General features: G+C 63.8%; 48 protein-coding genes (1 of these 48 only partly in view). 25 read left to right on the top strand and 23 right to left on the bottom strand.

The window, feature by feature from the left end; all coding sequences use genetic code 11:
- The first annotated feature begins 89 nt into the window (after positions 1-89).
- The 7 genes from AC1RQ9_RS05285 (at position 90) to AC1RQ9_RS05255 (ending at position 6,118) form a co-directional block, all read left to right on the top strand.
- A complete protein-coding gene (locus AC1RQ9_RS05285) occupies positions 90-833 on the top strand; it encodes a TlyA family RNA methyltransferase (protein ID WP_019085945.1) in 744 nt (247 codons plus the stop codon).
- Between the two features lie 107 nt (positions 834-940).
- Positions 941-2,185: a dual-specificity RNA methyltransferase RlmN gene (gene rlmN, locus AC1RQ9_RS05280; RefSeq protein WP_193732136.1), complete on the top strand. Its 1,245-nt coding sequence runs from the start codon at positions 941-943 to the stop codon at positions 2,183-2,185.
- A gap of 110 nt (positions 2,186-2,295) precedes the next feature.
- Positions 2,296-3,525 carry an argininosuccinate synthase gene (locus AC1RQ9_RS05275; protein WP_007400432.1) on the top strand — a complete coding sequence of 410 codons (1,230 nt, stop codon included), beginning with the start codon at positions 2,296-2,298 and terminating at the stop codon, positions 3,523-3,525.
- Positions 3,526-3,573: 48 nt separating this feature from the next.
- Positions 3,574-4,068: an FKBP-type peptidyl-prolyl cis-trans isomerase gene (locus AC1RQ9_RS05270; protein ID WP_193732137.1), complete on the top strand. Its 495-nt coding sequence runs from the start codon at positions 3,574-3,576 to the stop codon at positions 4,066-4,068.
- A gap of 80 nt (positions 4,069-4,148) precedes the next feature.
- Complete coding sequence (locus tag AC1RQ9_RS05265) at positions 4,149-4,637, top strand: c-type cytochrome (RefSeq protein ID WP_485985856.1); 489 nt, start codon at positions 4,149-4,151, stop codon at positions 4,635-4,637.
- A gap of 48 nt (positions 4,638-4,685) precedes the next feature.
- Complete coding sequence (trpS, locus tag AC1RQ9_RS05260) at positions 4,686-5,681, top strand: tryptophan--tRNA ligase (RefSeq protein WP_193732139.1); 996 nt, start codon at positions 4,686-4,688, stop codon at positions 5,679-5,681.
- Between the two features lie 17 nt (positions 5,682-5,698).
- Positions 5,699-6,118 carry a secondary thiamine-phosphate synthase enzyme YjbQ gene (locus AC1RQ9_RS05255; protein ID WP_019085950.1) on the top strand — a complete coding sequence of 140 codons (420 nt, stop codon included), beginning with the start codon at positions 5,699-5,701 and terminating at the stop codon, positions 6,116-6,118.
- Positions 6,119-6,356: 238 nt separating this feature from the next.
- On the opposite strand, the gene fghA is transcribed toward AC1RQ9_RS05255, so the two are convergent.
- Positions 6,357-7,211 (bottom strand): S-formylglutathione hydrolase, encoded by an 855-nt coding sequence (gene fghA, locus AC1RQ9_RS05250; protein ID WP_019085951.1) that lies wholly within the window; start codon positions 7,209-7,211, stop codon positions 6,357-6,359.
- A gap of 3 nt (positions 7,212-7,214) precedes the next feature.
- Positions 7,215-8,330: an S-(hydroxymethyl)glutathione dehydrogenase/class III alcohol dehydrogenase gene (locus AC1RQ9_RS05245; protein WP_026018638.1), complete on the bottom strand. Its 1,116-nt coding sequence runs from the start codon at positions 8,328-8,330 to the stop codon at positions 7,215-7,217.
- Between the two features lie 245 nt (positions 8,331-8,575).
- Here AC1RQ9_RS05245 and AC1RQ9_RS05240 point away from each other — a divergent pair, with 245 nt between their 5' ends.
- On the top strand, positions 8,576-9,451 hold the full coding sequence (locus AC1RQ9_RS05240) for a bestrophin family protein (RefSeq protein WP_193732141.1): 876 nt from the start codon (positions 8,576-8,578) through the stop codon (positions 9,449-9,451).
- A gap of 83 nt (positions 9,452-9,534) precedes the next feature.
- Positions 9,535-10,131, top strand: coding sequence for a CarD family transcriptional regulator (locus AC1RQ9_RS05235; RefSeq protein ID WP_026018640.1), 597 nt, complete (start codon positions 9,535-9,537; stop codon positions 10,129-10,131).
- A gap of 266 nt (positions 10,132-10,397) precedes the next feature.
- Here the strand turns inward: AC1RQ9_RS05235 and AC1RQ9_RS05230 are convergent, their stop codons facing one another.
- The 3 genes from AC1RQ9_RS05230 to AC1RQ9_RS05220 all read right to left on the bottom strand — a co-directional run bounded on the left by AC1RQ9_RS05230 (position 10,398) and on the right by AC1RQ9_RS05220 (position 17,953).
- On the bottom strand, positions 10,398-11,603 hold the full coding sequence (locus AC1RQ9_RS05230) for an MFS transporter (protein ID WP_485985855.1): 1,206 nt from the start codon (positions 11,601-11,603) through the stop codon (positions 10,398-10,400).
- 192 nt (positions 11,604-11,795) lie between these two features.
- The gene (locus AC1RQ9_RS05225; RefSeq protein ID WP_485985854.1) at positions 11,796-15,995 is read right to left on the bottom strand and encodes a translocation/assembly module TamB domain-containing protein; all 4,200 of its coding nucleotides are present in this window, start codon (positions 15,993-15,995) and stop codon (positions 11,796-11,798) included.
- Positions 15,995-17,953: an autotransporter assembly complex protein TamA gene (locus AC1RQ9_RS05220; RefSeq protein ID WP_019085957.1), complete on the bottom strand. Its 1,959-nt coding sequence runs from the start codon at positions 17,951-17,953 to the stop codon at positions 15,995-15,997. The genes AC1RQ9_RS05225 and AC1RQ9_RS05220 overlap by 1 nt, the downstream gene beginning before the upstream one ends.
- A 287-nt stretch (positions 17,954-18,240) precedes the next feature.
- Between AC1RQ9_RS05220 and AC1RQ9_RS05215 the strand changes: the two genes are divergently transcribed.
- The 5 genes from AC1RQ9_RS05215 (at position 18,241) to AC1RQ9_RS05195 (ending at position 22,403) form a co-directional block, all read left to right on the top strand.
- Positions 18,241-18,366 carry a hypothetical protein gene (locus AC1RQ9_RS05215; protein WP_256431440.1) on the top strand — a complete coding sequence of 42 codons (126 nt, stop codon included), beginning with the start codon at positions 18,241-18,243 and terminating at the stop codon, positions 18,364-18,366.
- Positions 18,367-18,369: 3 nt separating this feature from the next.
- Positions 18,370-19,779 carry a tRNA (N6-isopentenyl adenosine(37)-C2)-methylthiotransferase MiaB gene (gene miaB, locus AC1RQ9_RS05210; RefSeq protein ID WP_485985852.1) on the top strand — a complete coding sequence of 470 codons (1,410 nt, stop codon included), beginning with the start codon at positions 18,370-18,372 and terminating at the stop codon, positions 19,777-19,779.
- Between the two features lie 92 nt (positions 19,780-19,871).
- Entirely contained in the window at positions 19,872-20,927 is a 1,056-nt protein-coding gene (locus AC1RQ9_RS05205; RefSeq protein WP_019085959.1) for a PhoH family protein, read from the top strand.
- Positions 20,911-21,492 carry an rRNA maturation RNase YbeY gene (gene ybeY / locus AC1RQ9_RS05200; RefSeq protein ID WP_485985851.1) on the top strand — a complete coding sequence of 194 codons (582 nt, stop codon included), beginning with the start codon at positions 20,911-20,913 and terminating at the stop codon, positions 21,490-21,492. The genes AC1RQ9_RS05205 and ybeY overlap by 17 nt, the downstream gene beginning before the upstream one ends.
- Entirely contained in the window at positions 21,489-22,403 is a 915-nt protein-coding gene (locus tag AC1RQ9_RS05195; RefSeq protein WP_193732149.1) for a hemolysin family protein, read from the top strand. The genes ybeY and AC1RQ9_RS05195 overlap by 4 nt, the downstream gene beginning before the upstream one ends.
- 3 nt (positions 22,404-22,406) lie before the next feature.
- Here the strand turns inward: AC1RQ9_RS05195 and AC1RQ9_RS05190 are convergent, their stop codons facing one another.
- The gene (locus AC1RQ9_RS05190) at positions 22,407-22,544 is read right to left on the bottom strand and encodes a hypothetical protein (RefSeq protein ID WP_485985849.1); all 138 of its coding nucleotides are present in this window, start codon (positions 22,542-22,544) and stop codon (positions 22,407-22,409) included.
- On the opposite strand from AC1RQ9_RS05190, the gene AC1RQ9_RS05185 reads away from it, so the two are divergent.
- A complete protein-coding gene (locus AC1RQ9_RS05185) occupies positions 22,537-23,160 on the top strand; it encodes a thioredoxin domain-containing protein (protein ID WP_485985847.1) in 624 nt (207 codons plus the stop codon). The genes AC1RQ9_RS05190 and AC1RQ9_RS05185 overlap by 8 nt on opposite strands.
- Before the next feature lie 16 nt (positions 23,161-23,176).
- Positions 23,177-27,712, top strand: coding sequence for an AAA family ATPase (locus tag AC1RQ9_RS05180; protein ID WP_485985846.1), 4,536 nt, complete (start codon positions 23,177-23,179; stop codon positions 27,710-27,712).
- Between the two features lie 233 nt (positions 27,713-27,945).
- On the opposite strand, the gene scpC is transcribed toward AC1RQ9_RS05180, so the two are convergent.
- A complete protein-coding gene (gene scpC, locus AC1RQ9_RS05175) occupies positions 27,946-29,463 on the bottom strand; it encodes a succinyl-CoA:acetate CoA-transferase ScpC (protein ID WP_019091418.1) in 1,518 nt (505 codons plus the stop codon).
- 612 nt (positions 29,464-30,075) lie between these two features.
- Here scpC and AC1RQ9_RS05170 point away from each other — a divergent pair.
- From AC1RQ9_RS05170 to gltA, 4 genes are all read left to right on the top strand, one after another.
- The gene (locus AC1RQ9_RS05170) at positions 30,076-30,783 is read left to right on the top strand and encodes a metallophosphoesterase (RefSeq protein ID WP_193732155.1); all 708 of its coding nucleotides are present in this window, start codon (positions 30,076-30,078) and stop codon (positions 30,781-30,783) included.
- 39 nt (positions 30,784-30,822) lie between these two features.
- Positions 30,823-31,140, top strand: coding sequence for a chorismate mutase (locus AC1RQ9_RS05165; RefSeq protein ID WP_193732152.1), 318 nt, complete (start codon positions 30,823-30,825; stop codon positions 31,138-31,140).
- Positions 31,141-31,147: 7 nt separating this feature from the next.
- Entirely contained in the window at positions 31,148-31,699 is a 552-nt protein-coding gene (locus AC1RQ9_RS05160) for a SixA phosphatase family protein (RefSeq protein ID WP_485985845.1), read from the top strand.
- A 219-nt stretch (positions 31,700-31,918) separates the two neighbouring features.
- On the top strand, positions 31,919-33,217 hold the full coding sequence (gltA, locus tag AC1RQ9_RS05155; RefSeq protein WP_193732157.1) for a citrate synthase: 1,299 nt from the start codon (positions 31,919-31,921) through the stop codon (positions 33,215-33,217).
- A 163-nt stretch (positions 33,218-33,380) separates the two neighbouring features.
- Here the strand turns inward: gltA and AC1RQ9_RS05150 are convergent, their stop codons facing one another.
- A complete protein-coding gene (locus tag AC1RQ9_RS05150) occupies positions 33,381-33,635 on the bottom strand; it encodes a hypothetical protein (protein WP_010508037.1) in 255 nt (84 codons plus the stop codon).
- Between the two features lie 227 nt (positions 33,636-33,862).
- Here AC1RQ9_RS05150 and AC1RQ9_RS05145 point away from each other — a divergent pair, with 227 nt between their 5' ends.
- Together AC1RQ9_RS05145 and AC1RQ9_RS05140 are read left to right on the top strand one after the other, a co-directional pair.
- The gene (locus AC1RQ9_RS05145; RefSeq protein WP_485985844.1) at positions 33,863-34,624 is read left to right on the top strand and encodes an orotate phosphoribosyltransferase; all 762 of its coding nucleotides are present in this window, start codon (positions 33,863-33,865) and stop codon (positions 34,622-34,624) included.
- 16 nt (positions 34,625-34,640) lie between these two features.
- Positions 34,641-35,468 (top strand): glutamate racemase, encoded by an 828-nt coding sequence (locus tag AC1RQ9_RS05140; protein ID WP_485985843.1) that lies wholly within the window; start codon positions 34,641-34,643, stop codon positions 35,466-35,468.
- Positions 35,469-35,572: 104 nt separating this feature from the next.
- Here the strand turns inward: AC1RQ9_RS05140 and AC1RQ9_RS05135 are convergent, their stop codons facing one another.
- A complete protein-coding gene (locus AC1RQ9_RS05135; protein ID WP_485985842.1) occupies positions 35,573-36,577 on the bottom strand; it encodes a polyprenyl synthetase family protein in 1,005 nt (334 codons plus the stop codon).
- 199 nt (positions 36,578-36,776) lie between these two features.
- On the opposite strand from AC1RQ9_RS05135, the gene AC1RQ9_RS05130 reads away from it, so the two are divergent.
- Positions 36,777-37,532 (top strand): tRNA1(Val) (adenine(37)-N6)-methyltransferase, encoded by a 756-nt coding sequence (locus tag AC1RQ9_RS05130; RefSeq protein ID WP_485985841.1) that lies wholly within the window; start codon positions 36,777-36,779, stop codon positions 37,530-37,532.
- Between the two features lie 104 nt (positions 37,533-37,636).
- Here the strand turns inward: AC1RQ9_RS05130 and AC1RQ9_RS05125 are convergent, their stop codons facing one another.
- From AC1RQ9_RS05125 to uvrC, 7 genes are all read right to left on the bottom strand, one after another.
- The gene (locus AC1RQ9_RS05125) at positions 37,637-38,641 is read right to left on the bottom strand and encodes a ribonucleotide-diphosphate reductase subunit beta (RefSeq protein WP_485985840.1); all 1,005 of its coding nucleotides are present in this window, start codon (positions 38,639-38,641) and stop codon (positions 37,637-37,639) included.
- A gap of 214 nt (positions 38,642-38,855) precedes the next feature.
- Complete coding sequence (locus tag AC1RQ9_RS05120) at positions 38,856-40,736, bottom strand: ribonucleoside-diphosphate reductase subunit alpha (RefSeq protein ID WP_485985862.1); 1,881 nt, start codon at positions 40,734-40,736, stop codon at positions 38,856-38,858.
- Between the two features lie 281 nt (positions 40,737-41,017).
- Positions 41,018-41,482 (bottom strand): molybdenum cofactor biosynthesis protein MoaE, encoded by a 465-nt coding sequence (locus AC1RQ9_RS05115; RefSeq protein WP_485985839.1) that lies wholly within the window; start codon positions 41,480-41,482, stop codon positions 41,018-41,020.
- A gap of 7 nt (positions 41,483-41,489) precedes the next feature.
- Positions 41,490-41,744: a molybdopterin converting factor subunit 1 gene (gene moaD, locus AC1RQ9_RS05110; RefSeq protein ID WP_010508027.1), complete on the bottom strand. Its 255-nt coding sequence runs from the start codon at positions 41,742-41,744 to the stop codon at positions 41,490-41,492.
- Between the two features lie 52 nt (positions 41,745-41,796).
- Complete coding sequence (locus AC1RQ9_RS05105) at positions 41,797-42,363, bottom strand: hypothetical protein (protein ID WP_485985838.1); 567 nt, start codon at positions 42,361-42,363, stop codon at positions 41,797-41,799.
- Between the two features lie 25 nt (positions 42,364-42,388).
- Complete coding sequence (gene pgsA, locus AC1RQ9_RS05100; protein ID WP_193732166.1) at positions 42,389-42,988, bottom strand: CDP-diacylglycerol--glycerol-3-phosphate 3-phosphatidyltransferase; 600 nt, start codon at positions 42,986-42,988, stop codon at positions 42,389-42,391.
- Positions 42,989-43,080: 92 nt separating this feature from the next.
- The gene (gene uvrC / locus AC1RQ9_RS05095; RefSeq protein ID WP_485985837.1) at positions 43,081-44,979 is read right to left on the bottom strand and encodes an excinuclease ABC subunit UvrC; all 1,899 of its coding nucleotides are present in this window, start codon (positions 44,977-44,979) and stop codon (positions 43,081-43,083) included.
- A 379-nt stretch (positions 44,980-45,358) separates the two neighbouring features.
- Here uvrC and AC1RQ9_RS05090 point away from each other — a divergent pair, with 379 nt between their 5' ends.
- Positions 45,359-46,153: an exodeoxyribonuclease III gene (locus AC1RQ9_RS05090; protein WP_485985835.1), complete on the top strand. Its 795-nt coding sequence runs from the start codon at positions 45,359-45,361 to the stop codon at positions 46,151-46,153.
- A 79-nt stretch (positions 46,154-46,232) separates the two neighbouring features.
- Here AC1RQ9_RS05090 and AC1RQ9_RS05085 read toward each other — a convergent pair whose 3' ends face one another.
- Positions 46,233-46,952 carry a response regulator transcription factor gene (locus AC1RQ9_RS05085; protein WP_026018684.1) on the bottom strand — a complete coding sequence of 240 codons (720 nt, stop codon included), beginning with the start codon at positions 46,950-46,952 and terminating at the stop codon, positions 46,233-46,235.
- A 221-nt stretch (positions 46,953-47,173) separates the two neighbouring features.
- On the opposite strand from AC1RQ9_RS05085, the gene AC1RQ9_RS05080 reads away from it, so the two are divergent.
- Positions 47,174-47,629, top strand: coding sequence for a L,D-transpeptidase family protein (locus tag AC1RQ9_RS05080; RefSeq protein ID WP_485985833.1), 456 nt, complete (start codon positions 47,174-47,176; stop codon positions 47,627-47,629).
- Here AC1RQ9_RS05080 and AC1RQ9_RS05075 read toward each other — a convergent pair.
- From AC1RQ9_RS05075 to metG, 6 genes are all read right to left on the bottom strand, one after another.
- Positions 47,616-49,520 (bottom strand): cation:proton antiporter, encoded by a 1,905-nt coding sequence (locus AC1RQ9_RS05075; RefSeq protein ID WP_193732170.1) that lies wholly within the window; start codon positions 49,518-49,520, stop codon positions 47,616-47,618. The two genes, AC1RQ9_RS05080 and AC1RQ9_RS05075, sit on opposite strands and share 14 nt — an antisense overlap.
- 233 nt (positions 49,521-49,753) lie before the next feature.
- Positions 49,754-51,049, bottom strand: a complete 1,296-nt coding sequence (locus AC1RQ9_RS05070) for an RsmB/NOP family class I SAM-dependent RNA methyltransferase (RefSeq protein WP_485985832.1) — start codon at positions 51,047-51,049, stop codon at positions 49,754-49,756.
- A gap of 37 nt (positions 51,050-51,086) precedes the next feature.
- Positions 51,087-52,589 carry an IMP dehydrogenase gene (guaB, locus tag AC1RQ9_RS05065; RefSeq protein ID WP_193732172.1) on the bottom strand — a complete coding sequence of 501 codons (1,503 nt, stop codon included), beginning with the start codon at positions 52,587-52,589 and terminating at the stop codon, positions 51,087-51,089.
- A 260-nt stretch (positions 52,590-52,849) separates the two neighbouring features.
- A complete protein-coding gene (locus AC1RQ9_RS05060; protein ID WP_485985831.1) occupies positions 52,850-53,644 on the bottom strand; it encodes an MBL fold metallo-hydrolase in 795 nt (264 codons plus the stop codon).
- 3 nt (positions 53,645-53,647) lie between these two features.
- Positions 53,648-54,445 carry a TatD family hydrolase gene (locus tag AC1RQ9_RS05055; protein WP_485985830.1) on the bottom strand — a complete coding sequence of 266 codons (798 nt, stop codon included), beginning with the start codon at positions 54,443-54,445 and terminating at the stop codon, positions 53,648-53,650.
- On the bottom strand, positions 54,442-54,569 hold the 3' end of the coding sequence (gene metG, locus AC1RQ9_RS05050; RefSeq protein WP_485985829.1) for a methionine--tRNA ligase. It continues 1,411 nt past the right edge of the window; only the last 128 of its 1,539 coding nucleotides appear in the window; the start codon falls outside the window, past its right edge — the gene reads right to left on this strand; the stop codon is at positions 54,442-54,444. Before metG ends, AC1RQ9_RS05055 begins: the two co-directional genes overlap by 4 nt.

The raw sequence follows: 54,569 nt of genomic DNA, 5'->3' as shown, positions 1-54,569 counted from the left end.
GCCCGCCATTGTCGCCACCGCGCTGTCCGCCCTGGGCGTGCCGCATTCGCGCCAGATGGCCTGAGCGCACAGGGGAACAGGCACCGCGCATGGCAAAACGTCGCGTCGATCAGATGCTGGTGGACCGGGGCATGGTGGAAAGCCGCACCCGTGCGCAGGCACTTATCATGGCTGGTCTGGTCCACACGCCCGACCGGCGCATTGACAAGGCCGGGGAGCAGATTGCCGAGGACACACCCCTGACCCTGAAGGGACAGGACCACCCGTGGGTGTCGCGTGGCGGGATCAAGCTGGCGCACGGGCTGAAGCACTTTGGCCTGTCGCCTTCGGGCCTGACCTGCCTGGATGTTGGCGCATCAACCGGTGGCTTTACCGATGTGCTGCTGCATGAAGGGGCGGCAAAGGTCTATGCCGTCGATGTCGGCCATGGACAACTGGCCTGGAAACTGCGCAGCAATACCGAACAGGTGGTCGTGCTGGAAAAATGCAACGCCCGCGCGCTGGACAGCACCATCATTCCCGACCCGATACAGGCGCTGGTCTGTGACGCCAGTTTCATCGGCCTGCGCACTGTCCTGCCCGCGGGGCTGGATCTGTGCGTACCGGGGGCATGGGCCATTGCGCTGATAAAACCGCAGTTCGAGGCCGGACGCGACGCGGTGGGGGCCAAGGGCGTCGTGCGCGACCCGGCCGTGCATGAAGCCGTGTGCCAGATGATTCATGAATGGTGGTCTGGCCTGCCGGGCTGGACCGTGCTGGGCATCGACCCCAGCCCCATCACCGGGCCGGAAGGCAACCGGGAATTCCTGATCGCGGCCCGCAAGGACGGCTGATCGACAGTCGCATCCCCTGCCCCGCCTGTGCTACACAGGCACGAAAGAGCGGCCATCAACGCCCTTCCCCTTTCTGAAATGACACGACGAACATAGGCAGCACCGGTATGTCCGCAGCCCCTGCACCCTCACCTTCCCGGTCACGCGACGGGACGGCGGCCTCGCTTCTGAATGACGAGGAACGCACGCGCATCCGTGCGAAATCCGCGCAGTTCGCTCCCCCTGCCGCCGCCCTGCCCGATGGCAGGCGCGACCTTGTGGGCCTGTCGCGTGAGGAACTGACGGACATCATGGTGGAGATTGGTGAAAAGCCATTCCGCACCAAGCAGCTGTGGCACTGGATCTACCATCAGGGCGCGACCGATTTCTCGCGCATGAGTTCCATCGCCCGTCCGCTGCAGGAAAAGCTGGCCGAACGCTTTGTCGTCGGCCGCCCCGGCGTGGTGACCGAGCAGACATCGCAGGATTCCACGCGCAAATTCCTGTTCCGCTTCCGCGACGGGCAGGAAGCCGAAACCGTGTACATCCCCGACCGGCAGGAAGACCGGGGGGCTGTGTGCATTTCCTCACAGGTGGGCTGCACACTGTCATGCACCTTCTGCCATACCGGCACGCAGGCGCTGGTGCGCAACCTTGGCGCCGCGGAAATCGTAGGCCAGTTCATGGCGGCGCGCGACAGCTATGGCGAATGGCCCAGCCCGAAGGGCGACACCCCGCGCCTGCTGTCCACCATCGTGCTGATGGGCATGGGCGAGCCGCTGTACAATTATGACAACGTGGCCAAGGCCATGCGCATCATCATGGATGGCGAGGGCATTGGCCTGTCGCGCCGGCGCATCACGCTGTCCACGTCGGGCGTGGTGCCAATGATGGACCAGTGCGGGGCGGAGCTGGGTATCAACCTGGCCGTGTCACTGCATGCCGTGCGCGACGACCTGCGTGACGAGATCGTACCGCTGAACCGCAAATACCCGATCAGGGAAGTCATTGCCGCCTGCCGCCGCTACCCCGCCGCCAGCAATGCGCGGCGCATCACGTTCGAATACATCATGCTGCGTGGCGTCAATGACAGCGAGGCCGACGCACGTGAACTGGTGCGCCTGATTTCGGGCATCCCGGCCAAGGTCAACCTGATCCCGTTCAACCCATGGCCGGGCAGCAGCTACCGGCCATCCACGCGTGAACAGCTGGACCGTTTCGCGAAAATCGTGATGGATGCGGGCTTTGCCTCCCCCATCCGCATGCCGCGCGGGCGCGACATCCTGGCTGCGTGCGGGCAGTTGCGCACGGAAAGCCAGCGCCTGCGCCGCGCGGAGCGGACGGACGCCACGCCGGACCCTGCCGGGGCATAAAAATCCGGCCTTATCTTCTGGTCGCCCGCGCCGTGGGATGCTAGGAGGACATGCCGCCGGTTCACCCGGCAAAATGTTGTCCAAAGTTTTCTCGACAGGAGCGTTCTCCCATGGCCGCCAGGGATGTCAAAAAGGTCGTTCTCGCATATTCGGGCGGTCTTGATACTTCCGTGATTCTGCGTTGGTTGCAGACCACCTACAACTGCGAGGTCGTGACCTTCACGGCCGACCTTGGCCAGGGCGAGGAACTGGAACCCGCCCGCCGCAAGGCCGAAATGTTTGGCGTGAAGGAAATCTTTGTCGAGGACCTGCGCGAAACCTTCGTCAAGGATTTCGTCTTCCCCATGTTCCGCGCCAACGCGCTGTATGAGGGACAGTACCTGCTGGGCACATCCATCGCCCGCCCCCTGATCGCCCAGCGCCAGATCGAGATCGCTGAACAGGTCGGCGCCGACGCCGTGGCCCATGGCGCAACCGGCAAGGGCAACGACCAGGTCCGTTTCGAACTGGCCTATTACGCGCTCAAGCCCGACATCACCGTGATCGCGCCGTGGCGTGAATGGGACCTGACATCGCGCACGCGCCTGCTGGCCTTTGCCGAGGAACACCAGATCCCCATCGCAAAGGACAAGCGCGGGGAAGCCCCGTTCTCGGTCGATGCGAACCTGCTGCATTCCTCCTCGGAAGGCAAGCTGCTGGAAGACCCGGCGGTAGGCCCCGAGGAAATCGTGTTCCAGCGCACCATTTCCCCCGAAGCCGCACCGGACAAGGCGACCGAAATCACCATCGATTTCGTATCGGGCGACCCGGTGGCAATCAATGGCGTGGCCATGTCGCCCGCAACGCTGCTGACGCGCCTGAACGAACTGGGCCGTGACAACGGCATCGGTCGTCTTGACCTGGTGGAAAACCGCTTTGTCGGCATGAAGTCGCGCGGCATTTATGAAACGCCGGGCGGCACGATCCTGCTGACCGCGCATCGCAGCATCGAAAGCATCACCCTTGACCGCGAGGCCATGCACCTCAAGGACAGCCTGATGCCGCGTTATGCCGAGATCATCTACAACGGGCTGTGGTTCTCCCCCGAGCGCCGCATGCTGCAGGCCCTGATTGACCAGAGCCAGCATTCGGTAACCGGCCGCGTGCGGTTGAAGCTGTACAAGGGTAACGTGATCTGCGTGGGCCGTGAAAGCCCCAACAGCCTGTACGACACCCGCGTCGTCACCTTCGAGGATGACGAGGGCGCATACAACCAGGCCGACGCGCAGGGCTTCATCAACCTGAATGCGCTGCGGCTGCGCCTGGGGGCCAAGATCGGCCGTCGTGGCGGCGCGCTGTAATCGCCCATCCGGTCCTTCGTGTTCATTCCAACAACCTGCCGAGGTGTCATGAAACGCTTTTCCCGTGTCATTCCCCTTCTCCTTGCCACAGCGGTGGCGCTGCCGCTTGCGGCATGCGGGGGAAACAAGGATGACCAGCCGGAACTGACCCCGGCACAGTTCATGGACAACGTACGCAAGCAGCCCGGCGTCAAGACCCTGCCGGACGGACTGGCCTACAAGGTCCTGAAATCCGGGCCGAAAGACGGCGCGCAGCCCACCATCAATGACAGCGTCATGGTCATATACGAAGGCCGCCTGCCCGATGGCGGCATCTTTGACAGTTCCGACCAGCACGGGCATGGCGCGTACATGCAGATGCCGCTGGAAATGGTGATCAAGGGCTGGCAGGAAGCCGTGCCCATGATGCATGTAGGCGATACATGGATGCTGTACGTGCCGCCTGAACTGGGTTACGGGCATAAATCCATGGGCATCATCCAGCCTGACAGCCCGCTGATCTTCAAGATACAGCTTCTGGGCGTTTCCCCCGGCGGCCATTAAGGCATGCAGGGCCATTCACCCCAGCCGGGTGAATGGCCCTTTTTTCATGACATAACGGGACAGGAAACCGGACAACCGACATGGGTATTGGAACCGGGCGCATGGCGTCCGTACTGCGCGGGGGCTGCATGGTGGCCACCGTTGTACTGCTGGCGGCGTGCACGCGCCATGGGCAGGAAGGGTACGCGCGTTACCGCACCAACTGCGGCATCTGCCACCATGGCGGCAAAGGGATGAAGGGCGAGATCCCGCCCGTGTCCGGTCGGGTGGATAAAATAGCCGCGACACCGGAAGGCAAGCAGTACCTCATGCATGTGCTGCTGAACGGGCTGAATGGCCCGCTGCAGATTGACGGCGTGCGCTACAACTTCTCCATGCCGCCGTTCCGCGCCCATCTGTCGGATGCGGAAATCGCCTCCATCCTCAGCTATCTGGCGACCCGTGGCGACACCCGCCCCGTCCCGGTCTTCACACCCGAGGAAGTGGCGGCCGAACGCGCCCACCCGCTGACCACCACCATGGTGGCGGAAGAACGCCGCCGCCTTGACGCCATTCATCCCCTGCCCTGACCCCCCGGCACCTTGACCTGCACGGGCAAAAAAACGGAAAATACCTTCATGCAACGCCTATTTTCCGGCATTCAGCCGACCGGTATCCCGCAGCTTGGCAATTACCTTGGTGCAATACGCAACTGGGTTGCGCTGCAGCGTGATCATGAATGTATCTTCTGCCTGGTGGACATGCACGCCATCACCACGTGGCAGGATCCCGCAGTGCTGCGCCAGCAGACCCTGGCACAGACGGCGGTCCTGCTGGCGTCGGGCATTGATGTGCACAAACATATCCTGTTCAACCAGTCCGCTGTCAGCGCCCATGCGCGCCTGGGGTGGATTTTCAACTGTGTCGCGCGCATTGGCTGGCTCAACCGCATGACGCAGTTCAAGGACAAGGCGGGCAAGGACCGGGAAAAACATTCCGCCGGCCTGTATGTCTATCCTGACCTCATGGCTGCCGACATCATGGCATACAAGGCCACGGTCGTGCCGGTGGGCGATGACCAGAAGCAGCATCTGGAACTGACCAACGACATCGCGCAGAAATTCAACCACGATTACGGGACCGAATTCTTCCCGCAGGTCGAAGCCCTGATCCCGCCGCAGGGTGCCCGTGTGATGAGCCTGCGTGACGGTACCAAGAAAATGTCCAAATCCGATCCCTCCGCCCAGAGCCGGATCGAGATGACGGATGACGCCGACGCCATTGCCAACAAGATCAAGCGCGCCAAGACCGATTCCGAACCCCTGCCATCTGAGGAATCCGGCCTTGAAAACCGGCCCGAGGCACGCAATCTGGTTACCATCTACGCCACACTGTCCGGTCGTACGGTGGCCGATGTGCTGGCGCAGTTTGGCGGTCAGGGTTTCGGACCGTTCAAGACGGCGCTGACCGACGTGTTGGTGGCGGCGATTGCCCCGATTGCCGAAGAAACCGGACGACTGCTGAAGGAACCCGGTTTCCTGTGCGACACGCTGCGCAATGGCGCGAACCGGGCGCGCACCATTGCCGAACCCATTGTATCGGAAGCGGAAACCCTGATTGGCTTCCTGAAATAAGCACGAAAGGTGGCGCCATGCGGCAGGAACTGCACACCCTGCAGGTTACGACCCGGGGCAAGGGACTGGTCCCCATCGACCGGCCCGTGCTGGACTGGGTGGGGCAGAGCGGGATTGAGACCGGCCTGCTGACGCTATGGTGCCGCCATACCTCCGCATCGCTGGTGGTGCAGGAAAATGCTGATCCTACGGTGCGCACGGATATCGAACGGTATTTCGAAACCCTCGTACCCGAACAGCCGGGGCGCTACATCCATGATGATGAAGGCCCGGATGACATGCCCGCCCACCTGCGCGCCATGCTGACCAATACACAGCTTTCCATTCCGGTGGCCGATGGTCGTCCGGTACTGGGCATGTGGCAGGGACTGTACCTGTTTGAACATCGTGCCCGCCCGCACCGGCGCGAAATCGTGCTGCACCTGATGGGTGACTGACCGGACACCGGCGATCGCGATATGCCCCCGTTGCCGTTCCTGAAGACGATTTGAAAACAGTAGAAATTTTTGGGTGCCGCCTTTTTTTCAAACAGGCGGCGTTTTCCTGAAGATTTTAAAAAAAAGCTTCACCAAAAACTTCTGTTTTTATCAGGGGTGCTGCCCCGACAGACAGCACAGACAGGGCGGCCAGCGCATATCGCCATGCACCAGCACGCCAGATCTGCTTTCCCCAAGATCACACCGCGTTAAGGATCGTGGCGTGATGGTCGATATGATCGGCAATAAATGACTGGATGAACCAGTAGGAATGGTCGTAGCGCGGGTGCATGCGCAGACGTAAGGCCTGCCCCGCCGCACCGGCCGCCGCCGCCAGCAGTTCGGGTTTCAGCTGGTCATGCAGGAACTGGTCGGCTTCCCCCTGATCCACCAGGATTCCAGTGGGGTGGGTATGACCCGCTTCCAGCAGCAGCGTTGCATCATGGCGTGCCCATGTGGCGCGATCGGGGCCAAGATAGGTGGAAAATGCCTTCTCCCCCCATGGGACGACGGCGGGATGGCAGATCGGGGCAAACGCCGAAACCGATTTCCATGCATCCGGCGCGCGCAGGGCATGGACCAGCGCACCATGCCCGCCCATGGAATGGCCCATGATGCCACGCCGCGCGCCATCAATGGCAAACACGTCCTGTGTCAGTTCGGGCAGTTCGTGACTGACATAGGTACCCATGCGGTAATGCGCGCGCCATGCAGGCGTTGTCGCGTCAAGATAGAAACCCGCCCCCGTGCCGAGGTCATAAGCGTCACCTTCCCCCGCGACACCCGCACCCCGTGGCGAGGTATCAGGCGCCACCAGCGCGATGCCATGATGAGCCGCGAAACGCACGGCGTTGGACTTGATCAGGAAGGTTTCCTGCGTGCAGGTCAGGCCAGCCAGCACGTGCACCACGGGCACGCGCTCCCCCGCCAGCGCGCGTTCGGGCAGGAACACGCCAAAGCGCGCCTCCAGCCCCAGGCTTTCGGACGGGTGGCTATAAAAGCCGATCCGCCCGCCACAGCTCGCATGTTCCTCAAGCGTCGTGATGCTGCCCATGGATCAGAACTCGACAACCGTGCGGATGCTCTCGCCCTTCGCCATCATGTCAAAGCCTTCGTTGATGCGCTCCAGCGGCAGCCTGTGGGTAATCAGGCTGTCGATGTCGATGCGGTTTTCCATGAACCAGTCCACGATGCGCGGCACGTCGGTGCGGCCACGCGCGCCACCAAAGGCCGAGCCGATCCACCGCCGCCCCGTCACAAGCTGGAACGGCCGCGTGCTGATTTCCTGACCGGCCCCCGCAACGCCGATGATGGTGGATACCCCCCACCCGCGATGCGCGCATTCCAGTGCCTGCCGCATGAGGGTCGGGTTGCCGACGCATTCAAAGGAATAATCCACGCCACCGCCGGTCAGTTCCACGATATGGCCGACCAGGTCGCCATTGGGGCCGAGATCCTTCGGGTTGATGAAATCGGTCATGCCGAATTTGCGGGCAATGGCTTCACGCTCGGGATTGATGTCGACGCCGATGATCCGTTCAGCCCCGACCATTTTCGCACCCTGAATGACATTCAGCCCGATTCCGCCCAGGCCAAACACGGCCACCGTGCTGCCGGTCTCGACCTTGGCGGTGAACAGCACGGCCCCGATGCCGGTGGTCACACCGCAGCCGATGTAGAATACCTTGTCAAACGGGGCGTCGGGCCGGATCTTGGCCAGCGCGATTTCGGGCAGCACCGTGTAGTTGGCGAAGGTGGAACAGCCCATGTAGTGGTGGATCGGCTGCCCCTTGAATGAAAAGCGCGACGTGCCGTCGGGCATCACGCCCTTGCCCTGCGTTGAACGGATGGCCGTGCACAGGTTGGTCTTGCGCGACAGGCAGGACTTACATTCCCGGCATTCGGGGGTGTAGAGCGGGATGACATGGTCGCCGGGCTTCAGGTGCTTCACACCCGCGCCGACTTCCACCACCACACCGGCCCCTTCATGGCCAAGGATGGCGGGGAACAGTCCCTCCGGATCGGCGCCGGACAGGGTGAACTTGTCAGTATGGCACAGGCCCGTCGCCTTGATCTCGACCAGCACCTCACCCGCGCGTGGGCCTTCCAGCTGCACGGTCTCGATTTCAAGTGGTTTACCTGCCTCGAAGGCAACGGCTGCCCTTACGTCCATGAACCCGGTCTTTCCTTTGATGCGTGGGGCGTCCCCATGGGCGCGCCCCTGTTTCGCAACGATTAAGGGCATCATCGGCACTGGCGTCAATGTTACGCCGTCCATGCAGGGGTGACGATATTTTCAGTGACAAAACATGCCACCCGCCCATGTGCGGTCCCGCAACCACCATGCAATGTGATAAGCGGCGGAAGGGGACCGGAAACGGATACCCGTATTTTCACCAGATATACCGGGATGCCTGCATGGTCATTGATCGTAGAATTGGTTTGTGGATCCTGCTTCGCGAAAGTGTGCTGTCGCTGGTTTTCCTGTGCGCGTGGGACGTGGTGGTGGTGGTGATGTTCCAGATCTTCCACCAGGAATGGATGGAACAGCCCACCCTGCCCATATCGCTGATCGGTTCCGCGCTGGTACTGTTCATGAGCTTCCGCAACAACACCGCCTATAACCGCTGGTGGGAAGGGCGCACCCTGTGGGGGGCGGTGACCAACAACAGCCGGTCCTTCGCCCGGCAGGCGGGCACGATCCTGCGCGGGTGCCCCGACCTTGCCCGTGCCATGGCGGCCTATCCCTATGCCCTGCGCGGCGCGCTGGGGCGGCTGGATGCGACGGACGACATCATGCGCCTGCTGCCCGATTCCATGAAGGCCGGGATCGCGGGCAAGGTGAACATCCCCGCCGCCATCCTGTTTGAAATCGGGCTGCGGGTGGACGCGGAATCACGCAGGCTGGGCATTGACGGCGCATTGCAGGGACAGATCGACCGAATCCTGTCGGACATGAGCAACGCGCAGGGCGGGCTGGAACGTATCCGCAACACGCCGCTGGCCATCCAGTTTTCGGTCCTGCCGAAAGTGGTGGCGGTGGTGTTCTGCATCATCCTGCCGCTGTCGATGGTGCAGACGCTGGGGTGGATCACGCCGCTTGGGTCATCGCTGGTGGGACTGCTGTTCGTCGCACTGGACAAGATCGGCAACGACCTGCAGGACCCCTTCAGCGCGACACCGCATGGCATGCCGATGCTGACCATTTCCCGCACGATCGAAATCGACCTGATGCAGTCCTGCGGCCTGCCCGCGCCGCCGCCGCTGCCCCCCGTGCGCGGCATACAGGCATGATGCGCAGCGCCTGATGGTTCACCCTGCCCGATGCCATATGAAGGAATCAAGACAGAAGGGCGGATTTATGCTATATGGGTGGCATGAGCATGTTCAGAACCACCCAGAAGGGCACTGTGACCGATGCAATGGCACGGACGGCCGCAGCTGCCACGGCAGCCGAAGCAAAGTCCAGCAAGGCCGTAAAAGACGAAGATCCATTCCGTGAGGGCGACGCCATCGTGTATGCAGCGCATGGCGTTGGCCGCGTTGACCGGATTGGCGTTGACGAAATCGCCGGCACCAAGCTGGAAATGATCCAGATCTCCTTTCCCGGCAACCAGATGACGCTGCGCATCCCGCTGTCCAAGGCGCGCAAGTCGGGCCTGCGCAAGATCGTATCAAGGGAAATCGTGGACAAGGCGATGGCCATCATCAAGGGCAAGCCGCATGTCAGCCGTGGCATGTGGGCACGCCGCGCGGTCGCCTATCAGGAAAAGATCAATTCCGGCGATCTGGTACAGATTGCCGAAGTGCTGCGTGACCTGCGCCGCAACGTGGACAGTCTGGATGGCAGCTTCAGCGAACGCAAGCTGTTCGAGGCGGCACAGGAACGCTTCGTGGCCGAGGTTGCCGTGCTGGAAGGCAAGGAACCGACCGAAGTCCTCGAAAAACTGACCGAGGTCATGAAGGCGGCCTGAATATTCCGCCTTTTTCCATACACATCCAACCCCATGCCGCCGGCCCCTGTGCCGGCGGTTCTGATATGGGGCGGCTGGCAGCCCCATCCCCCGCTATGCGCCGGGTGGAACAGCATGATACGACCATGACAGGCCCATCAACAGCGCAAGACCGGCACAGCTACGCAATCAGGCCCGCAGCCACGCAACCTGAACCCGTTTCGTAGCCGCCACAGGCAGCGCAGGCGGTCTGGGCCAGCACGGACAACCCTGTTCCACCCCGGTCATCATGGATCACGTTTATTTCCCTTCATGCCCTGCGGCCGCGCCAGCATGACCACGCACCCTGCTAGCGCCGCCACCATGGCCATGACAAAGGGGCTGCGTGGCCCCGCCATGCCGGACAGCACACCGGACAGCACCGCGCCGATACCTGCCGCAATATCAAAGAAAACATCAAACAGCCCGATGGCCGACCCGGCCGCGGCGGGTGGTGCCTGCCGCAGTACCGGCAGCCCCAGCAGCGGATAGGTCAGCGAAAACCCCAGCCCCGTCAGGAAGCTGCCCGCCACGGCCCATGCCGGTCCCGGCGCAAGCCAGATCAGGGCCAGGCCCAGCGCCTCGGCCAGCATGATGGCGACCACCATCGGCCTGACTTCATCACGATCAACATGGCGGCTGCCGACCAGGCGGGCAATGACATGCCCCGCGCCAAACGCCCCCAGCGCCCAGCCCCCGCCATGCCAGCCCTGTGCCGCATAGAAAATGACCAGAAAGGACGAAATCGCGGCAAACCCCACCGCCGACAGGCCCAGCGTCACCCCCCACACCCATGTATGCCCGATCAGGTGTTTCCACCGTATGTCACCTGCCATCCCATCCGTCTGGCCACCAGCGCGCGGCAACGCGGGTGCGGGCAGTACCACGGTCAGCCCCATGCCCGCCACCGGCAGGGCGAGGGCGACAAGACACAGGGGGCCAAAACCGGCATGGGTCTCGATCTCGTCACCCAGTGCGGTTCCAATGCCCAGACCGGCAAAGATGGCCAGACCGACCCATGACATCGCGGCCCCCGCACGCGCGCTGCCCACCTTGGTCACGGCCCAGACGCCGCCGCCTGTAACCATCAACCCTTCGCCCAGTCCCATGGCCAGCCGTCCCGCCACGATCATCGCCTGCTGCAGGCCCGGTGACAGGACAGGCACCAGCGCAAGGCTGTAAGCCAGCGCGGAACACGCCGTGCACAGCAGCCCACACAGCAGTGTATTGCGTCCGCCAAGCCGGTCCGCCATCCGCCCGGCCTTCGGCCGCGACAGCACGGTGGCGACGGACTGGATGCCCATGATCAGGCCGACCATGGTGGTTCCGCAAGCGAAACGTGACTGGAGTTCCAGCGGTAGGGCCGACAGCGCCACCCCCATCGCCAGCATGCCGCTGCCAATGGCCAGCATGACGGGCAGCAGGCCGCCACGGGTCGTAACATGAGGATTCATGCCGGGACCGTAATGCATTTACCCCGCACCGAACAGGCCGAGACATATTCCAGGACTGTTTGACAAGTCAGTTCACGATATCACTTCAAGATCAAAGGACGTTTCTGGTGAAGCTTTTTAAAAAAAGGTGGCACCCGAAAACTTTTATTTTTTATCAATGATTTGTTTCCAGGCAGGCTCTTATGCCATCCCTCAGTACTTGAACTGATACAGCAGCCCGATGCTGCTGCCCGGATCATTTTCCGGCGTGGTGAAACCAGTCACGTTGCCGCCCGTCCCCACCGTGGTGTTCAGCTTCAGCCGCTTGGTCAGGTCAACCTGCACCTGGGCCTGCGTGCCCGAACCCGATGTCGCCTGCTTGGCGCCGACATAGACGCGGCGCATGACGTATTTCCCCGCCTCGATCGAACCGGTGTCGTTGCTGCCCGACCCGTTGGATGAACTGCTCATCTGCAACCTGTCCAGATGCAGCGTCTTGCGCACCATGCCCAGCGGATCGAAGGCGGAACCGCCACTCAGCGTCGCGACGGCGGCCGCGATCGACGCCATCTGCGTGGGCGAAAGCGACTGCGTATCCGACCCGAACAGCAGGATGGCCAGGATCTGGTCCTGTGACAATGGCGGCGTGGAGGAAAACGAGATTTTCGGCGCGCTGGCATACCCGCCCACATTCAGCCGGGCCGTGCCGTCATTCGTGCTGCGCTCGGCCACGAAATCCAGCGTGGGGTCGATTGCATGGGTAACACCCACGCCGTTGAAGCCCACCTGCCCCTTGCTGAAATCAAGCGAGATCCCACCCAGTGAAAACCCGCCCTTGACCAGCGAGAACCCACCCGTCACCACCGGCGCCACAGTGGTGCCCCCTGCATGGATGCTGCCGTGCATTTCCGTGTTCAGCCCATGCCCGCGCACATAGAACTGCCCCGGTGAACGCACGTCCAGGTTCAGCCCGATCACCAGTGGCGAGGTATGGACCACCTTTTCCTGCGTCTCCGCATCCTCGGGGCGGATGACATCCAGATGCGCCACCGATGTCGGGAGTGAGTCCGGAATGTTGACATCCACGCGCTTGAGCGTGATGCCCCCTGTTGCATCGATCCGGCTGGCAAGCTGGCCCTTTACGCCCAGATCACCGTTTATGGTCGCAGTCACAAGGTCACTGGCCAGCGGCCGGGCGTTATCGGCATGGATATGCAGGTCGATCGGCTGGCCGGGTTCCAGCACCCCGTAACTGCCGGTGACACCGATGGTGCCCTTGCCCGCCTGCGCGTTCAGGTCGGCTATGACCAGCCGGTCCCCCATGGCATCGACCGTGCCGTGCATGGCGGACAGCTGTATGCCCTGCCCGTAATCATGGAATACGCCATTGGTCAGGTTCAGCGTGCCATTCAGGCGTGGCTGCTGTGGCGTGCCACGCACGCCCAGCGCGACCTGCAGCGCGCCCCCCGCCTGCATGCCCTGTGCGCCCAGATAGGCATTGGCCACCGCAAGGTCCACATTGCCATCAGCCTGCAGCGTGATCTGGCCCGCCCTGTTGACCGGGGCCGTGCCGTGCAGCCCCAGATTGACCTGCGTACCCGCGCGTATCTGCGCATCGACCCGCGCCATGCCTGCTGTCAGGTTGGCCGTGGCCTCCATCGATGCAGGTGCCAGGGACGATGTATAATCGGTGTGGTATTTCAGGTCCCGCCCCTGCAGCGTCACCCGGCCGGAGGGATGATCGAGCGTCCCGGTCAGCCGTGCTTCGGCCGACAGTGTCCCCTGCGCATGCAGCGTGGGGATGAAGGGGACAAGCAGGTCGGGGGACAGGCGGCTGATGGCCGCATGCAGGTCCAGCGTGGGCCTGATCCTGCCGCTGACCTCCACACTGCCCGGCTGCCCCTGCGGCGGGGCAAGGCTGATCCGCAGGTGGTCGATCGCGGTTACCCTGCCATAGGTCACGGTGGCCGGGGCATCCAGCCGGATGACCTCGCGCCGGGCCTGCGCTTCCAGCCGGCGCACGTTTACCGAGCTTGCGGGAATGTTGGACACCACCGCCGCGTCAATGGTGGCAGGCCCCGTCCACGGCGTATCCAGCCCCGACTGCGCCACCACGTTCAGCGCGGCGAACGGCCCTTTCGCGGTAACATGCGCGTGTCCCCCCATGTCGCGGAAATGCGCGTTATCCACCACAAGGTCGAGGTCGGTTACCGGCGCGTCCCCCGTCGGGTCCTGCACCCTGCCCTTCAGCACCAGCCGGTCCACGCGCGCCATGGCCGCACTCAGCGCACTGTCCACGTTCACGCTCAGGGCGGCGGGGCTATCCGCGGTCGCACTGGTGCTGCGCAGGCTGGCGGACAGGTGGCCGCTCATGTCCTGTCCCGTAAAATCGTGCAGGTCCGCCAGCCGCGTCATGTGCAGGTCCAGCGTGCCCGACGGCACCACATGCCCCTTGGGCAGCGTCATGTCCGCAAGCCCCGTCAGGCTTTTCCAGTTCAGATGCGAAAGCTGCAGGTGACGGCTTTCATCGGCATTGCTGTCCAGACGGGCCGTGACCTGAACCGGCGCGCGGTCCACCGTACCCGATATATCCAGCGCCCCTTCCCTGACCTGTGGCAGGTGCTGCATGGTCAGGCTGGCCTGCACATTGCCCGCCGCCGTGTTGCTGGCCGCCATGCTGGCCTGCGCCTTCAGGCTGGCCGCAAGGTCATTGACCGGCCCGGCGGCATGCAGGTCGGCCTGTGCCTGCCCTTTCAGCGTGGGGGCCAGCACATGCAGGTCCGACAGGGCAAGATGCGCCGTGGCATCAACCTGCATCGGCTCCCCCGTCACCAGCCGGGTAGGCGTCGCATCAAGGTGAAGGGTCCGTCCCTCCGCCAGCAGGGAGGTAAAGGTGACCGTATTCCCCCTGCCCGGCCCGCTGGCGATGGTGCCTGCGATATTCAGGTGTCCGGTGTCCCCGATCAGGCCAACCGCCATGGGCAGGCCGCCATCCAGCACGATATGGCTGTCCAGCGCGAACGGCCCCGCCTGCTGCGCCGTGGGGAGTGTGATATTGCCATCCAGCCCGGCATGGCCATGCAGTTGCGTACCCCCCGCCGCCGCCAGCGCGGCAAGGTCGGGCAGGTCGGCATGAAAGGTCGCGGCCATGGGCCGGGCCGTCGTGACCTGCCCGGTCAGTTGCGCCAGCGGATGCGACAGCGACAGCGCCACCGGCCCACCGGCCGCATCGGGCCGCCACAGCACATCCAGCCGCAGCGGGTCGGATGCGAACAGCGTGGGCTGGCTGCCGGGAATGCGCAGTCCGGTCACGGTGGTATGGAGGGCGGCGTGCTCCTCCTGCCCGCCCGCCTGCGCGCTCAGCCCGTCAGCCACCATGTGCAGGGATGTGAAACCGGCGTCGTTATAGGTCAGGCGATCGATATCCAGCGTGCCATTGCCGGTGGGCCGGTCCACCGTGCCGCCCACATGGGCGGCAAGGCTTATGCCCTGCCAGTTCGCGCCGCTGATCGTCACAGGGTCGCTTTTGCCCGATACATCCAGCGTCATGTGATGCGTGACCAGCCCGACCTGGCCACCCGCCTGCAGGTGGATGGCCCCGGCGGTGGCAGTCAGCGCAAGGCGGGTGGCGTCACGCGGGCCATGCAGCCCCAGCGACAGGTCCATGGGCGCCAGGGCGGACAGGCCACTCAGCGTTGTGGCGAACCCGCCCGCTTCCTCATGCGCATGCAGGTCCAGCGCGACATTGGTGCGGTCCAGCCGCGTGGCCAGCGACAGCGCACCGGGCTGGTCCAGCCGCTTCAGGTCCAGCGCGATATCGGCGGGCGGCAGGGTGGCGATGGAAAAATGGTCCAGCACCGGGGCGATGTCATCAAGGCTGGCATGACCATTGAGGCTGAAGGACGCGGGCACGCGGGCAATGGCAGCACCGACGTCAATCCGCGCCACATGCACCGCGCGGATATCGACCCCCATGTGGATGCTGCCTGACGTGTCCTTTTCCGGCTTTGACGGATGGGCGGGATCATCCTCGCTCAGCCGCGGGATGGACAGGCGCGCCATGGACAGGTTGCTGATGACCGCGCGCCGCGTCAGCAGCCGCAGCGGCGACCAGTCCAGTTGCAGGTCATCAATCGACAGCCACGCGCCTTTATAATCATCCAGTTCCAGATGCCGGACATGCAGCGCATCGGGAAAACGCCCCCCCAGCCCAGACAGGTGCACGCTACCGCCGGTCAGCCCCGGCAGGCGCCGCTCGATTTCATGCTGGCCCGCCCCGGTATTAGCGGCCACCAGCACCATGCCCAGCGCCACGGCCACCAGCCCCACTGGAATGCCCACGGCAAAGGCGGTCGCGCGCAGGACGCGCCGGGCCGGGCCGCGCGGCGTGGGGGGGATGGTCGTATCAGACATCAGAACGTTTCCCCCAGCCCCACATACAGTTCCCACTTGTCGCCGCGCGCGGGCCGGTTGAGCGGCACGGCCACGTCCAGCCGCACCGGCCCGATGGGCGTGTAATAGCGTGCCCCCGCACCCGCGCCCACGCGCACCGTGCCCTGGAACGGCGTCCGGCCCGCCGTGACCTGGCCCGCGTCGATAAAGCCCACCGCGCCGAATTTCTGCATGATGCGCTGGCGGTATTCAAACGACCCCGCATCCATGGACGTGCCACCAATGGCATAGCGCGTATTGGCGAACTGCGGTCCCACGCCCTGATAGCGGAAGCCGCGCACCGTGGCGGAGCCACCGGCATACAGCCGCTGGTCGGGCGGAATGGCGAAGGTCGACGCCCCTTCCACATTGCCAATGGTGCCGCGCCACGCCAGCACGCTGCGGCCGGGCCGCGACAGGCCCAGGGCCTTCAGGTCGAAATAGGTGGAGACCGTGGCCTGCATGATCGCGAAGAACGACGTGCCATCCGTCAGCGACGCCGATGGCGTGATGCTGGCCCCCAGCCGCACCCCATGGGTTGCGGGGGTGATGGGGTTGTCCACCCCCGTGCCGTCATAATTGGCCGAAAGCGGCAGGGATGCGATGAAATAGCTGTTGTTCGTGCGCATCTGCTGGATTTGTTCCTGCTCGATCTGCCCGCCAAAGGACACGTTCCAGTGGCGGTTGACGCGCCGGACGATGCCGATGCGCGCCAGCAGCGCGGTCTGCCGGTAGGAATAGAGTTCCTGCTTGATGCCTTCGAGGCGCGCGCTCATGTTCTGGTTGCGCGACCCGAAATCGGGCTTCAGCAGGTCGGCATAGAAGTCATAGCCCAGCCCCTGCTCGGCCGAGCCGCCAAGCCCGGTGATCAGCGCCGTCAGCCGCAGCCGCTCGGCATTGCCGAACAGGTTGTTATGCGTCCATGTCACACCCGCGCGGCCACCAAGGTCGGTGGAATAGCCGCCTTCGGCGCCCACGCTGTGCCGCTTGCCCTCCCGGAAGGAAAAATCAAGCGGCATGGACCCATCGGATGCCAGCGTGTCGCCATGGTTCACCTGCACATCGGAAAACAGCCCGGTGGAGGCGATGTCCTGCCGGGCGCGTTCAATGCGTGATGGCTGGTACAGCTCTCCCGGTGCGATGGTCAGCCTGCGCGCGATATAGGCCGGGTGCGTGCGCTGCAGCCCCGCGAAGTCGAACGCGCCCAGATTGACCACCGGCCCGCGATGGACGGTATAGGCGACGTCGAGCGTATGCGTGTCGGGCCGCAGCCATGCCTGCGGCTTGCTGACACTGGCCAGCGCGTATCCTTCCTCCGTCAGGGCGGTCTGGAGCGTGACGCCGGCGGCCAGCACGCTTTCCGCCTGCGCGGGCATGCCGGGCTTCATGGCGAATGCCCTGATTTCATCCGCATTCAGGTGAACGGGTGGATCGCCCTTGTCCGGGTTCAGCGTCACGACGCCGATGCGGAACGCCACGCCGGGCCGGGCGCTGATGGTGATCTGCGCCCTGTGCCCCGCCGGGATGGACTGCATCCATTCCGGCAGGTCGGGATCACGCCCGTCATGGCTGCCTGCAATGGGTGCGCCGGATTTGCCGCCGCCATCGGTCACGGTCATGGTGATGCCGCCCGCATAGAAGCCGTAGCTTTCCAGCGCGCTGATCAGCCGGGAATAGTCGTTATGGATGCGCCCCGTCAGCGCAAAGGGGCTGACGGCCTGTGTTTTCTGCAGCGACAGCAGGTCCGATGACGCCCGCAGCGCATCATCAAGGTCTGCATTGCCGGTCGGGCGCAGGGTGGTGGTGTATTCCTGCGGGTCGGCCGCCATGGCGGCGGGAACCCATGGCCCGAGGGCTGTCATGGCTGCACACAGGCTTACATAACCGGCACTGCGCCGGACACGCGCATGAAGGCGGCGTGCCAGACGGGAATGACGCAATCCTGTCAAACGGTGCCGCCCCTGTTCCTGTCCTGCGTGTGTTCAGTTTCCCACTGTGTGATAACTGCCATTCCCGGCATGCATGATCAAACCGATATTAACGTCGCCACCTTAATAAGTTCCAAATATGTCATATAGGTGCCCAAAAGGCGCGGGTCATGTTGCAAACTGTCTCCATCCCCTCAATCCTTTCTTGACATACCCCCGATTCCGGCGGGCATGATCGATATCGGCAGGAAGGGGTTGCCGCGCCCGGCACCCCACCATGATGCGGACCGGGAGCGTTGATGGGCAGACCATTTGTTCCTTGGCTTATTATCAACGGCAAGGCACTTGACCGCGCGCACCTGTACACCGATGTGTTGCGCCCGTTGTGCGGGCAACCGCCCGCGATGATGCCCGAGGATACCTGACCCGTGAACAGCCTGTCTCCCCCTTCCGGTGTGGCCCAGCCGCAATCCAGCACATCGTCCGCGACACGGGGGCTTCATGTCATAACATGGGGCTGCCAGATGAACGTGTATGACAGCGAGCGGATGTCGGACGTGCTGCGCCCGCTGGGCTATCGCGCCGTGGGCACGCCGGATGATGCGGACATGATCATCCTCAACACATGTCATATCCGCGACCGGGCGGCGGAAAAAGTGTTTTCCGAACTCGGCCGCCTGCGCAAGGTCAAGGAAGCCCGCGCCGAACGCGGCGAAGGCACGGTTCTGGCCGTGGCGGGCTGTGTCGCGCAGGCGGAAGGCGGCGAGATCCTGGCTCGCGCGCCGTATGTCGACATTGTGCTGGGGCCGCAGACCTATCACCGCCTACCCGAAATGGTCGCGCGCGCGGCGCGCGCGGCGGGTGCGGTGATCGAGACGGATTTCCCCGTCGAGCAGAAATTCGACTTCCTGCCCGCCGACCGCGAAGCCCCGGTCGGGGGGGCAGCCTTCCTGACCATTCAGGAAGGCTGTGACAAGTTCTGTTCCTTCTGCGTCGTGCCCTATACGCGCGGGGCCGAAAGCAGCCGCCCCGCACAGGCCGTGATCGCGGAAGCACGACGTCTGGTGGCGGCAGGCGTGCGCGAGATCACCCTGCTGGGCCAGAACGTCAACGCCTATCATGGTGATGGCCCCGACGGGCGTACATGGGGGCTGGCGCGCCTGGCGCGCGTGCTGGCCGATGAGGTGGGGATCGAACGCATCCGCTACACCACGTCGCACCCGCGCGACATGGAGGACGATCTGATCGCCGCCCATCGCGACCTGCCCCAGCTCATGCCGTTCCTGCACCTGCCGGTGCAGTCCGGGTCCGACCGGGTGCTGGCGGCCATGAACCGGGGACATACGGCGGATGAATACCGCGCGCTGGTGGGCCGCCTGCGCGATGCGCGGCCCGACCTTGCGCTGTCATCCGACTTCATCGTGGGCCACCCCGGCGAGACGGATGCCGACTTTGCCGATACGATGCGCCTGATCAACGATATCGGCTTCGCGCAGGCCTATTCCTTCAAATACTCGTCCCGCCCCGGCACGCCCGCGGCAGGGGCCGCCATGCATGTTGCCGAGGACGTGAAGGATGCCCGCCTGCAGGAACTTCAGGCCGTGCTGCGCGTACAACAGGATGCATTCAATGATGCGACGGTGGGCGTGACCGCCCCCGTCCTGTTTACCGGGCGCGGGCGCAAGCCGGGACAGGTTTCGGGGAAAAGCCCGTGGCTGCAGGCCGTGAACGTGGATGGGCCGGACAGCCTGATCGGGCGTATCGCCAACGTGGATATCCGCCACCGTTACACCAACTCGCTGGGCGGTGTCCTGACAGAGGAGACAGACAGGGCTTGAGAGAACAGACACAATCCACGCTCCACGCCCCCCGTCGCGGTGGCGGGCGGCGTCCTCCCCCCCATGGCACGGCTGCGGCGAATGACCGCACCGTGACCCTGCAGTTTGAGGATAATGCGCTTCTGGCGCAGCTTGTGGGGGATCACGACCGTCATCTCCTGCATCTTGAACGTGGATTTGATGTCCGGCTGGCCTGCCGTGGCAACCGTATCGCCATTACGGGCACGGCCGCACGGGTGGGCCTTGCACAGGGCACGCTGACCGAACTGTACCGCCGCGCCCGCGCGGGGCAGGTCGTGGATACCGCAACCGTGGACACCGCCATCCGCATCGCGGCCCATGCCCTGTCCGCCCCATCCGCCGCAACAACGGATATGCCCGCCATGACCAATGCCAGCCCCCCTGTTGCCCCCGCCCGCCCATCCCTTGCGGACCTGCCCACCATCATGACCCGCCGTGGCCCCATCGCCCCGCGTTCCGTGGGACAGGGGCAGTACATGGACATGCTGGCGCGACAGGAAATGGTGTTTGGCCTTGGCCCCGCCGGCACGGGCAAGACCTACCTTGCGGTAGCGCAGGCGGTGGCCATGCTGCAGGCGGGACAGGTGGACCGGATCGTCCTGTCGCGGCCCGCGGTCGAAGCGGGCGAACGGCTGGGCTTCCTGCCCGGTGACCTGAAGGAAAAGATCGATCCCTATCTGCGCCCGCTCTATGATGCGCTGCATGACATGATGCCGGGGGATCAGGTGATCCGGCGCATGGGCACGGGGGAAATCGAGGTGGCGCCGCTTGCGTTCATGCGCGGGCGGACGCTGGCGCACTGTTTTGTGATTCTGGACGAGGCGCAGAATACAACCCCCGCCCAGATGAAGATGTTCCTGACCCGCATGGGGGAAGGCACGCGCATGGTCATTACCGGCGACCTGAGCCAGGTTGACCTGCCGCGTGGCGTGACATCCGGCCTGAGGGAAGCCGTCGAGACGCTGGACGGCCTGCCCGGGATCGGCATGATGCGATTTGAATCGCGTGACGTGGTGCGCCACCCGCTGGTGGCGCGTATAGTGGAGGCATACGACCAGCGCGCCGGGGCACAGCACCGTCCCCACCGCGCCCGGTCGCAGCAGGAGAACGATGAAACCTCGAAGTAGCACAGGCCCCGCCCATTCCGGCGGGGTCGCGGATGCAGCGGGACGGGCCGGTGCGCCCGTCCTTCCGGCCGGATTGGACGGCCCCGACATAACCGTGGCGGACCGGCGCTGGAACCGCGCCGTCCCCAACCCGGCGCGGCTGGTGGCGCGCGCCGTGGACGCCGCGCTGCAGGCCACGGGATGCCATGGGCCGGTAACGGTCGTACTGGCCGATGACCGCACGGTGGCCGGCATGAACTGGCGCCATCGCGGTCGGAACAAACCCACCAATGTCCTGACATTCGAATACGCCCCGGCCCATGCGGGTGGCGGCATATGGGGCGGTGACATCATCATCGCGTTCGAGACGGTGGCGCGCGAGGCCCGCGCGGCGGGCCGCACGATGGCCGCCCACCTCGCCCACCTTGTCATCCATGGCGTCCTGCACCTGGCCGGGTATGACCACCATCATCCCGGCGAGGCACGGGAAATGGAGATGCTGGAAGCCCGCACCCTGTCCGGGCTTGGCATCGCCAATCCATGGAAATCCGGCCGCATGGCCACCACGCGGGGGGTACGGTCATGAGCCGGAATGGCAGTGACGCGGGCGCGGAACCTCCGTCCGGGTCGCGCGGCAAGGGATTCCTGTCGCTGTTCAGCCGCAAACGTGGCGAACAGGGACTGCGCCATTCCATTGCCGCGCTGGTCAAGGAAGCCGATGACGCGGCGGGGGATGAAGCCGACCCCCGGTCGTCCGAACTGGACCGACAGGAACGCGCCCTGCTGGCCAACGTGCTGCGCCTGCGCGGGATCACGGCGGATGACGTAATGATCCCGCGCGCCGACATCGTGGCCATGCCCGTCGATATCAGCCTGGACGAGGCACTGGCCATGATGCGACGGGAAAACCATTCCCGCATGCCGGTCTATCGCGACCAGCTGGATGACATCGTGGGCATGATCCATGTGAAGGACCTGATCGCCTATGTCGGCACGTCCGAAGCCTTCCGCATGGAACCCCTGCTGCGCCAGCCGCTTATGGTCGCACCCCAGCTGCCGGTGCTGGACCTGCTGCTGCAGATGCGCGTCCGCCATGTCCATCTGGCGCTGGTGATTGACGAATATGGCGGCATCGACGGCCTGGTCACCATCGAGGACCTGATCGAAACCATCGTGGGCGATATTTCGGACGAACATGATGAGCCTGCGGCCAACATGATACGCGAAAGGCCGGACGGCACGCTGGAGGTGGACGCCCGCACCCCCGTCGCGGCGTTTGAGGAAAAGGTTGGTCCAATCCTGACGCGGGAGGAACGTGAGGCCGAGATCGAGACCGTGGGCGGACTGGTTTTCCGTCTGGCCGGTCACGTCCCGACACGCGGCGAAGTCGTAACCCACGAAAGCGGCATGGTTTTCCGCATCCTTGATGCGGATGCCCGCCATATCCGCCATGTGCGCGTGCGCCTGCCGCCACGTGAGGCGCCGCCCGCCGCCTGACCATCACGGCACGCCCGCGCCATGCGGGCGCGCCATGGCGCGTGGAATGGATTTACGCGCGCCCGTCGCCTCTTTACACTCGCCGCGCCGGGGTTTTATCCCCATCCAGTCCCATACCGGAGAGTGACCCGTGATGCCCATCAAACGCCGCACCCTGCTTGCCCTTGCCCCCGCGCTTATTACTGGCGGCGGCCTGCTGTCCGGCAGGGCCATGGCGCAGGACGCCGACCCGCGCCTGTCGATCCGCGCGGTGGGCAACCCGCAGGCCAAGGTGCATGTCGAGGAATGGTTCTCCCTGACCTGCACGCACTGCGCGCGCTTCGCCGCCGAAGTGTTCCCCGAAATCCGCACCAAGCTGGTCGATACGGGGCGCGTGTACTACATTTTCCGTGATTTCCCGCTGGATCAGGTGGCTCTGACCGCATCCATGGTCGCCCGCGCCCTGCCGCCCGAACGCTATGAGCCCTTCGTGCTGGCCCTGCTGTCCAGCCAGGACCGCTGGGCATTTGGCAAGGACGTGAACCCCGAGGAACAGATCCAGAAGATGGCGGCACTTGCCGGCATGTCGGCCGACACGTTCCAGCAGACCATCCATGACGACAAGCTGCGTCACGCCATCATGGATGAAGAAGACCGTGCGCAGGCGCAGTACAAGATCGATGGCACCCCCACCTTCCGCTTCAACAACAAGGAGCAGGTGGCGCAGGAACTGAATTACGAGGAGTTCGCCAAGAAGGTCGAAGCGGCGGCACAGTGACCGGGACCACGCCATCATGACCGCCCGTTTCGTCCGGCTGCGCATCGCAGGGTTCAAAAGCTTCGCCGACCCGGTTTCCGTCGATATCCTGCCGGGGCTGACGGGCATTGTCGGGCCGAATGGCTGTGGCAAGTCCAACGTGGTCGAGGCCCTGCGCTGGGTCATGGGGGAAACCAACGCCCGTTCGCTGCGCGGCGGGGAAATGGACGACCTGATCTTTGCCGGGACCACCGCGCGCGCCGCACGCAACATGGCGGAAGTCACCCTGACGCTGGAGGGAGCGGCCGAGGTCGCCCCCGCCCCCTTTCAGGGGCAGGACGAACTGCAGGTGTGCAGGCGCGCGGACCGGGGTGCAGGCAGTGGCTACCGCATCAATGGCCGCACCACGCGCGGGCGCGACGTGCAGACGCTGTTTGCGGATCTGGCGTCGGGGGCGCGTTCTTCGGCCATGGTCAGCCAGGGCCGCGTGTCCGCGCTGGTCAACGCGCGGCCCGAAGAACGCCGCACCATTCTGGAAGAAGCCGCCGGCATTACCGGCCTGCATGGCCGCAGGCATGAAGCCGAACTGAAGCTGCGCGCGACCGAAGCCAACCTGGCCCGCGCCGAGGACCTGCGCATCCAGCTTGAGGCCCGGCTGGGTGACCTGCAGGAACAGTCCGAGCAGGCAGGCCATTACCGTGAACTGTCACAGGGATTGCGGGAATCGGAAGTCGCCCTGCTTGCGCTGCTTCATGCCCGCGCGCACAAGGCCGTGGCCGATGGCGAAACCGCCCTGCACGCGGCACGGCGCGACCTGAAGGCCGCCGAGGAGGTCGCCGAAGGCGCGGTCATCGCGGATTACGAAATCACCCAGACCCTGCCCGCATTGCGCGACGAACTGGATACCCGGCGCACCGAACTGGAACGTTTCAAGGTGCGCGCCGAAACCATTGCCGATGAACTGGCCCGTGCCGAAGCCGCACTGGATGCCGCCCGCACGCGGCTGAGCGAATGCGAAAGCGCGCAGGCCGCCGCCCTTGCCCGCCGCGATGACGCCACCGTCATGCGCGACCGGCTGGTGGCTGAACACGCGCAGGTGGAAGAACGCCTGTCCGCCCTGCCCGACCTGTGCACGACAGCACAGGCTGAATGCGCCACGCTGGCGCAGGCCATGACAGACATGGCCGGACGCGTGGAACAGGCCACCACGACCCTGCGCGAAGCCCAGCTTCAGACCACGCAGGCGCGCGAAGTGCTGGATGGCGCCATCGCCACGCACGAACGCCTTGCCACCCAGCACACGGAACTGGCCACCGAAATCGCGGACCTTGAGGCCACCATGCCGACCGAAGCCGCGATTGCCGAACATGATGCGCGGATCATCGAAGCCGAACAGTGTGCGACCGATGCACTAGCCACGCGTGAAGCCGCGACCCACACCCATTCGGAAGCCGTGCTGCAGGCTGGCCTTGCCCGCAATGCCGCCACCGAAAGCCGCCGCGTGCATGAACAGGCGACGCATGACGCCAATGCGGTGCGCGACCGGCTGGATGCGCTGGAACGCAATATCGCCAGCGTGCGCGCGCATGTGGAAAAGGCCCGCGCCAGCCTTGTCCCCGAAACCGAACGCCAGCGCCTGACACAGGTGGTGGCCGAGGCGGAAGCCACGCTCAGCGCCATCCGCGCGGAACTGGGCAATGCGGAAGAAGCCCGCGCACAGGCGACACAGGCCGAAATACAGGCCAATGCCCGCCTGAAGGATGCCCGCGCCACCCGCCAGACCACGCAGGAAGCCCTGCGCACGGCGCGGGCGGCCCGACAGCGCGCGCAGGGCGAGGTGGACACGCTGGCCGCCAGCATGGAACGCCTGCGCGCGCAGGCGGTACCGGATGCGGACCTGCACACCCTTGTCAGCAGACGTGAAGCCGCCGAGGCCGCGCTGGAAGCCGCACAGCAACACATGGCGGCCATCGAGACCGCCAGTGTCTCTGCCACGCGGGAAGACGAAGCCTGCGCCAGCCGCCTGTCACAGGCGCGCGCCACCCTGTCGGGGCTGGAAGCGGAAGCCGACGGCCTTGCCCGCGCCCTGCAAAGCGACAGCGATACGGACGCCCCCGAATCCGGGACGACCCTGGCGGAAAGCCTGCATGTGCCGACCGGGCTGGAAACCGCGCTGGCCGTTGTCCTGTCAGATGGGCTGAACGCCACGCTGAAAGGCAAGGCCCCGCGTGAATGGCACGACCTGCCCACGACCACGCCCGCCCCCTTCCCCACCGCGGGAATCCAGCCGCTCTCCGCCCTGCTGAACGCGCCGCCCGCCCTGTCCCGCGCGCTGGGGGCTGCGGGGCTGTTGCCCGATAGCATGGATGGGACAGCATTGCAGGCCAGCCTTATGCCGGGGCAATGCCTTGTCACGCGCGATGGCGCGCTGTGGCGGTGGGATGGCTATGTACAGGCCCCCAACCTGCCCGGACGCGCGGCCCTGCGGCTGAAGCAGCTTGGCCGCCTGCGTGAACTGCGCGCGGAACTGGAGCAGGCGCGTACCGAAATTCCGGCGCTGGAACAGGCAGCCAGCACTGCCGCCACGGCCCGCGAACAGGCGGCGCGGGAACTGGTAGCCGCCCGTACGGCGCGCGCCAGTGCCGAAAGCACACTGGGCACCACCCGCACGCAGGAAGCCGACCTGTCACGGCGGCATGCCACCATCACGGCCCAGATCGACACGCTTGCCGTGCAGCAGGACACGGCTGCCGCCGCCCTGAAGGAAGCCGAGGCCGCCTGCACCCGCGCACAGGAACACGAATCCAGCCTGCCGGATCTGGCCCGGCTGGAACAGGCACAGAAAGCCGCCAGCGCGCAGGTGGCGCAGGCGCAGACCCATGAAAGCGGGCTGCGCACCACCCGCCAGCAGGCCGAAGCGAAGCTGGAACAGGCCCGTCAGGCCATACAGGCCACCATGTCCAGCCATAGCGAGGCCGAAACCCGCCTGCAGGCCATGCAGCCCGAACTGGCCCGGCTGGAAACCGACCGCGACGCGCTGGCGGCCGAACTGGCCACACGCCGCGAACAGCTTACGACCCTGCCCGACCCCGACCTTGCCGAAGGGGCGGCACGGCAGGCCACGACCGCCGCCAGTGAGGCGGAACAGGCCCTGCGCCAGGCACGCGACACGGTGGAAGCCACCACCACGCAACTGGAACACGCCCGCACGGCCCGCGCGGGGCTGGAACAGAAAATGCGCGAAACCGGCGCACGGCTGGAAGCCCGCCGGGCACGAATGGCGGACCTGTCCCTTGCGGTGGCGCAGGCGGATGAAGCGGTGGAAAATGCGCGGACGCGGCTGGCGGCCCTGCCTGACATTGCCGGGCTGGAACACGCACTGGGCGAACTGCGCACGCACGATGATGCCCTGCGCGCACAGGAACATGAACGCCGCGACGCCGTGGCGCAACTGCAGGCGGAAGAAGCCAGCCTGCGCCAGCGTTTTGACGCATCAGCACAGGAACTGGCGCAATGGACCGCCCGTGTCGAGGCCGCCACGCTGGAGGCCGAAGCAGCCCTGGCCCGACTGCACAACGCACAGGCCGAACATGAACGCCTGGCCCCGGAACCCGTGGCGGTGCGTGCGCGGCGGGATGCGATCGCGACCGAACTGGAACAGTATGCCGCAAGCCACGACGTGGCGGCGACGGCACTACAGCAGGCACAGGACCGCCAGAGCGAACTGCAGGCAGGCCGCCGCACGGCGGAGGAAGTCCTGACCGCCGCGCGTGAGGAACTGGTCCGCGCTGAAGGCAGGCGGGAGCAGGCGCAGGTGCTGCTGGAACAGTTACAGGCGGAATCGCAGCCACCCGCCGGTGTGGTACCGGCGGATCTGAGCGTGAACGCCGAAACCGGCCTGCGCCGCAAGGTCGCCCGCCTGACCCGCCAGCGTGACGAACTGGGCCCCGTCAACCTGCGTGCCGAAATCGAGGCACAGGACGCATCGGGCAAGATCGACACCATCCTGCACGAACGCGACGAACTGCAATCCGCCATCGCCCGCCTGCGCGGCATGATCGGCCAGCTGAACCGCGAGGGACGCGAGCGGCTGATGGCCGTGTTTTCCCAGATCGACCAGCATTTCCAGTCCCTGTTCGCACGCATGTTCAATGGCGGGCGGGCACATCTGGGCATGGTGGGCAATGATGACCCGCTGCAGGCGGGACTGGAAATCTATGCCCAGCCGCCGGGCAAGAAGCTGGCGACGCTGTCCCTGCTGTCGGGCGGGGAACAGGCGCTTACGGCGCTGTCGCTTATTTTCGCGGTCTTCCGCTGCAATCCCGCGCCCGTCTGCGTGCTGGACGAAGTGGATGCCCCGCTGGATGACGCCAACGTGGGCCGTTTCTGCGCCCTGCTGGGTGACATGGTGGCCGAAGCGGGCACGCGCTTCCTTGTCGTGACCCATCACCAGCTGACCATGGCGCATATGGACCGGCTGTATGGCGTGACGATGCAGGAACGCGGGGTCAGCCGCGTGCTGTCGGTCGATCTGGAACGCGCGACCGAGATGGTGGACACGCCCACCGCATAAAACACTGTTATTAAAAAATAAAAGTTTTCGGACACCGCCTTTTTTGAAGAAAGCTTCGCCAAGAACTTCTGATTTTCAAACAGGCATCCAGTGCGAAATAGAACAGGCCTGTGGGAACCATTATCCCACAGGCCTCTTTTATCCTGAACCGGATGCCGGTGTGGGAAAGGGGCGGTCACCATCCGCCGCCTTTCCCGCAGGCTTCATGCTTCCATGGGAAACAGCGCCTGTGATTACGGCATCATGCTGCCGGTATCGATAAAGCGCTGGTGCCACGACAGGGCTTCGTTCAGCAGGTGCGGCGACTGCTGGCCAAACGACCCCGCACGGGCACGCTTGTAATAATCCTGCAGCATCGGGCGATAATCGGGATGCGCACAGTTGGCGATGATCACTTCCGCGCGCTGCTTGGGCGACAGGCCACGCAGGTCGGCCAGACCCTGTTCGGTCACCAGCACCTGCGAATCCTGCGTGATGTGGTCAACATGCGACGCCATGGGCACGATGGCGGAAATCTTGCCGCCCTTGGCGGTGGACGGCGTCATGAATACGGAAATATAGGCGTTGCGGGCAAAATCCCCCGAACCGCCAATCCCGTTCTGGATTTTCGAACCCATGATCTGGGTCGAGTTCACATTGCCGTAGATATCCGATTCGATCAGGCCGTTCATGGCGATACAGCCCAGGCGACGGATCAGGCCGGGATGGTTGCTGATGTCCTGCGGGCGCAGGATGATCTTCTTCTGGAATTCACGCATGCGGGCATTGAGCGATTCCGCGGCTTCGGGGCTGAGGGAGAACGCAGTGGCCGACGCGACCCGCATCTTGCCCGTTTCCAGCATGCCCAGCATGCCGTCCTGAATGACCTCGGTATAGGCGGTCAGGTCGTTGAACGGCCCTTCTTCCAGCCCGCCCATGACGGCATTGGCCACATTGCCCACGCCGGACTGCAGCGGCAGCAGCGATGGCGGCAGGCGGCCCATCTTCACTTCATGGCGAAAGAATTCCATCAGGTGGCCCGCGATGCCGCGCGCGGTCTCGTCGGGGGGGGAGAACGGGGCGTTGCGGTCGGGGGCGTTGGTTTCGACAATCGCCACGATCTTGGCCGGGTCCACCTTCAGCGACGTGCCACCAATGCGGTCATCGGGGCGCAGCAGCGGAATGGGCTGACGATGCGGCGGCAGGGCCGCGCCGTACCAGATGTCGTGCATCCCCTCGAGTGCCGCGTCCTGCCAGCTGTTGACCTCAATGATCACCTGTTTGGCGGTATCGAGCCATGTCTTGGAATTGCCGACGGAAGACGACGGGACAATGCTGCCGTCCTCACGGATGGCCGTGGCCTCGATGATGGCGGTGTCGATCTCACCAAAGAATCCCGCCCAGGCCATGGGGGCGACATGGCTGAGATGCATGTCCAGGTATTCCGTCTCGCCCTTGTTGATGCGCGCGCGCAGGCCGGGATCGGAATTGTAGGGCATGCGGAAGGAGATGCCGTTGACCTTGGCCAGCGCGCCATCGAGTTCCGGCCCGGTGGAGGCCCCGGTCAGCAGCCGGATACGGTATTCGTTACCCTTGGCATGTTCGCGCTCCATCAGGGCGGCAAGCGCCTGCGGCACGGCCTTGGGGTAACCCGCGCCGGTAAAGCCGCTGGTACCAACCGTGCTGCCCGGTCGGACAAGGGACGCCGCCTGCTCGGCGGTGGTGATCTTGGCCCGGAGCGCCGCATTCCGGATTCGGGTGTGGTCGATCATGAACTTTCCCTCAAACTCTTATCGTTATGTCCGGCCTGAGCCGGATATGTCGTATGCCTCAGCCAGGGTCTGGCGGGGCTTTTGCTGTCCCCATCGTGCTGGCACCTGTCCGATCTGCCCAGCCCTCGCGTGCGGTGTGGGTATTCCCGTTGCACCCCATGCGCCGACGCTGCGTTCCACTTCGGCATGACGCCATCATCTGTTCTCCCTCCGACAGGCGACGTCACAACAAAAGAGTGTGACACCGCGCCCGGACCCCGGTGACGGGTTTCACGTTTGCTCCATCACCGGACGGGATATGCGCAGGGTGTATTTTTGGTATGTATTTTTGGCAATATACTCCGTCAGCCAGCTGGAATGTCGTTACCTGCCTGCAACCGTTTTGTGTCATTAAAGATACATTCTTGGCCATCCCCCTAGTGCAAAGGCGGCCAATCTTGTGAATAATAGGCAACAAGACCCAATCAGGGGACCCCGGCACACGGCACCGCCATAGAGACAGGAGAGGATTTTCGTTTGAGACGTCGATTTCCCTCTCACAGGCCTGTCATGGCACGGGAAGGCACGTCCCCGCCCGCCCCGGCGAGGGATTACCCGTTACCCCCGGTCACGATGCCGGCGCACCCGCTGGCGGACCTGCTGGCCGGCCGTCCCCTGCGCGTCGTGGGCGACGTGCATGGTGACCTGCACGCCTTCCGCCATGCCGCGGCGACGGACCGGTTTGTCATACAGCTGGGTGACCTGGTGGATTACGGCCCCGACAGTGCCGGGGCCTTCCGCCTGATGCAGCGCCTGATCGATGAACGGCGCGGGCTGTTCATCCTGGGCAACCATGACCGCAAGCTGGCCCGTGCGCTGCAGGGGCGCAAGATGCGGCGCGACCCGCCATTGATGGAAACCCTGACCCAGTTCATGGCCGAGGAAAACAGCGACGTATTCCAGCGCGCGCTGGCGGACCTGTCATGCGCGCCCGCGTGGATCGTGCTGGGGCAGTCGATATTCGTGCATGGCGGCTTCCATGTCCGCATGCTGGGCGAACTGCCGCCGCCGGGGCTGGGCACCGTCACCCCCCTGCTGTCGCGCGCCCTGTTTGGCGAGACGACGGGCCGGATGCAGAAGGACGGCTACCCTGAACGGCGGCTGAACTGGGTCGATCACATTCCCGCGGGCTATACGGTATATTGCGGGCATGACCGCCGATCCACCGACGGGCGGCCATGGGTCAGGCATGGCCGGATGGGCGGTCGCGCCATCTTTACCGATACCGGCGCGGGCAAGGGTGGCCACCTGGCATGGATCGACCTGCCGCCCATCCTTTAAGCCCACAAGCATTCCCATACTTCAGGAGAGCCTTCCCACATGAACACCACCCAGGCCACGCAGGATGCCGCGCAGGCGAAGCTGGAAGAACTGCGTCGCAGCATCGACAATATCGATGCGGCCCTGATCTACATGCTGGCCGAACGTTTCCGCCATACGCAGGCGGTGGGAAAGCTGAAGGCGACCAACCACATGCCCCCCGCAGACCCCGCGCGTGAGGCCCGTCAGGTCGCACGCCTGCGCCAGTTGGCCAAGTCAGCCCAGCTGGACCCGGATTTTGCCGAAAAATTCCTCGCCTTCATCATCCGCGAGGTCATCCGCCACCATGAAGCCATTGCCGCCAGCGAAGGGCGGTAAGCCCCCGATGCCCGACATACAGGCAGGCCGCCCCGCCCCGGTCCGGGAAATGGTGCTGATGCGCCATGCGCAGGCCGCCCCCGCCCCGTTCGGGGAAATGGGGATGCAGGCTGACCTCGACCGTCCCCTGACCGCCCATGGCCGCCAGACCGCCGCCAGCTGTGGCGCGCTGCTGCGCGCACGGCACTTCGCGCCGGACCTGGTGATGGTCAGCCCGGCGGTGCGTACGCGCCAGACACTGGCCGCGATCGGATCATTTTATGGCGATCGGCAACCCGATATCCGATATGTGAACGCCCTGTATGACGCGGCACCCCAAACCATCCGTGACCTGCTGTATGAGGTTCCGGATAAATTCAACAATATCATGATATTAGCCCACAACCCCGGCCTGCAGGCGCTGGTTGCGCACTGGGCTGCGCGCCGTTGTCCGTCGGGGCTGGAAAATGCGCTGCATCTGGGCTTTCCACCGGCCTCGATGGCCTGCTTTACCGCCACGCAGGCATGGAATCAGGCGGTTGACGGGGATATCCGCCTGACCGACCTGTCTTGCCAATAATGTCATTGCCGCAGGCGGGGGGGACGGATTGCCACGACGGGGCATTCGTTCCTATCGTCAGACCCGAGGCCCGCTGACCGCCGCCAATGCGGCGCACGGGTATAAAAATTTGGGCACACTTACCAACTGTCGCACGAACGACAGGATGCCCGGAGGTTGGAGACATGTGCCGCCCTGCCCCAATGTGCGCGAGGTCGGCACCCAAGAGGAGTGTTGTAGATGAGCGAGTCCGGAAAAAGCGCCACAATCTCGCTGAACGGCAAGGATGTGACCATGCCGGTCCTGTCAGGTACGCTGGGACCGGATGTCATCGACATCCGCAAGCTGCCGGCGCAGGCCGGGGTATTCACCTATGATCCCGGTTATGGCGAAACCGCTTCATGCTCCAGCAAGATCACGTTCATTGATGGTGAAAAGGGCATCCTGCTGCATCGGGGCTATCCCATCGCGCAGCTGGCCGAACAGGCGACGTTCATGGAAGTGGCCTATCTGCTGCTGAACGGCGAACTGCCGGACAAGGCGCAGTACGACGGGTTTGTGAACTCGATCAAGCACCACACCCTGCTGCACGAGCAGATCCGCAATTTCTTCAACGGTTTCCGTCGTGACGCCCACCCCATGGCCATCCTGTGTGGCACGGTCGGGGCACTGTCCTCCTTCTATCATGAAGGGCTGGATGTTTCGAACGCGACCACGCGCTACCAGTCGGCCATGCGCATCATCGCCAAGATCCCGACCATTGCGGCATGGGCGTACAAATATACGCAGGGCGAGACCTTCATCTATCCGCGCAATGACCTGTCGTACGCGGAAAACTTCCTGTCCATGATGTTCGCTGTTCCCAGCGAGCCGTACAAGATCAATCCTGTCCTGGCGCGCGCCATGGACCGTATCCTGATCCTGCACGCGGACCATGAACAGAATGCGTCCACATCCACCGTGCGTCTGGCTGGTTCCACCGGGGCCAATCCGTTTGCATGCATTTCCGCCGGTATCGCGGCGCTGTGGGGGCCGGCGCATGGTGGCGCCAACGAAGCCGTGCTGAAAATGCTGGCTGAAATCGGCCACAAGGACAACATTCCCGAATTCATCGCCAAGGTGAAGGACAAGAACAGCGGCGTGCGCCTGATGGGCTTTGGCCACCGGGTGTACAAGAACTTCGACCCGCGCGCGAAGATCATGCAGGCGACCTGTCATGAAGTGCTGGGCGAACTGGGGATCAAGGACGATCCGCTGCTGGATCTGGCAATCGAACTGGAAAAGATCGCCATTCACGACGAATATTTCGTCAAGCGCAGCCTGTACCCGAATGTCGATTTCTATTCCGGCATCATCCTCAAGGCCATGGGCATCCCCACCAGCATGTTCACCGTGCTGTTCGCGGTCGCCCGCACCACCGGCTGGATCAGCCAGTGGAAGGAAATGATCGAGGAACCGGGCCAGCGCATCGGCCGTCCCCGCCAGCTTTACACCGGGTCACCGGAACGCGACTTCGTACCGTTTGCCAAGCGGGGCTGACTGCCCCCCGCGCCGGGCGGATGCACCATCCGCCCGGCGCGGGAACAGGAAACGAATGGTGGCGGTTCGACCCGCCGTGTTTCGTGTCCGTCATACAAAAAAGGGCGGGTCCTGCATTGGCCCGCCCTTTCCTTATATAATGTGTTCCCTGCTTCGTGCCCGATCAGTCACATTCGCAGCCATTCGTGGGGCCGGGACGTTTCTGGATCACGTGGTGGTCGATCCATTCCGACACCAGGCGCCGTGCCTCATTCAGCGAGGATTCGGGATGGTGGATGCGGTACAGGGTGGTGCAGGCATGAAAAGCCGACACATCGCTGGTCCCTACGCCACGCAGTTCCTGATAGGCGGTGATTACGGCACGCTCGCACTTGCGAGAGATGCGACTGTTTTCAACAGACACGATGCGATGACCCATTGGTGAGAATGATTATCAGTATTGGGATATTAGATCGAATACCCCCATGGGGCAAGGTACGCATGGCCTCACACTCTGCTGATCGGGTCACGTTATGTTTCCGATGTGGCCTTTTTTCGGCAATTATGCCCGCAGTCCACGCAGACAGATGGATTTTCACATCTGTTGCGGTTAATCGTCTGTGCTGTCATTGATGACACCACATATCATTTGGCCGGAGATAGGGTATGCACGACGCCACGGGGAACGGGGCCGGACTTTCAACAGGTTCCACGGCATGGGACCGCGACGCAGCATTGATGACGGCGCGCCTGCTGCTGGAAATCAAGGCCGTCAATTTCCGCCCCGATGACCCATACACCCTGACGTCGGGCTGGAAATCCCCGGTCTATATCGACTGCCGCCGCATCATCTTCTTCCCGCGCGCACGCCAGAAGATCATGGAACTGGCGGTGGAAAAGATCGGCCGCCATGTGGGGTACGAAAGTATTGACGCCGTGGTGGGTGGCGAGACGGCGGGCATTCCCTTCGCCGCATGGATTGCCGACCGCATGATGGCGCCCATGGCCTATGTACGCAAGAAACCCAAGGGTTTCGGTCGCAATGCCCAGATCGAAGGCGACGTGCCCGAAGGCATGCGCACCCTGCTGGTGGAAGACCTGACCACCGATGGTTCGTCCAAGGTGCAGTTCGCCAACGCGCTGCGCAAGGCCGGCGCGATCGTGGATCACACCTTCGTCGTGTTCTTCTATGGTGTGTTCCCCGGTGCCTACCGCACGCTGGCTGACATGGATATCAGCCTGCATGCGCTGTGCACGTGGTGGGATGTGCTGGAAGCCTGCGCGGGCAAGCCCTATTTCTCGGAAAAGGATGCCGCCGAAGTCCGCCGCTTCCTGGAAGACCCCTGTGCATGGTCGGCCAGGCATGGCGGCGTGGGGAGTGCTGAAGAAGCGCTGGCGCTGAAGGCCAAGCGCGACGCCGGGACCTGAACCTACGGACAGGGCGATGGCGCGTATCCTCGCTTTTGATTCCGGCATTGGCGGACTGGGGATCGTGGGTCATATCCGCGATCTCCTGCCGGGGGTCGCGGTCGATTATCTGGCCGATACCGCCGTTTTCCCATACGGCGAACAGCCCGACGCGCCGCTGCGGCACCGGATTGTCACCCTGCTGGGCCAGGCCATTGACCGCCTCAGCCCCGATGTGGTGGTGGTCGCGTGCAATACCGCCAGCACATTGGCGCTGGACAGCCTGCGTGCGGCGTATGACGTGCCCTTCGTGGGTTGCGTGCCCCCCATAAAATGGGCGGCGGACCATACACGCACCGGCACGATTGGCCTGCTGGCCACGCGCGCCACGGTGCGCCGTCCCTATCTGCGTGACCTCAGCGCGCGCTTTGCCCCTGACTGCACCCTGCTGGCCTATGGCGCGCGGGGACTGGCCGACATGGCGGAAGCCGCGTTCCGGGGGCGATCACCCGACCGCCAGCAACTGAAAACCGAACTTGATGGCCTGTTTGGCCAGACGGGCGGGGACCGGATTGACGTGGTCGGGATTGGCTGCACGCATTATACCTTCCTGCTGGACGCAATGCGTGAAACCGGTCCCGCGCATGTCACGTGGCTGGACCCCGCACCGGCTGTCGCCCGGCAGGCTGCGCGCATTCTGGACCAGTGCAGCGCGACCGCGGATATCCGGTCGCCATTGACCGAACGGGTCTGCTTTACCGCCATGCCGACCGACCTGCCTGCCCTGCTGCCCGGCCTGTGCAGGCTGGGTTATGCGGCAGATGCGCCGTGTCTGTTCAGCGAAGGCGTGACGGTCCATTCCTGAAAACGTTTTTGGTGAAGTTTTTTCAAAAAGCTTCAGAAGAATGCCGCCTTTTTGAAAAAAGGCGGCACCTGAAAACTTTTATCTTTTAGCGCTGAACCACCTGCTTAACGCAGGCGGTTGATGGTGTAACTGGCCGTATCCTGCAGCAACTGACGCAGACGGCTGGGGGGGAAGATGGACAGCGCTTCACGCGCGGCCGTGGCGTATTCCGTCGCCCGGTCCAGCGTGGTGCGGATAGCCCCGGTCTGTTCAATCAGCCTGAGCGCATGGTCAAGGTCTTCGGGCTTCTGTTCGCTTTCCTCGATCACGCGATGCCAGAAGGCGCGATCTTCTTCCGACCCGGCGGCATAGGCCGCCAGCACCGGCAGGGTAATCTTGCCTTCACGGAAGTCATCGCCCACCGTCTTGCCCAGACGGGCCTGGTCGGCTGCGTAATCCAGCGCGTCATCCACCAGCTGGAACGCCATGCCCAGATTGGTGCCGTAGGATTCCAGGGCGTGTTCTTCCGCCCCTTCCCGCTCGGCCACGACCGCGCCCACGCGACAGGCAGCGGCGAACAATGCCGCAGTTTTGCCATGAATGACTTCCAGATACTGGTCAATCCGTGTGGAAAGATCGTTCTGGGTGGACATCTGCAGCACTTCCCCTTCCGCGATCGTGGCGGAAGCGGACGAGAGGATATTCATGACCTTGAGCGAGCCATCATCCGTCATGAGCTGGAAGGAACGGGCGAACAGGAAGTCGCCCACCAGCACCGATGCCTTGTTGCCGAACACTGCATTCGCACTGGCCATGCCCCGGCGCAGGGAACTTTCATCCACCACGTCATCATGCAGCAGGGTTGCGGTGTGAATGAACTCCACGCAGGCCGCCAGCGCCACATGCCGCTGGTGTGTGGCATCGGGCCTGTAGCCACACAGCCGGGCCGACGCCAGCGTCAGCAGCGGGCGCAGCCGTTTGCCACCTGCGGCGACCAGATGGGCCGCAAGCTGGGGAATGAGCGCAACCGGGCTGTCCATCCGCTCGACAATGGCGCGGTTACACGCGGCCATGTCCTCTGCGAGATAGTCCGACAGGTCACGCAGGGCGACTTCTGATCCATCTGCCATCGGGCGGCGAGCCCTTTCGTCTTTCTGACTTGCCGTTTCGTCGGATTCCGGCAGACTAACTGCTAGGGCCAAAAGGTTACTCTCCCGGTTCCGAATGTATGAACATAGATATGAGTATATGGGCGGCGGCGGAATAACGGTCAAGCCAGACCACACACACACACGGCATGAGGCTGATGATACGCCCCCCCCTTTCCCCATGGGTCATGCCCCCGTCACGACGGGCACCCTGCTGGGTGGAAAGGTGGTCTATCGCCAGTTTCCCACCGGAAACAGGACCGGACTGGAACCGGTTCTGATGGCTGCTTTTGTTCCCGCCCGGGCCGGAGAGGTCGTGCTGGAAGGTGGATGCGGCGCGGGGGCGGGACTGCTGTGCCTGACGAATCGGGTGCCCCGCCTTGCGGGAGTCGGGCTGGAACGCGACCCCGCCACCGCCGCGCTGGCACAGTACAATTTCAGTCTGAACGGGCGCCACGACCTGCGTGTGCGCGTGGCTGGCATTCCCGCCCTGCCCGATGACCCGCTGCTGACGGGACCGGGCATCCGGCGCATCGACCATGCCTTTGCCAACCCGCCATGGCATGGGCACGATTCGTCGGCTTCCGCGCATATGCAGCGCGATCTGGCCCGCCGCCTGCCCGCGGGCGCGCTGGGGGGATGGGTGGATGCGCTGGCTGCGCAGTTGCGCCACCATGGCACCCTGACACTCGCCCTGCCCGCCAGCCTGCTGGCCGCCGGCATTGCCGCGATGGAGGACGCACGCCTGGGCCGGATCAGGATCTGCCCCTTCTGGCCCCGTCAGGGGCATGCCGCGCGGATCGTGCTGGTGCAGGGACGCGCGAATTCCCGCGCGGGCAGCGAAATGCTGCCCGGCCTGACGCTGCATGAAGCCAGCGGCGAATTCACCCCCGCCGCCCGCGCGGTGCTGGAGGACGGCGCGCCCCTACCGTCCTGATGGCCCGTGCGCGAATTGGAAAAAGTTTTTGGTGAAGCTTTTTTCAAAAAGCTTCAAAAGGCGCACCCGAAAACTTTTGTTTATCAATTATCCATCGCAGCCCATCAGGCAAACGCTTCATCCCATGATCCGGTCGTCGAGGCCCGGCTGTATTCCGTGGCGCGATTTTCAAAGAAATTGGTGTGTTCGACCGCGTTCACCATTTCATCCACCCATGGCAGCGGGTTGGTGGCGATATCATAAATCCCGTCCAGCCCAAGCTGGCCCAGACGGCGGTTGGCGACGAAACGGATGTACTGCTTCACCTGCCCCGCATCCAGCCCTGCCACCGCGCCCATTTCGAACGCAAGGTCGATGAACGCGTCCTCGTGCTCGACAATGTCACGGCAGATCTGGCGGATGTCATCACGCAGGGTATCGGTCCAGATTTCCGGGTTTTCATGCACGAACACCCGGAACAGCCGCGCCATCGAATCACAGTGCAGCGATTCGTCACGCACCGACCATGACACGATCTGCCCCATGCCCTTGAGCTTGTTATGCCGGGGGAAGTTCAGCAGGATGGCGAAGGACGCGAACAGCTGCAGCCCTTCGGTAAACGCGCCAAAAGCGGCCAGCGTACGGGCGATCTGGTAGTTATCGCTGACCGAAAACTGCTGCATGTAGTCATATTTATCCTTCATTTCCTTATATTTAAGGAAAGCGGAATACTCGGTCTCGGGCATGCCGATGGTATCGAGCAGATGACTGTAGGCGGCGATGTGAATGGTCTCGATATTCGAAAACGCCGAAAGCATCATCAGCACTTCAGTCGGTTTGAACACCTGGCTGTAGTGCTTCATGTAACAGTTGTTCACCTCCACATCCGACTGGGTGAAAAATCGGAAGATCTGGGTGACCAGGTGCCGTTCGCTTTCCGTCAGCGTGCGGTGCCAGTCCTTCACATCATCGGCCAGTGGCACTTCTTCAGGCAGCCAGTGCACACGCTGCTGCGTCAGCCATGCATCATAGGCCCACGGATAACGGAATGGCTTGTAGACGGGATTGGTGGTCAGCAGGCTGGGTTCGGGCTGCGTCGCGGCATCTGCACCGGGGGCTTTATCGGTCATGGCCATGCCTGTCCTGTTACATGAATCCGGGCTGCCGGGCAGAATCCCGACAACCCGAACAATAAACAGCCGACCAACACTATGTCCACATCAAATAATGACACAAAAAAAGGGCTGTTCCACATAGGAAACAGCCCTTTTTGGACCATCATGACCAGTCAGAAACAGGGAATTCCACAAATAACCTTGGACAATACCTGAAAATACCCCACCCTTACTGGCAGGCAAGGCATTCCTCATAATCCGTGGTCGTGGTGGTGGACGTCGCAGGCGCGTCGCCTTCCTGTTTCGTCATGTCGCGCTTTTCCTGCCCGTCGCTTACGGCATCGGCGCGCTGGATGGACAGTGACCGGCAGTAATACAGCGATTTCACCCCCCGCTTCCACGCCATGTAGTGGATCTGGTGCAGGTCGCGCTTATGCACGTTGGCGGGCAGGAAGATGTTGATCGACTGCGCCTGGCAGATGAAGGGCGCACGGTCGGCCGCGTGTTCGATCACCCAGCGCTGGTCCAGTTCGAACGCGGTCTTGAACACGTCCTTTTCCTGCTGGGTCAGGAAATCGAGGTGCTGCACACTGCCCTTGTTCAGGGTGATGGAGGACCAGACCTCGTTCGTGTTCTGCCCCTTTTCCGTCAGCAGGCGGTCAAGGTGGCGGTTGCGCACCGTAAACGACCCCGACAGCGTCTTCTGCAGGAACACGTTGGCGGCAATCGGCTCGATCCCCGGGCTTGCATTGCCCGCGATGATGGAAATCGACGCGGTGGGCGCAATCGCCATCTTGTTGGAAAAACGCTCCATCACGCCATAATCGGCGGCATCGGGGCATGGCCCGCGCTCTTCCGCCAGCTTGCGCGACGCGGCGTCGGCCTGCGTGCGGATATGCTTGAATATGCGGCGGTTCCAGCTTTTGGCCACCACGCTTTCGAATGGCACGTTGCGCGCCTGCAGGAAGGAATGGAAGCCCATGACCCCCAGGCCTACCGAACGTTCGCGCATGGCGGCGTAACGCGCGCGTTCCATGTCGTCCGGCGCGCGGTCGATGAAGTCCTGCAGCACGTTATCAAGGAACAGCATCACGTCCTCGATGAACTGCGGGTTGTCCTTCCACTCATCCCATGTCTCGAGGTTGAGCGAGGACAGGCAGCACACCGCCGTGCGTTCGCGCCCGTGCTGGTCCATGCCAGTGGGCAGGGTGATTTCCGCGCACAGGTTGGATGTCTTGACCTCCAGCCCCGCCAGCTTGTGGTGTTCGGGACGGGCATTGTTCACGTGGTCGGAAAAGATGATGTACGGCTCACCCTGCTCCATCCGTGCGGTCAGGATACGGATCCACAGCGAACGGGCCGAAATCTTGCGGATGACCGAATTGTCCTTGGGCGACAGCAGCGCCCATTCATCATCATCCGCCACCGCGCGCATGAAGGCGTCCGACACCAGCACGCCGTGGTGCAGGTTCAGCGCCTTGCGATTGGGATCGCCGCCGGTGGGACGGCGCAGTTCGATGAATTCCTCGATCTCGGGATGCCAGACCGGCAGGTAGACCGCAGCCGACCCGCGCCGCAGCGACCCCTGGCTGATGGCCAGCGTCAGGCTGTCCATGACGCGGATGAACGGGATGACACCCGACGTCTTGCCATTGCGCCCCACGTTTTCGCCAATCGAGCGCAGGTTGCCCCAGTATGACCCGATGCCGCCGCCCTTGGACGCCAGCCAGACATTTTCGTTCCACAGGTCCACGATTCCGCGCAGGCTGTCATTGGCTTCGTTCAGGAAGCACGAAATCGGCAGGCCGCGCGTGGTGCCACCATTGGACAGTACCGGCGTCGCCGGCATGAACCAGTGACGCGAGATATAGTCATACAGCCGCTGCGCATGCGCCGGATTCGCCCCGTAATAGGACGCGACCCGGCCAAACAGGTCCTGATAGCTTTCACCGGGCAGCAGGTAACGGTTATCCAGCGTCGCCTTGCCAAATGCCGTCAGCAGCGCATCACGGGAATGGTCCACGCGTACGGGATGGTGGCCCGGTAGCTGCACCACGCTATCCAGCATGTCAGGCATATCAGACATCGTCGTACTGTCCTTTCCCTGCATGGTCCCGTCCTCACCGGCCGAACGATCGGGCATGCCTCCAGATACGTCATCCAGGACCATTTACATTCTCCGTAATCGGCTCACGCTGACGCCCAGGGCCTTTCGATCCTGTGCGGCGCGGTGAGGTTTTATGATTTTGCCCCCCATATATGGAGGAAACGGTACCGGATTGCACTACATAATGTGCGGGGACAAATTGTGGACTGATCTTCCGAATCAGCGGGCGAGCTTGGTCAAGTACGGAATGGGCAAGAAATATTTTAAATTTTCGCCCTCTCCTTTCATTGATCCAGCGCACCCCACCGTGCCGTCGCGGCATCATCCTGCGCGCGCGGCTGGACCCATTCGCTGCGTCCATTTGCGAATTCTTCGCGTTTCCAGAAAGGTGCGCTGGTCTTCAGCCAGTCCATCATGAAATCCGTCCCCTCCAGCGCCGCCTTGCGATGGGCCGCGGCACACAGCACCAGCACGATGGGCATGCCCACCGCCAGCCTGCCCACGCGGTGGATGACGGTGCAGCCGGTCAGGCCGAATCGCGCACAGGCCGATTCGGCGATCTGCCGCATCATGGACTCGGTCATGCCGGGGTAGTGTTCCAGTTCCAGCGCCACCAGCCCGCCCCCCCCGCGGACAATGCCGGTAAACGCGCCAACGCCCCCCACTTCGTCCTGTCCGCGCAGCAGCAGGGCGGTTTCGTGGGTGGCATCGAATGCTTCCGCCTGAACACGGACCGTAACGCAGGGCATGATGGTGTCAGCCCCCCGTGACCGGCGGGAAGAAGGCAATTTCGTCATTGGCGGCAATAGGGGCGTCAATCGTGGCGAAACTCTGGTTCACGGCAACACGGATCAGTTCGGGTTTCGCGAATATCTCCCCATACGGCCCGCCGCGCGCGCGCAACTGGTCGATCAGGTCCTGCACGGAATGCACATCCGCCCCCATGGGCAGTGTCTCACCGGGGCGGCCAAGCCGGTCCCGCAACCATGCGAAATAGAGAATGCGCAGCATTCCGGTGTCATCTCCCTGTATGGATACAGCGTTCCCATGCGGCCTGCGCCCATCATGGTGCCTGCTGTTCCTGAACCGTGCCGTCAGATGCGACCACGGTGTTTGTGCCATCGCCGTTCGGGACGACAATGGCCGAATCCGATACGCCCTTATGCGTTGCCGATGGCCCCGAAGACAATCCGGAAACGCGCGCCCCCGCTGCCGGGTCGTCCACAGGGTCCGCATCGTTGCCGATCTGCATCTCGCCGCCCGCGGGCAGGTCCACCTCGCGTTCCACCAGTTGCGAACGCGCACCGGCGCTGACGACACCGTCCGCCCCGATCGCGGCCAGCACCGATTGCCCCGGCCGCACGACCGGCCAGATATTGCGTTCCTGCGGCAGTATGGGCAGCACCTGTGGCGCCTGCCCCGCCACGCGGCGCATGTTCTCGACCTCGGGACGTGGGGTGTTGGGCAGGCTGCCGGGCAGTTCCGTATTGTCAGACAGGATATGGCCAAAGCCACCACACCCCGCAAGCCCTACCAGCAATGACAGTACCATTGCATTGCGCACCGTATCCTCCCCTGACCTGTCCGGCACAAGGCGGGCCAGATGACCCGCACAGGAGAGAGCAACCACGCCGCGCGTTAATTTTTCATGTAGGTCAGGAAGATAATTTCGTGGCCCCCGGCGTGCCACGACTGACATGGCGCAGGCCGGTGGACAGGTAATCCCACCCGGTAATCAGGGTCAGGATTGCGGCGATCCACATCATGACCGCGCCCATCGCGTCAACCGGCAGCCAGCCGATATGCAGCAGATGCGCCGTGCTGTCGCCCGCCAGCAGGAAGCCGATGGCGGTCATCTGGAATCCGGTCTTCCATTTTGCCAGCCGCGTCACCGGCAGGCCGACACGGGTTGCCGCCAGGTATTCGCGCAGCCCGCTGACCAGGATTTCACGCGAAAGGATGATGATGGCCGGATACAGGCAGCCATACGGCAACCGCCCAAGCCCCGCCATGACCATGAGCGACGCCCCCACCAGCAGCTTGTCCGCAATCGGGTCAAGCATGCGGCCCAGGTCGGAATTCTGGTTCCATGCCCGCGCCAGCTTGCCATCAAGATAATCGGTGATGCCCGCCAGTATGAACAGGATGCACGCCGCGCAGTCGGTCTGCGCCGTATGGATGACGACCAGCCCGACAACGACAGGGACCACGACAATGCGGGACAGGGTCAGGAGATTGGGCAGGTCGGTAAGCATGCTGGTACTGCTATAGCCAAAAAAGAGGGAAAACCGAAATACTGATAACGCCTGTCAGGCAGGTCATATGCTCACATCTGCATGACAGCCGATCACTCTCCTGTCCAGTCGGGATGGAAATATCCGTATATGGCGCGCGCCATGTCACGATTGATACCAGGCGCATTTTCCAGTTCCCCCAGGCCCGCCTGCCGCACACTGCGCGCCGAGCCGAAATGCTTGAGCAGCGCGCGTTTGCGTGCAGGTCCAACGCCGGGAATATCGTCCAGTTCCGAGCGCACCAGCGTTTTGGACCGTCCGGCCCGGTGGGTGGTGATGGCGAAGCGGTGCGCCTCGTCGCGCAAGCGCTGCAGGTAATACAGCACCGGGTCGCGCGGTGGAAGCTGGAAGGGCGCGCGGCCTTCGGTATGGAACCATTCGCGGCCCGCATCCCTGTCCGGCCCCTTGGCGATACCCACCAGCGTCACCCCCGTCACGCCCAGTTCATCCAGCACGCCGCGCACGGCGGTGTACTGCCCCGCCCCACCGTCGATCAGCAGGATGTCGGGCCAGTCCTCGGGCCGGACGCCTTCCTCGCGGTCCTTCAGCGCGCGGCGGAAGCGGCGTTCCAGCACCTCGCGCATCATGGCGAAGTCATCGCCCGGCGTGACCGGCCCCTTGATGGAGAACTTGCGGTAGGCGCGCTTGTCGAACCCTTCCGGACCGCCGACCACCATCACGCCATAGGCATTGGCCCCCTGGATATGGCTGTTGTCATAGGTCTCGATCCGGCGCGGCGGCGCGTCCAGCCCGAACAGGTCGGCCACCCCCTGCAGCAGCCGGGCCTGCCCCGCACTTTCCGCCAGCCTGCGTTCCAGCGCCTCACGCGCATTGATTTCGGCATGTTCGATCACCCCGCGCTTTTCCCCGCGCTGCGGGTGCGTGATCTCGACCTTGCGGCCCCGGCGCAGGGTCAGCGCGGATGCCAGCACATCCACTTCCGGCAGGTCCTGATTGACCAGCACGTGGGCGGGCGGTGGCTTGTCATCATAAAACTGCCCGATGAAGGCGGCCAGCACGTCGGGCGCGTTCTCGTCCCGCGCATGCGTGGGGAAAAACGCGCGGTTGCCGTTGTTGCGCCCGGCACGGATGAAGAACACCTGAATGCACGACTGCCCCGCGATCTGCCAGATGGCGATGATATCCGCATCCGTCACGGTGGAGGGATTGATGACGCTGGAATCCTGCTGCAATGCCGACAGCCCGCGTATGCGGTCGCGTATCGCCGCCGCGCGCTCGAACTCCAGCGCGCCGGCTGCGTCCTCCATCTCGCGCCCCAGCTGCTCGCGCATGCGGGGGTTGCGGCCGGCAAGGAAGTCACGTGCCTGCCCCGCCAGTCTGGCATAATCCTCGCGGCTGATACGGTCGGTGCATGGTGCCGCGCAGCGATGGATCTGGTGCAGCAGGCACGGGCGCGTGCGGGACTGCAATTCACTGTCGGAACACGAACGCAGCAGGAAGGTGCGCTGCAGCAGGTTCAGCGTCTGGTTGACCGACCACGCGGAGGCGAACGGCCCCCAGTATGACGCCCCCTTCACCGGCTTGCCGCGATGTTTGCTGATCTGGGGAAAATCATGCTTGTCCGTCAGCATGATCCATGGATAACTTTTATCATCACGCAGCAGGATGTTGTACCGCGGCTGCATGCGCTTGATGTAGTTGGACTCCAGCAGCAGGGCCTCGGCCTCGGTATGGGTGGTGACGATTTCCATGCTGCGGGTTTCGGACACCATGCGGCGCAGGCGTTCGGTCAGGCGGCTGACATGGGTATAGGACGTGACCCGCTTTTTCAGGTTCAGCGCCTTGCCCACATACAGCACGTCACCCTTCGGCCCCAGCATGCGGTACACGCCCGGTGACTGCGGCATGGTCTGCAGGGCGTGGTGTATCGCTTCCACCCCGACCGGCTGGGCGGGAGGCTGAACGGGGGCGGTCGAAACGGCGGTTGTCATGGATGGCAGCCGTTCATCCACCGATAATGTGGATAAGTCTGTGGAGCAGCAGCAGAAAAAAACGTGCGGATGGCGGTTTTCCTTTCCTGCACTTGGATTGCCCAAAAAAACATCACTAACGATAACCTATTGTTTTCAAAACACTATATCCGACCACCCGATGGCCGGAAAAAAAATCCCACCCCGCATGAACCCAAATCCGCCCTGTCAACCCCACAGGTGGACAAATTGTGGCATCTCCGTGGTGGAAAACCCGGTTTCCATTTTACACGGAATATCAGCCGCCTTTTGTAATTCGTTCCTGTTTTTGTCTCGCACGGGGGATCGAACGCACAAAAATATTCTTGTCAGCCCGCGCCCGATCGGCAATGCACCCGATATGCGTATTGTGACATGGAATATCAATTCCCTCCGCCTGCGGATGCCGCTGCTGGCCCAGCTGTGCCGGGACACGTCCCCCGATATCGTCTGCCTGCAGGAAACCAAGGTGCCCGACAGCCTGTTCCCGCTGGATGCGGTGCGTGCGCTGGGATTCGACCACGTCGTGTTTCGCGGCATGAAGGGCTATAACGGGGTTGCGATCCTGTCACGCCAGCCCGTAACCGTGCTGGAGGACGCGCCCGACTGGTGCCAGCGGGGTGACTGCCGCCACATCGCCATACGCCATGGTACGGGCGCTGACGCGATTGACGTGCATGATTTCTATGTGCCTGCGGGCGGCGACATTCCCGACCCGGCGGAAAACCCGAAATTCGCCCACAAGCTGGCGTTTGTGGACGAAGCGCGGGAATGGTTTTCCGGCCGTGACATGCGGCGCACCGTGCTGGTGGGCGACCTGAACATCGCCCCGCTGGAACAGGATGTATGGAGCCACAGGCAGTTGCTGAAGATCGTCAGCCACACGCCAGCCGAAACCGAACGCCTGCTGGCATGGCAGCAGACCGGCTTTGTCGACGCCATGCGCCACTTCGTCCCCGCAACGGAAAAGCTTTATACGTGGTGGTCCTACCGCAACCGGGACTGGAGCAGATCCAACCGTGGCCGCCGGCTGGACCATGTCTGGGTCACGCCAGACCTTACGCCCGCCCTGCGCGACATGCAGGTGCTGCGGGCGGCACGTGACTGGGACAAGCCATCGGACCACGTGCCGGTCATGATCGACCTGGACGCCTGAACGCTCCCCCATAAACGCGACCGGGCCGCCCGAAACCGGGCGGCCCGTCAGATAACCTGCGAATGCGGGCCATCACCCATCAGGCGATGGCGGTCTTGCCCCCTTCGGGGTCCAGGCGGTAACCGCCGCCTTCCGTTACCAGCAGGGTGGCGTTGGTGGGGTCGGGCTCGATCTTCTGGCGCAGGCGGTAGATGTGCGTTTCCAGCGTGTGCGTGGTCACGGCGGCGTTATAGCCCCAGACCTCGTTCAGCAGTACCTGACGTGGCACGGGGCGCGTGCCCGCGCGGTACAGGAACTTCAGGATCGCGGCCTCTTTTTCCGTCAGGCGGATCCGGCGGTTCTTGGCCGTTTCCTGCAGCAGCTTGGCGGACGGGCGGAAGATATATGGCCCGATTGCAAAGACCGCGTCCTCGCTGTTTTCAAAAATGCGCATCTGCGCGCGCAGCCGGGCCAGAAGCTCGGCAATGCGGAACGGTTTCGCGACGTAGTCGTTTGCACCGGCATCCAGGCCGCGCACCACGTCCGTCTCGTCATCGGAACCAGTCAGGATGATGATGGGAATGCGCTTGCCCTTGCGCCGCAGGTCGGCGCAGAAATCGCGCCCGTCCCCGTCGGGCAGGGACACATCGAGGATGATCGCGTCGAAACGCGCCCCCGGCTTCTGCAGCTTTTCCCAGGCCTCGGCGACGGAGCCGGCCTCGATCGCTTCAAATTCACCATCAATCTGCAGCTGTTCAACGAGCATCTGACGTAAAGTCTGATCGTCGTCCGCTATCAGTATGGGACGTGCTCCTGCCATCGAACCCTCTTTATCACTTTAGTCCCGCCCCGTTAGCAGGACGGTCTCTGTCTTTGTGTTCATTTCCGGCCACACCACCGACAGGCCCGCGACCCGCCGGCCATCATGCCGTATGCTGCCAGATTAGGCCGGAATTAATATAAATACGACCCGATCCAGAGGAATTCATGATACGCGCTATTTTACAAACGAATACAGGGCTGGATGCACAACTGCATTGCATGCGCGAAATTTTCCCCGCCATTATCGGCGCGGGCGGCATAAAAAACCGCAAAATGGAGGGAGATCACGCAACACCCAGCGGTATTCTGCCGCTGCGGCGCGTGTTCTATCGCGCCGACCGGATCCCATCACCTGTTTGTCATCTACCTGTGGAACCGCTTTCCCCGCTTGATGGATGGTGCGACGACCCCGGCCATCCCGATTACAACCGGCATGTCAGCCTGCCCCATCCCGCGCGGCACGAACGGCTGTGGCGGGAAGATCACGTTTACGACATTATCGTGGTTCTAGGTTATAACGACGGACCGGTTCATTCTGGCGCGGGGTCGGCCATCTTCATGCACCTGCCGCCAAAAGGCGGCCGCCCGACGGAAGGCTGCATCGCCCTGCCCGAACCCGTGCTGCGCCACCTGCTGGCCGCCGGGCTGACGGAAATCGACGTCAGGCCGGTATAGGTCCCGCCGCCGGGGATGAAGCCGCCGCCACCGCGGCGGGCGCGGGCGGCAGCAGCATGACGATGATGTCGCCCTGCGCCGGTTCAGCCGGAATCGCGTCCTCGGCAGAAAAGATCCAGATCGCGCTGCCCTTGCGGATGATCATGAACAGCATGCCCGGACCGGACAGCAGGTCGGCTTCCTCCACATGTTCTTCCATGACGTGGCTGCCAAAGCGCCAGCCCCGGGCGTACAGGGAATCGATATAGGAGAAATTCCACCCCGGTTCCCCCAGCACCTTGCCACGCGAATCCCGGCTCAGGCCGTGATACAGGTCCAGCCGCGCGATGCCGGGACTGACCTGGAACACGCGCTGGCGGCCAAGGTCTGGGGCCATACGCGCGCAGACAAGGCCGTTATAGATCGCATCCGGCGTCGCCGCGATCAGGTAGTCCGCCGGGCGCTCCTCCAGACTTTCCATCCCCTCGACCGACAGCAGTTCCGCGCGCAGGATCGGGATGCCGAACCCCGCCGCCTTGTTCAGCGCCGGGGCATAGGTATCGACCAGCAGCACCGGTATGCCCCGGTCATGCACCACGCGGGCCAGGTTGGTGGACCACGCATTGGCCCCCATGATGGCCAGCGCCGGTTCATCCGACAGGGTCAGGCGCAGCGCGCGCGCCATGGGCCGCAATGAAAACCCGTGCAGGATCATGGTCGATGCGATCAGCGCGAACACGGCGGGCGTGATCAGGTCGCCACCCGGATATCCCGCTTCATGCAACTGCAGGCCGACAACCCCCGCCACCGCCGCCGCCACGATGCCACGCGGCGCGATCCAGCCCACGAACAGCCGTTCCTGCCATGACATGCTGGCCCCGATGGTGGACAGGAAAATGCCCAGCGGCCGGACCACGAACATGACGGTGAACGTCAGCGCCATGATGGGCAGCGACAGTTCGGTCAGCAGCGCGCGCGGCAGGTCGGCCGTCAGCAGCACGAACAGGCACGACACCACGATCACCCCAAGGGATTCCTTGATCCGCTGCAGTTCCGACATGCCGGTCACATGCAGGTTCGCCAGCGCCATGCCAAACACCGTGGCCGCCATCAGCCCCGCCCCCTGCATGATCAGGTTGCATAGTGCGGCCACCGTCATGACAAAGGCCAGGATCATGGGAATGCGCAGGATTTCGGGCAGCATGTCGCGCGCGGACAGGAACTTGATCAGGATTGCGGGAAAAATGCCGCATGCAATCGAAAACATGGTGGCGAACAGCAAGTGCGGCCCGATTTCCACCGTCGCCAGCGAAATGCCCCCGTCATGCGCCGGCCGGATCAGCAGGCATTCCAGCACCAGCGTCGCGAGGATGGCGGCAATGGGGTCATTGACGATGGCTTCCCATCGCAGGAAGGCCGCAACCCGTGGCCGCAGCTTGGTATGGCGCAGCAACGGCAGCACCACCGTCGGCCCCGTCACCACCACGATCGCGCCAAACAGCCACGATGTCCCCCATGGCAGGTGCCCGACATAATGCGCGGCAAGCGAGCCGAGTATCCAGTTGATCGGCAGGGCGGCGACCGTCAGCCGCAGCACGCCCTCCCCCGATTCACGCCATTGCCGCAGGTCAAGCGCCAGCCCGCCCTCGAACACGATGAAGGCCACGGCCATGGACACAAGCGGATGGAAATACGGTCCGATCGCAGCCCCGGGGTGCAGGATTCCCAGTCCCGGCCCGAAAATCAGGCCAAGGGAAAACAGCAGCACGATGGCCGGCAGCTTGAACCGCCACGCCACCCACTGGGCCGCGATCCCGCCGCCCAGTACGCACAGAATTCCAATCGCAAGGTTTGTTGCCTGCATGCCCATGTCCCGCGTTGTTGCAAACGCAAACGCCCCTGCCGCCGCCATATCTGTTTCATGGGCCCGGAATGCGGTTCTGGCGTGTGGTTTTTCTTGTTATCCAGAAGACTGTTTTCACAACCTGCCTATGAGACGTCCTGCAGATTATAAAGAAATTTCTGATAAAGCTTTTTTCAGGAATCATCGGGAAACACCGCCTTTCCCAAAAAGACGGCACCCGAAAACGCCTGTCATTCCCGTCGGCAGGTTATGCCCAAGCACCCCGCCGCAGAAATATCATATCAGGAATCGCGCTGCAGGATGGCAGCAAAAAAACCGTCCGTATGGTGCTGGCGCGGCGTCAGGCGTACCTGTCCGTCCACCGCCAGGCCCGGCGGCAGGTCATCGTCCACCCCATCGGGCGTCACTACCGAAAAGGCGGGGTTGCGCGCAAGGAAAGCCGCGATCTGGTCGCCGTTCTCCTCCCGCAGGATGGAACACGTGGCATACACCATCCGCCCGCCGGGCCGGACAAGGCTGGCCGCGCGGTCAATGATGTCGGCCTGCTTGGCGGTCAGTTCCAGCAGGTCGCGTTCACGCAGGCGCAGGCGGGCATCGGGGTTGCGCCGCCATGTGCCGGTGCCGGTGCACGGTGCGTCAACCAGCACGCGGTCGAAACTGCCGCTGCGCCGACGCGCCCAGCGGTCACCCGCAACCAGCAGGTGGCGTTCGGCATTATGGACGCCCGCGCGGCGCAGGCGACGCACCGCCCCTTCCAGCCGGGGTTCGGACACATCGCATGCGACGATATGGCCGCAATTTTCCATGGTCATGGCCATGCCCAGCGTCTTGCCCGCAGCCCCCGCGCAGTAATCCAGCACGCGCATGCCCGGCCGCGCGCCCACGGCGGCCACGACCAGCTGGCTGCCTTCATCCTGTATTTCCACCATGCCGCTGCGGAAGGCCGCGCATGATGTCACCGGCTGGCGGCCCGCAACCCGCAGGCCCCATGGGGACAGCGTCGTGTCCTGCGCCCGGATGCCGTCTGTCTCCAGCGCGGCACGCGCGGTGGGGCGGTCTGATTTCAGCAGGTTGACGCGCAGGTCCAGCGTCGCCTCCCCCTCCATCGCGGCCAGTTCCGCCTCCAGCCCGTCGCCAAACGTCCGTTCCAGACGGGGCAGCAGCCAGTCCGGCACCTCCAGCACGACCGCGCGCGGCATGTCGGGATGGGTCAGATCCTGGTCACGAAGCTGGTCATACAGCCGCCGCTCCGGCCCGGTCAGGCCCAGCGGGGCATAGCGTTCGCCCGTAAACAGGTCATCGGGGTTTTCACGCCCCTGCGGGTCCAGCGCCATCATGGCCAGCGCCAGCAGGCGGGGCGTTGGCTGCATGCCGACGCGTTCGATCCACCAGTGCAGCCTGCGCCAGTGCCGCAGGATACGCCACACGCGGGCCGAAATGGCCCGGCGGTCGCCGCCGCCAATATATCGCCGTTCACGGAAAAAGGCATTGGCCAGCGCATCGGCAGGCCGCTGTGGCGTCGCCTCCATTGCGGTAAGCAGGTCAATGGCGGCGGAAAGCCGTGCACTGGGTGTCATGGATTATGGAACCGTTGCTGTCATGGAACCGGCAGGGTCAGTCCTGCCGGTAGTTGGGGGCTTCACGCGTGATCGACACGTCATGCACATGGCTTTCACGCAGGCCCGCGCCCGTAATGCGGCGGAAGCGCGCGCGCTGCTGCAGGTCGGCAACGGTGGCGGAACCGGTATAGCCCATGCCCGCGCGCAGTCCGCCCACCAGCTGGTGAATGACCGCGCCCATCGCGCCCTTGTAGGCCACGCGGCCCTCGATCCCTTCGGGGACCATCTTGTGCGTGTCCTTGATGTCCTGCTGGAAATAGCGGTCCGCCGACCCGCGGGACATGGCGCCAAGGCTACCCATGCCGCGATAGGACTTGTAGGTCCGGCCCTGATACAGGAACACCTCGCCCGGCGCTTCTTCCGTGCCGGCCAGCAGCGAGCCGATCATGACCACGTCGGCACCTGCCCCGATCGCCTTGACGATATCGCCCGAGGTCCGCACTCCGCCATCGGCAATGGCAGGCACGTCGAGTTCATGACACGCGGCAGAGGTTTCCATGACGGCGGAAAACTGCGGCACGCCCACACCGGCGACCACGCGCGTGGTGCAGATCGACCCCGGCCCGATGCCCACCTTCACGCAGTCCGCGCCCGAGGAAATCAGCGCACGCGCCGCTTCGGGTGTCGCGACGTTACCGGCAATGATCTGGATATCGTTTTCAATGGCGCGGATGCGCTCGATGCTTTTCAGCACGCCCGATGAATGGCCATGGGCGGTGTCGATCACCACCACATCCACGCCCGCCGCGATCAGTTCGCGCGCGCGCGCAACACCATCATCGCCCACGCCGGTCGCGGCCGCGCACAGCAGGCGGCCAAGGCTGTCCTTGTTGGCCTGCGGATACTGCACCGCACGGTCCATGTCCTTGACGGTAATCAGGCCGATGCAGCGGTCTTCATCATCAATGACCAGCAGCTTTTCAATCCGGTGGCGGTGCAGCAGCTGGCGGGCTTCGTCCCGGTCCACGTTGTTGCGTACGGTCACCAGGTTTTCGCGCGTCATCAGTTCATACACGCGCTGCGCCGGATCGGTGGCGAAGCGGACATCGCGGTTGGTCAGGATGCCGACCAGGCGGTTGGTCTCGCGTTCGACCACCGGCAGGCCGCTGATCCCGTGGCGGGACATGATGGCATTCACTTCCGCCAGTGTCTGGTCGGGATAGACCGTGACGGGGTTGACCACCATGCCCGATTCGAAACGTTTGACGCGGCGGACCTGCTCGGCCTGCTGTTCGATCGTCAGGTTTTTGTGGATCACGCCAAGGCCGCCGTTCTGCGCCATGGCGATGGCCATGCTGTCTTCGGTCACGGTATCCATGGCTGATGAGATCAGCGGGATATTCAGGGTAATCTTGCGCGTCAGCCGGGTTTTGGTCGATGTCTGCGATGGCAGGACATTCGATTCGTCAGGAACAACCAGCACGTCATCAAAGGCGAGGGCCTCGCGGATGCGGTCCTCAAGCCGGGGGGCGGATGTGTTTTTGGGAGTGGAAGACATGATGCAGGGGCCTCGTCAGCAGATGGCGGCTACCCCGCGCCTCGGGTCACCGACCGTTGGCGCACCCTCTTAGGGTGCTAATCGGGCGCTGGCAAGCATTACGCGCAGGTCCGATGCGCTTTATTGCGCAAACGGCGGCCAGGCCGCTCCGACGCGTGGCAAAATATCCTGCGGTCACAAGAAGATTTCTGGTGATGCTTTTTTTCAGGAAGCTTCAGGGAACGCCGCCTTTTTGAAAAAAGGCGGTACCCGAAAAACTTTTATTTTTCACCAGCATGCAGGCGCAGCCCGTCATACGCCGCCTCGACCCCGTCGGGCAGGTTGGCCTGCATCCACGCCCAGTCCATGTCCGGCCCCATATGGGTCAGCACCGTGCGGCGCGGCTGGATGATGTCGCGCCATTCCAGCACCCGCGCCAGCCACCCGTGGGATGGATGGTCCCCACGCTGGAAACAGTCCACCACCCACGTATCGACGCCGCGCAACGTATCCAGCGCCACGTCATCCATTTCGGCGACATCAGTGCAGTAGGCCATAGGCCCCACCCGCAGGCCCAGCGTTTCGGTCCTGCCATGGCACTGGCCGAATACCTGAACTTCCATCCCCGCCATCACTACGGTGGATGGCAGCATCACATGATGGACATCCAGTATGGGACGGAAGATGTGCGGCGGCGTCCAGGGGCGGAAGGCGTAGTCGAAGCGGATGCTGATTTCATCCATCACCTGCCGCGTGCCATAAACCGGCAGCGGGCCGCCAATGATGCGGTTGATGGCGCGCAGTTCATCCAGCCCGGCGATATGGTCGGCATGGGCGTGGGTGTACAGCACCGCATCCACCACGCCGATCCGCTGCGCCAGCAACTGGTCACGCAGGTCCGGCCCCGTATCAACCAGCAGCATGCGCCCCGGCCCGTCACTTATGATGACGGATGACCGCGTGCGGCGGTTACGCGGCTCGTTCGGGTCGCATTCACCCCAGTCCCCTGCCCCGTCCGGGCCACCCAGCATGGGCACGCCAGCCGAGCCGGCGCAGCCAAGGATGATCATTTCCATCCGTCAGACCGCCCGGCTGAACAGGCGGCTGAAATTGCGGGTTGTCATTTCCGCGAACGCGGCATCTTCCATCCCGCGCAGTTCAGCCAGCATGCGGGCGGTATAGGCCACGTATCCCGGCTCGTTGCGCTTGCCACGGCGCGGCACCGGGGCAAGGTAGGGCGAATCGGTCTCCACCAGCAGCCGGTCATCCGGCACGTCTTTCGCCACATCACGCACCGACTGCGCGCGGTTGAACGTCGCGATACCGGAGAAGCTGATATACCCCCCCAGTTCCAGCGCCCCGCGCGCAAGGTCCGGCCCGGATGAAAAACAGTGGATCAGGAACGGGAACGCGCCATTACGCGCGGTCTCGTCGCGCAGGATACCCAGCGTGTCGTCATCGGCTTCGCGCGTGTGGATCACCAGCGGCAGGCCGGTGCGCCGCGCCGCGTCGATATGCACGCGGAAGCTTTCATGCTGCTTCGGCCGGATGTCGGGCTGGCCATGGAAATAGTCCAGCCCGCTTTCGCCAATGCCCACCACGCGGGGGTCATCGGCCATCGCCGCCAGTGCCGCCGCGTCGGGCAGGACTTCCTCATCCACATGGTCGGGATGGGTGCCAATGGTGCACCATACCCGCAGGTCGGGCGTATCCAGCGTCGCCAGCTTCTTCTGCTGGTCGGCGCGGGACAGGCGGGTGCCGATGGTCACCATGCCATCCACCCCGGCCTGCCGCGTGCGGGCCAGGATTTCGGGCATTTCCTCATCGGAAAAATGGTCAAGGTGACAGTGGGAGTCGGTCAGTCCCGTACGGGTCATGAAGCCTCCGGTTCGACATGGCGGGGGAAAATGCCCTGCGGCGCGGGCAGCGTGCATCCCGCCGGCAGCGGTGCATCAAGGGATGCAAAATCCCGCGCATCATCTGGCACGCCAAGCTGGGTCA

Source organism: Komagataeibacter ossonobensis, assembly GCF_057359305.1.
This window is presented reverse-complemented; position numbering and strand designations above follow the sequence as displayed.

Bases quoted from the DNA above. Each gene is read 5' to 3' on its own strand.
- AC1RQ9_RS05090 (WP_485985835.1), top strand. From the start codon at position 45,359: ATGCGTATTGTGACATGGAATATCAATTCCCTCCGCCTGCGGATGCCG.
- moaD (WP_010508027.1), bottom strand. From the start codon at position 41,744: ATGCTGCGCATTCTCTATTTCGCATGGTTGCGGGACCGGCTTGGCCGC.
- ybeY (WP_485985851.1), top strand. From the start codon at position 20,911: ATGAAACCTCGAAGTAGCACAGGCCCCGCCCATTCCGGCGGGGTCGCG.
- gltA (WP_193732157.1), top strand. From the start codon at position 31,919: ATGAGCGAGTCCGGAAAAAGCGCCACAATCTCGCTGAACGGCAAGGAT.
- AC1RQ9_RS05265 (WP_485985856.1), top strand. From the start codon at position 4,149: ATGGGTATTGGAACCGGGCGCATGGCGTCCGTACTGCGCGGGGGCTGC.
- AC1RQ9_RS05170 (WP_193732155.1), top strand. From the start codon at position 30,076: ATGCCGGCGCACCCGCTGGCGGACCTGCTGGCCGGCCGTCCCCTGCGC.
- AC1RQ9_RS05060 (WP_485985831.1), bottom strand. From the start codon at position 53,644: ATGGAAATGATCATCCTTGGCTGCGCCGGCTCGGCTGGCGTGCCCATG.
- AC1RQ9_RS05185 (WP_485985847.1), top strand. From the start codon at position 22,537: ATGCCCATCAAACGCCGCACCCTGCTTGCCCTTGCCCCCGCGCTTATT.
- AC1RQ9_RS05150 (WP_010508037.1), bottom strand. From the start codon at position 33,635: ATGGGTCATCGCATCGTGTCTGTTGAAAACAGTCGCATCTCTCGCAAG.
- AC1RQ9_RS05160 (WP_485985845.1), top strand. From the start codon at position 31,148: ATGCCCGACATACAGGCAGGCCGCCCCGCCCCGGTCCGGGAAATGGTG.
- AC1RQ9_RS05130 (WP_485985841.1), top strand. From the start codon at position 36,777: ATGGGTCATGCCCCCGTCACGACGGGCACCCTGCTGGGTGGAAAGGTG.
- scpC (WP_019091418.1), bottom strand. From the start codon at position 29,463: ATGATCGACCACACCCGAATCCGGAATGCGGCGCTCCGGGCCAAGATC.
- AC1RQ9_RS05285 (WP_019085945.1), top strand. From the start codon at position 90: ATGGCAAAACGTCGCGTCGATCAGATGCTGGTGGACCGGGGCATGGTG.
- AC1RQ9_RS05120 (WP_485985862.1), bottom strand. From the start codon at position 40,736: ATGCAGGGAAAGGACAGTACGACGATGTCTGATATGCCTGACATGCTG.
- AC1RQ9_RS05085 (WP_026018684.1), bottom strand. From the start codon at position 46,952: ATGGCAGGAGCACGTCCCATACTGATAGCGGACGACGATCAGACTTTA.
- AC1RQ9_RS05255 (WP_019085950.1), top strand. From the start codon at position 5,699: ATGCGGCAGGAACTGCACACCCTGCAGGTTACGACCCGGGGCAAGGGA.
- AC1RQ9_RS05125 (WP_485985840.1), bottom strand. From the start codon at position 38,641: ATGACCGATAAAGCCCCCGGTGCAGATGCCGCGACGCAGCCCGAACCC.
- AC1RQ9_RS05145 (WP_485985844.1), top strand. From the start codon at position 33,863: ATGCACGACGCCACGGGGAACGGGGCCGGACTTTCAACAGGTTCCACG.
- AC1RQ9_RS05135 (WP_485985842.1), bottom strand. From the start codon at position 36,577: ATGGCAGATGGATCAGAAGTCGCCCTGCGTGACCTGTCGGACTATCTC.
- AC1RQ9_RS05075 (WP_193732170.1), bottom strand. From the start codon at position 49,520: ATGGCGGCGGCAGGGGCGTTTGCGTTTGCAACAACGCGGGACATGGGC.
- rlmN (WP_193732136.1), top strand. From the start codon at position 941: ATGTCCGCAGCCCCTGCACCCTCACCTTCCCGGTCACGCGACGGGACG.
- AC1RQ9_RS05225 (WP_485985854.1), bottom strand. From the start codon at position 15,995: ATGTCTGATACGACCATCCCCCCCACGCCGCGCGGCCCGGCCCGGCGC.
- AC1RQ9_RS05215 (WP_256431440.1), top strand. From the start codon at position 18,241: ATGGGCAGACCATTTGTTCCTTGGCTTATTATCAACGGCAAGGCACTT.
- AC1RQ9_RS05235 (WP_026018640.1), top strand. From the start codon at position 9,535: ATGAGCATGTTCAGAACCACCCAGAAGGGCACTGTGACCGATGCAATG.
- trpS (WP_193732139.1), top strand. From the start codon at position 4,686: ATGCAACGCCTATTTTCCGGCATTCAGCCGACCGGTATCCCGCAGCTT.
- fghA (WP_019085951.1), bottom strand. From the start codon at position 7,211: ATGGGCAGCATCACGACGCTTGAGGAACATGCGAGCTGTGGCGGGCGG.
- AC1RQ9_RS05070 (WP_485985832.1), bottom strand. From the start codon at position 51,049: ATGACACCCAGTGCACGGCTTTCCGCCGCCATTGACCTGCTTACCGCA.
- pgsA (WP_193732166.1), bottom strand. From the start codon at position 42,988: ATGCTTACCGACCTGCCCAATCTCCTGACCCTGTCCCGCATTGTCGTG.
- AC1RQ9_RS05240 (WP_193732141.1), top strand. From the start codon at position 8,576: ATGGTCATTGATCGTAGAATTGGTTTGTGGATCCTGCTTCGCGAAAGT.
- AC1RQ9_RS05180 (WP_485985846.1), top strand. From the start codon at position 23,177: ATGACCGCCCGTTTCGTCCGGCTGCGCATCGCAGGGTTCAAAAGCTTC.
- AC1RQ9_RS05275 (WP_007400432.1), top strand. From the start codon at position 2,296: ATGGCCGCCAGGGATGTCAAAAAGGTCGTTCTCGCATATTCGGGCGGT.
- AC1RQ9_RS05140 (WP_485985843.1), top strand. From the start codon at position 34,641: ATGGCGCGTATCCTCGCTTTTGATTCCGGCATTGGCGGACTGGGGATC.
- AC1RQ9_RS05245 (WP_026018638.1), bottom strand. From the start codon at position 8,330: ATGGACGTAAGGGCAGCCGTTGCCTTCGAGGCAGGTAAACCACTTGAA.
- AC1RQ9_RS05195 (WP_193732149.1), top strand. From the start codon at position 21,489: ATGAGCCGGAATGGCAGTGACGCGGGCGCGGAACCTCCGTCCGGGTCG.
- AC1RQ9_RS05190 (WP_485985849.1), bottom strand. From the start codon at position 22,544: ATGGGCATCACGGGTCACTCTCCGGTATGGGACTGGATGGGGATAAAA.
- AC1RQ9_RS05115 (WP_485985839.1), bottom strand. From the start codon at position 41,482: ATGCCCTGCGTTACGGTCCGTGTTCAGGCGGAAGCATTCGATGCCACC.
- guaB (WP_193732172.1), bottom strand. From the start codon at position 52,589: ATGTCTTCCACTCCCAAAAACACATCCGCCCCCCGGCTTGAGGACCGC.
- AC1RQ9_RS05055 (WP_485985830.1), bottom strand. From the start codon at position 54,445: ATGACCCGTACGGGACTGACCGACTCCCACTGTCACCTTGACCATTTT.
- AC1RQ9_RS05165 (WP_193732152.1), top strand. From the start codon at position 30,823: ATGAACACCACCCAGGCCACGCAGGATGCCGCGCAGGCGAAGCTGGAA.
- uvrC (WP_485985837.1), bottom strand. From the start codon at position 44,979: ATGACAACCGCCGTTTCGACCGCCCCCGTTCAGCCTCCCGCCCAGCCG.
- AC1RQ9_RS05080 (WP_485985833.1), top strand. From the start codon at position 47,174: ATGCGCGAAATTTTCCCCGCCATTATCGGCGCGGGCGGCATAAAAAAC.
- AC1RQ9_RS05230 (WP_485985855.1), bottom strand. From the start codon at position 11,603: ATGAATCCTCATGTTACGACCCGTGGCGGCCTGCTGCCCGTCATGCTG.
- AC1RQ9_RS05270 (WP_193732137.1), top strand. From the start codon at position 3,574: ATGAAACGCTTTTCCCGTGTCATTCCCCTTCTCCTTGCCACAGCGGTG.